We start from the raw sequence: 56556 nt of genomic DNA, 5'->3' as shown, positions 1-56556 counted from the left end.
GGACCTTGTGGCGAACTGCGTTCGGCTCGGCGTCCCGGGCGTGGGCCTGTGGCGGGAGCCGGTGGCGGAGTACGGCCTGGAGGCGACGGCGAAGCTCGTACGCGACGCGGGCCTGACGGTCACGTCGCTCTGCCGGGGCGGCTTCTTCACGACGGCCCAGGGGCTGGACGACAACCGCGCGGCGATCGACGAGGCGGCGGCCCTGGGCACGGACACCCTGGTCCTGGTCTCGGGCGGCCTCGCCCCGGGCAGCCGCGACCTGACGGCCGCCCGCGCCCGGATCGGGGAGGCGATCGCCGAACTCGCCCCGTACGCGGGGGAGCGGGGTGTCCGGCTCGCGATCGAACCCCTCCACCCGATGTACGCGGCGGACCGCTGCGCGGTCTCCACCCTGGACCAGGCGCTGGACATCGCCGAGCGCTTCCCCGCCGCGCAGGTGGGCGTGGTCGTCGACACGTACCACGTCTGGTGGGACGACCGCGCCCCGGCGGCGGTCGCCCGCGCGGGCGCGGCGGGCCGCATCCACGCCTTTCAACTGGCCGACTGGACCACCCCCTTGCCGGCCGGCGTCCTCAACGGCCGCGGCCCCCTCGGCGACGGTGCGATCGACCTCCGGCGCTGGCGCACCCTCGTGGAGGCGGCCGGGTACACGGGCCCGATCGAGGTGGAGCTCTTCAACGACGAGCTGTGGGCCAGGAACGGCGTGGAGGTGTTGGAGGAGACGGCGGCGGGCTTCGTACGAGAGGTGGGCTGACGTCTCCTGTACGAGAGGTGGGCTGACCTCTCCTGTCGTGGTGGGGGCTACTTCTTCGGGCCCCCGCCGCCCAGGATGTCGCCCAGGCCTCCGGCCCCCGCCTTCTTGCCCGCCGCGCGCCTGGTGATGACGGCGAGGACCACGGGGACAAGGAGCTCGATCGCGCGGGAGACCGTCGCCGGGGGGAGGCCCGTCTTCTTGGCGACCGCGTTGGCCGCGGGCTTCGCCAGCTTGCCGAGCACCCCGGCCATGAGGCCGCCGCTCACCAGGCCGCCGAAGCCCGCCACTCCCTGGAGCGGCGGCTCGGCGGACGTGGCCTCCTCGACGGCCTGCCGCACCTCGTCCGCGCTGCCGGGCTCGGAGGCCGCCTGCCGCAGCTCCCCGGAGAGCGCGGACACCGAACTGCCCACCACTTCCTGCGCCCCGGCCGCGTCCGTACCGAGCAGCCCGGCTATCTCCTGGAGCCGGTCGTCGCCCAGCTCGTGCAGCACGTCGTCCTGGAACGATTCATCACTCATGCCGGAAACGCTACGGTTCCGGTGCCCGGTCGGCACGTCGGCGGGCAGCAGGCTCCACAGCCGCGGGTTGTCCACAGGCTCCCGCTCATCCCGCCCTCGATGTCCGTGCCCTTCGCTACCTTCGGGGCATGTCCAACGAGGGTCGGGGTCACGGTCACGCGGTGCTCGAAGGGGTCCTTGAGCGGGTCACGTACGCCAACGAGGAGAGCGGGTACACGGTCGCCCGCGTCGACACCGGGCGCGGTGGCGGCGATCTCCTCACGGTCGTCGGGGCGCTGCTCGGGGCCCAGCCGGGGGAGTCGTTGCGGATGGAGGGGCGTTGGGGCTCCCATCCTCAGTACGGCAGACAGTTCACGGTCGAGAACTACACGACGGTCCTGCCCGCCACCATCCAGGGCATCCGCCGCTATCTCGGCTCCGGGCTCGTCAAGGGCATCGGCCCCGTCTTCGCCGACCGCATCACCCAGCACTTCGGCCTGGACACCCTCGACATCCTCGAAGACGCCCCCGCGCGCCTCATCGAGGTGCCGGGCCTCGGCCCGAAGCGGACGAAGAACATCACGGCCGCGTGGGAGGAGCAGAAGGCCATCAAGGAGGTCATGGTCTTCCTCCAGGGCGTCGGCGTCTCCACCTCCATCGCCGTGCGGATCTACAAGAAGTACGCGGACGCCTCGATCTCGGTCGTCCGCAACCAGCCCTACCGGCTCGCCGCCGACGTCTGGGGCATCGGCTTCCTCACCGCCGACCGGATCGCCCAGGCCGTCGGCATCCCGCACGACAGCCCCGACCGGGTCAGGGCCGGGCTGCAGCACGCCCTGTCGCAGTCCAGCGACCAGGGCCACTGCTTCCTGCCCGAGGAGCGGCTCATCGCCGACGCGGTGAAGCTGCTCCAGGTCGACACGGGCCTTGTCATCGAGTGCCTCGCCGAGCTCGCGGCGGACCCCGAGGGGGTCGTACGGGAGTCGGTGCCCGGGCCCGAGGGGGCGCCGGTGACGGCCGTGTACCTGGTGCCGTTCCACCGCGCCGAACTGTCCCTCGCCGGGCAGCTCGGCCGGCTGCTCCGGACCTCCGAGGACCGCATGCTGGCCTTCCAGGACGTCGCCTGGGACAAGGCGCTGGCCTGGCTCGCCGACCGCACCGGGGCCTCGCTCGCGCCCGAGCAGGAGGAGGCGGTGCGGCTCGCCCTGACCCGTAAGGTCGCCGTGCTCACCGGCGGCCCGGGGTGCGGGAAGTCGTTCACGGTCCGCTCGATCGTGGAGCTGGCCCGGGCCAAGCGCGCCAAGGTCGTCCTCGCCGCGCCCACCGGCCGGGCCGCCAAGCGCCTCGCCGAGCTGACCGGCGCCGAGGCCTCGACCGTCCACCGCCTCCTGGAGCTGAAGCCCGGCGGGGACGCGGCCTACGACCGGGACCGGCCGCTCGACGCCGACCTGGTCGTCGTGGACGAGGCGTCCATGCTCGATCTGCTCCTCGCCAACAAGCTCGTCAAGGCCGTGGCACCCGGTGCCCACCTCCTCCTGGTCGGGGACGTGGACCAGCTGCCGTCGGTCGGCGCGGGGGAGGTCCTCGGCGATCTGCTCGCGCCCGCCAGCCCGGTTCCGGCCGTCCGGCTGACCCGGATCTTCCGGCAGGCCCAGCAGTCCGGGGTCGTCACCAACGCCCACCGGATCAACGCCGGCGAGCCGCCCGTCACCACCGGCCTGCCGGACTTCTTCCTCTTCGTGGAGGACGAGACCGAGGACGCCGCCCGGGTCACCGTCGAGGTCGCCGCCCGGCGGATTCCCGCCAAGTTCGGTCTCGATCCGCGCCGGGACGTGCAGGTTCTCGCCCCCATGCACCGGGGCCCGGCCGGCGCGGGCGCGCTCAACGGACTGCTCCAGCAGGCCGTCACACCCGCCCGCCCCGACGTGGCCGAGAAGCGGTTCGGCGGCCGGGTCTTCCGCGTCGGCGACAAGGTCACCCAGATCCGCAACAACTACGAGAAGGGCGCCAACGGCGTCTTCAACGGCACGGTCGGCGTCGTGACCTCGCTCGACACCGTCGAACAGCGCCTGACCGTCCGCACGGACGAGGACGAGGAGGTGCCGTACGACTTCGACGAGCTGGACGAGCTGGCCCATGCCTACGCCGTCACGATCCACCGTTCGCAGGGCAGCGAGTACCCGGCGGTCGTGATCCCGGTCACCAACAGCGCCTGGATGATGCTCCAGCGGAACCTGCTCTACACGGCCGTCACTCGGGCCAGGAAGCTCGTCGTCCTGGTCGGCTCCCGCAAGGCGATCGCCCAGGCCGTACGGACGGTTTCCGCAGGCAGACGCTTCACCGCACTGGCCCACCGGCTCTCGACAGCCAGGTGATCTGCCGTGCTGCAGCCTGCGAAGCTCCCGTGCGGCGGCCGGGTGGCGACGGTGCGAAAGGCCACCCCGGACTTCCGGAAGCGGGGCGAAGGGGGCAAGATGAGCAGGTTGGCGGCACTGAGTGCCGCCAATTGGCCCAATGGTCGACCCCGAGTGCACTCTCCTGAGCCAAATGGGGGATGGTAGAGACAGTCAGGGCACCTCGAAGAAGAGGCACTACGTCGGTGAGGGATGACGTGAGCGACAACTCTGTAGTACTGCGGTACGCGGACGGTGAATACACCTACCCGGTGGTCGAGAGCACCGTCGGCGACAAGGGCTTCGACATCGGGAAGCTCCGAGCCCAGACCGGTCTGGTCACCCTGGACAGCGGATACGGCAACACCGCCGCCTATAAATCCGCGATCACCTACCTCGACGGCGAGCAGGGCATTCTGCGGTACCGCGGCTACCCCATCGAGCAGCTGGCGGAGCGCTCCACCTTCACGGAGGTGGCGTACCTGCTGATCAACGGTGAGCTCCCCAAGGTCGACGAGCTCGCGACCTTCAAGAACGAGATCACCCAGCACACGCTGCTGCACGAGGACGTCAAGCGCTTCTTCGACGGGTTCCCCCGGGACGCCCACCCGATGGCGATGCTCTCCTCCGTGGTCTCCGCGCTGTCCACCTTCTACCAGGACAGCCACAACCCGTTCGACGAGAACCAGCGCCACATCTCCACGATCCGGCTGCTCGCCAAGCTCCCGACGATCGCGGCGTACGCCTACAAGAAGTCGATCGGCCACCCCTTCGTCTACCCGCGCAACGACCTCGGGTACGTCGAGAACTTCCTGCGCATGACCTTCTCGGTCCCGGCCCAGGAGTACGAGCTGGACCCGGTCGTGGTCTCCGCGCTCGACAAGCTGCTCATCCTCCACGCGGACCACGAGCAGAACTGTTCGACCTCCACCGTCCGTCTGGTCGGTTCGAGCCAGGCGAACATGTTCGCGTCGATCTCCGCCGGCATCTCCGCCCTCTGGGGCCCGCTGCACGGTGGCGCCAACCAGTCGGTCCTGGAGATGCTCGAGGGCATCCAGGCCAACGGCGGCGACGTCGACTCCTTCATCAACAAGGTGAAGAACAAGGAGGACGGCGTCCGCCTGATGGGCTTCGGCCACCGGGTGTACAAGTCCTTCGACCCGCGCGCCAAGATCATCAAGGCGGCGGCGCACGACGTCCTCTCCGCGCTCGGCAAGTCCGACGAGCTGCTGGACATCGCGCTCAAGCTGGAGGAGCACGCGCTCTCCGACGAGTACTTCGTCTCGCGCAACCTCTACCCGAACGTGGACTTCTACACGGGCCTCATCTACCGCGCGATGGGCTTCCCGACCGAGATGTTCACCGTGCTCTTCGCGCTCGGCCGCCTTCCGGGCTGGATCGCCCAGTGGCACGAGATGATCAAGGAGCCGGGTTCCCGCATCGGCCGCCCGCGCCAGATCTACACCGGCGAGGTCCTGCGCGACTTCGTCCCGGTCGAGGGCCGCTGAGCCTCTGGCCGCAGGCGCGCCTTCGCCGCGCCTCCGCGCAACGAAAAGCGCCCCGCTGTCGATCCCCCCACGGGTCGACGAGCGGGGCGCTTTCCATATCCCCGGTGCGGATTCCCCCCACGGGATCCGGGCCGGGCGTCTGCCGGGTTCAGCAGAAGCTACGCGGGCGGTCTGCCGGGGTACGTACGTACGGGAGGGCCGCTCAAAGCTCCCCGGTGCACGTGCCCCGGCCAACGCTGCTGCCTGAGACGTCCCCCAAGACATCCCATGAACGTCCCCCAAGACGTTCTTGGCATCGCCCACTTAGACTCGCGAACGGCCCGAATGGTTACCCCTAAATATCTGTGATCTAGGTCTCTTTGTGAAGGTCCTGTGCGTCACGTGTAGGTGAATTCACGTGAAGCGCCGAAGTCGCAGGCTGTTTGTCACGACAAAGACGGACGAAAAGGCCATGGCCAATCCGGCGATCATCGGGTTCAGCAGGCCGAGGGCGGCCAGCGGGAGCGTCGCCACGTTGTAACCGAACGCCCATCCCAGGTTTCCCTTGATCGTCGCCAGGGTCCGGCGGGCGAGCCGGATGGCGTCCGCCGCCACCCGCAGGTCCCCGCGGACCAGCGTCAGATCGCTCGCCTCGATCGCGGCGTCCGTCCCGGTGCCCATCGCCAGGCCCAGATCGGCGGTGGCGAGCGCGGCGGCGTCGTTCACGCCGTCCCCGACCATCGCGACCGTCCGGCCCTCCGCCTGGAGGCGACGGACCACCTCGACCTTCTCCTCCGGCAGGACCTCGGCGAAGACCCGGTCCGCGTCGATGCCGACCTCCGCCGCCACCGTCTCGGCCACCGCCCGCCCGTCGCCGGTCAGCAGAACCGGCGTCAGGCCCAGCGCCCGCAGCCGCGTGACCGCCTCCGCGCTGGTCTCCTTGACGGCGTCGGCGACCGTGAGCGCCCCGCGCGCCCGCCCGTCCCAGGCGACCTGTACGGCCCCCGGCTCCGGCACTCCGGGCACCTCGACGCCCTCGGCCGCCAGGAGCGCCGGGCGGCCCACCAGGACGGCGTGGCCCTCGACCGTGCCGCGCACCCCGAGACCGGGCGCGTTCGCGAAGGACTCCGGTACGGGCAGCTCGCCGAGCTTCTCGGCGGCGCCGGCCGCGACCGCCCGGGCCACCGGGTGCTCGGAGGCGTGCTCCAGGGCGCCCGCGAGGCGCAGCAGCTCGGCCTCGTCCACGCCCTCGTACGCGTACACCTTCGTCAGCCGCATCCGGCCGGTCGTGACCGTGCCCGTCTTGTCGAGGACGACCGTGTCGACGCGCCGGGTGGACTCCAGGACCTCGGGCCCCTTGATCAGGATGCCGAGCTGCGCGCCGCGTCCGGTGCCGACCATGAGCGCGGTCGGGGTCGCGAGCCCCAGGGCGCAGGGGCAGGCGATGATCAGTACGGCGACGGCGGCGGTGAACGCGCCGGTGGTGTCCTCGACCACGAACAGCCAGGTCAGCAGGGTGGCGAGGGCGATGTAGAGGACGACGGGCACGAAGACGGCCGAGATCCGGTCGGCGAGGCGCTGCACCTCGGCCTTGCCGTTCTGGGCGTCCTCGACCAGCTTCGCCATCCGGGCCAGCTGGGTGTCCGCGCCGACCCGGGTCGCCTCGACGACGAGCCGGCCGGAGGTGTTGAGGCAGCCGCCGGTGACCGGGTCGCCGGCCGTCACGTCGACCGGGACGGACTCGCCGGTGAGCAGGGAGGCGTCCACCGCGGAGGCGCCCTCCACGACCGTGCCGTCGGTGGCGATCTTCTCGCCGGGGCGGACGACGAAGCGGTCGCCGGCCCGCAGCTCGGCCACCGGCACCCGTACCTCCGTACCTCCCCGCAGGACGGCCACGTCCTTGGCGCCGAGCTCCATCAGGGCGCGCAGCGCCGAGCCGGCCTTCCGTTTGGCGCGGGCCTCCAGATAGCGGCCGAGGAGGATGAAGGTGATGACGCCTGCCGCGACCTCCAGATAGATCGCGGAGGCGCCTTCGCCGCGGTCGACGGTGAGGTCGAAGCCGTGGCGCATGCCCGGCATGCCCGCGTCGCCGAAGAACAGCGCCCACAGCGACCAGCCGAAGGCGGCCAGCGTGCCGACGGAGACGAGGGTGTCCATGGTCGCCGCGCCGTGCCGGAGGTTGGTCCAGGCGGCGCGGTGGAACGGCAGCCCGCCCCAGACGACGACCGGCGCGGCGAGGGTCAGGGAGAGCCACTGCCAGTTGTCGAACTGGAGGGCCGGGACCATCGCGAGCAGCACGACCGGAGCCGACAGCACGGCCGAGACCGTCAGTCGGCGGCGGAGCGCGGTCAGTTCGGGGTCCTGCGCCCGAGTGCCCTCCGGGGTGTCCTCGGGGTCCGGGGCCGGCGGCGCGGGCTCCTCGGCGGTGTATCCGGTCTTGACGACCGTGGCGATCAGATCGGCGACGGCGGTCTCCGGCGGGTGCGCGATCCGTGCCTTCTCCGTCGCGTAGTTGACGGTCGCCGTGACGCCTTCCATCCGGTTGAGCTTCTTCTCGACGCGGGCGGCGCAGGAGGCGCAGGTCATCCCGCCGATGACGAGCTCGGTCGTCTCGGTGGCGGTCGCGGTGCTCGGAGTCATGTGCGGTTCCAAAGGGGAGCAGGGCCGTACCGGTCAACGGTACGGCCCTGCGGGGGTGGTTCGGGAGTCGGTCCGGACGAGAGGCTCCAGAGGCCCTAGGCCTGGTCGACGAGCTCGTAGCCGGCCTCGTCGACGGCGGCGCGGACGGCCTCCACGTCGAGGGCGGTCTCGGAGACCACGGTGACCTGGCCGGTGGAGGCCACGGCCTTGACGGAGGAGACCCCGGCGATCTCGGAGATCTCGCTGGAGACCGCGCCCTCGCAGTGCCCGCAGGTCATTCCCTTGACCTGGTACACGGTGGTGAGTGCGGTCGTCGTCTCGGCGGTCATGACGGTCTCCTCTTCGAGGGCGTGCTGGTGCGGACTCGTACTGAAACACAGATTATACCCCTAGGGGGTATAAATTCCACTCCGGTGGCGATGCGACGTGGGTTCGGGGAGGTCACCCTGCGTGCCGGGGCGCCAAGGGTGATAGATACCCGATATGTCGCATTCGGGGACCACGTTGATCCTGATCATGTCGATCGCCGTCCTGGCGCCGCTGCTCGCCCACGCGGCGGGGCGCCGGCTGCCCGTCCCGCTCGTCATCTTCGAGATCCTGCTCGGCATCCTGATCGGCCCCGACGTCCTCGGCTGGGCGCACACGGACGCCCTCGTCGACGGACTCTCCGAGCTCGGGCTCGCGATGCTGATCTTCCTCGCGGGGTACGAGATCGAGTTCGGGAAGGTACGGGGCGACACCCTCAAGCGCTCAGTGTGGGCGTGGCTGATCGCCCTGGCGCTCGGCCTCGGGACCGGGGTGCTCCTCGGTGACGGCTTCCACAACGGCGTCTTCATCGGTGTGGCGCTCACCAGCACCGCGCTCGGCACCGTCCTGCCGGTGCTGCGCGACGCGGGCGAGCTGCAGGGCCGGTTCGGCTCGGTGGTGATGGCCTTCGGCGCGGTGGGGGAGTTCGGGCCGATCATCGCGATGGCGCTGCTCCTGAGCGGCCGGGGCGCGGCCGAGTCCACGGCGCTGCTCGCCGTCTTCGCGGCGCTCACGGCGGGGGCCGTCTTCTGGGCGCTCAGGCCGCGGCCGCCGTGGTTCTCGACGGTCATCCGCAAGACCCTGCACACCAGCGGCCAGTTCGCGGTCCGCTTCGTCTTCCTGCTGCTCGCGCTGATGCTGGGCGCCTCGCAGGCCCTCGGGCTCGACGTGCTGCTCGGCGCGTTCGCCGCCGGAATGATCACCCGGCTCGTCCTGACCGGCGCCGCGCCGGAGGCGGGGCCGGCGATCCTGGAGAAGGTCGAGGCGGTCGGCTTCGGCTTCCTGGTGCCGGTCTTCTTCATCGTCACCGGCATCGAGTTCGATCTGGCCTCGCTCCTCGACGGCGGCCGGACGCTGCTCCTGCTGCCGCTCTTTCTGCTGCTGTTCCTGGTGGTGCGCGGCGGCCCGGTCTGGTTCCTGGCCCCCCGCGACCTGACGCGCAAGGCGCGCGGAGCTCTCGTGCTCTACGAGTCCACGGCCCTGCCGCTCGTCGTCGCGATCACCACCATCGGCGTGGACGACAAGGCGCTCTCGGCGGGCGAGGCGGCGGCGCTGGTCGGGGCCGGGATGCTCTCGGTCCTCGTCTTCCCGCTCGTCGCGCTGAAGATCCGGGCGGGGGCGGGCGAGAAGACCCTGCCGAAGGACACGATCAGTGGGTCGGAGTCGTGGTGACGGTCTTCCCGGGGTCGAGCGCCGAGTCGACGACAGGGCCGACGACCGAGCCGACGACCGCCCCGACGATCGGGTCGAGGTAGCGGAAGAGCACCCGCTTCAGCTCGGCGGAGGCCGCGTCCCGCTCCGGGCCCTCGGGCGCGGCGAGGACCAGGGCGAGGCCGCCCTTGAAGACGGCGAAGGTCATGTCGGCGACGAGGGCGCGCTCCGCCTCCGGCATGTCCGGGATGTAGTGGCCCAGCAGGTCCCGGATGCGGGCCAGGAGGGAGACGTGCAGGGCGTCGTGCTCCTCGGCGATCCGGCCGGGGACCTCGGAGCCGTGCATCAGGGCGAGGAAGGCCGGGTTCTGGCAGTTGAACTCGATCATCGGGTCGACGACGGCGTCGAGCATCTCGGGCAGCGGCAGCGCGAGGTTCTCCGGCGTGAAGGCCTGGCCGTGGGCCTCCCGCATCTCGTGCAGGAGGCGGTCGCCGAGCTCGATCGCGATGGCTTCCTTGTTGGGGAAGTACTGGTAGAGCGTGCCCGGCGAGACGTGCGCCTCGCGGGCGATGGCGTTGGTGCTGGTCGCTGTGTATCCCTGCGTGCAGAAGACATTCGCGGCGGCCTGGAGCAGCTGCGCGATGCGGCGCTCGCCGCGGGCCTGGCGGCGGCGCGGCTTCGGTTCTTCGGACATGGCTGTCCACAGCCTCCTCGACGCGATTGACAAACGCGAGTGGTCGCTCGCATTCTTGGAAAACGCGAGCGGTCGCTCGTGTTTGCCAGTTTATGGCAATGGTCGACCCATGCGGCCTGCCGGGGAGCGGAGCGCACGGGTCAGGTGAAGGGGACACCGCGTCATGGCCGAAGTCAAGAAAGCATCGCCTGGTCAGGCGGGTCCGCCGGGTCCGCCGGGTGGGTCGCCCGGTGGGTCCCGTGACGGCTCTCGGGCGGGTTCTTCGGGAGGTCCCCGGGACGGGGCGTGGACGCGGTTCGTGACGGCGCGGCCGCGGATGTCCCTGCTGGTCGCGCTCGTGATCACCGCGCTCGCCGTCCTCGCGGGTGGCGGTGTCGCCGACCGGATGGGCAGCGGCGGCTGGGAGGACCCGGACGCCGAATCCACGTATGCGACCCAGGTCCTGGAGCGGGAGTTCCCCGCCTCCCAGCCCAACCTGCTCCTGCTCGTGGACGCGGGGCAGGGCAAGGTCGACGACCCCGCCGTGGCCGCCGAGGCCCGTCGGCTCGCCGAGCGGCTCGACGCGGAGCCGGGCGTGAGCGGCATCGGCTCGTACTGGGGGACCGGCGCCCCGGCCCTGCGCTCCGAGGACGGCCGGCAGGCCGTGATCGCCGCCCGGGTCGAGGGCGACGAGAAGGCGGCCGGCGAGATCCTGGAGCGGATCGCCCCGGAGTACCGGGGGGCGCGCGGGCCGGTCGAGGTCTCCCTCGGCGGTCCGCTGGCCGTGCAGCACGAGATGCAGACGGTCATCCAGGAGGACCTGCTGCGCGCCGAGCTGATCGCCCTGCCCGTGACGCTCGTCCTGCTCGTCATGGTCTTCGGCAGCGCCGTCGCCGCCCTGCTCCCGCTCGGGATCGGCATCGTGGCCATCCTGGGGACGAACGCGGTGCTGCGCGGTCTCACGGAGTTCACCGACGTCTCGGTCTTCGCGCAGAACCTCACCACCGCCCTCGGGCTCGGACTCGCCATCGACTACGCCCTGTTCGTGGTCCGCCGCTTCCGCGAGGAGCTCGCCGCCGGGGCTGAACCCCGGACCGCGATCGGCATCACGCTGCGCACCGCCGGGCGGACGGTCATGTTCTCGGCGCTCACCGTCGCCGTCTCGCTCGCCGCGATGCTCGTCTTCCCGCAGTACTTCCTGCGCTCCTTCGCCTACGCGGGCATCGCGGTCGTGCTGCTCGCGGCGGCGGCCGCGCTGATCCTGCTGCCCGCCGCGCTGCTGCTGCTCGGCGACCGGGTCAACGCGCTCGACCTGCGCCGCCTGTTCCGCCGCCGCGCCGCTTCGGGGCCGGCGGGCAAGAGCACGGAGGACGGCGAGGCCGGGGCCGGGTGGGCGCGGACGGCGGCGCTCGTCATGCGGCGGGCGCCGGTGTTCGCCGTGGCCACGGCCACGGGTCTGATCCTCCTCGGACTGCCCTTCCTGGGCGTGAACTTCGGCACGGTGGACGACCGCCAGCTGCCCACCACCGCCGAGTCCCGGGTGGTCCAGGACGAACTGCGCGCGGGCTTCCCCGGCCGCCCCGGCGGCGGGCTCACCGTCCTCGCCGAGGGCGGCGCCACGCCAGACGCGTACGCCGGGTACCGCGAGCGGATCCAGGCCCTCGACGGGATCGTCCGGGTGGACGGCCCCGTGACCGCCGGCACGGGCGGCGGCGCGGGGAACCACGCGTACTTCACCGTGGTGCCGGAGGGCGAGGGCGTCGGCGAGACCGCCCAGCGCGTGGTGGGTGAACTGCGGGCCACGCCCGCCCCGTTCGACACCTCGGTGACCGGCCAGGCGGCCGTGCTCGTCGACTCCAAGGACGCCATCGCCGACCGGCTGCCCTGGGCGCTGGCGATCGTCGTGATCGTCACCCTGGTCCTGGTCTTCCTGCTGACCGGCAGTGTGGTGATCCCGATCCAGGCCGTCGTCCTCAACGCCCTCAGCCTCACGGCGATGTTCGGCGCGCTCGTCTGGGTCTTCCAGGAGGGGCACCTCTCCGGGCTGCTCGGCTTCACCCCGACCGGCGACATCGAGACGAACCTGCCGGTGCTGATGTTCTGCGTCGCCTTCGGACTCTCCATGGACTACGGCGTGTTCCTGCTCTCCCGGATCAAGGAGGAGTACGACGCGACGGGCGACCACGACCACGCGGTCCGCTTCGGGCTGCGCCGCACCGGCGGCCTCATCACCGCCGCCGCCGTGATCCTCGCCGTCGTCATGGTGGCCATCGGCACCTCCCGGGTGACCAACACCAAGATGCTGGGCCTCGGGGTCGCGCTCGCGGTGCTGATGGACGCGATGGTGGTCCGCAGCCTGCTCGTGCCCTCCGTGATGAAGCTGACCGGCCGGCTGACCTGGTGGGCGCCGGGCCCGTTGCGCCGCTTCCACGACCGGTTCGGGATAAGCGAGGGCGGCGCCCCGGTGACGCCGCCCCCCGCGCCGGTGGCCGAACGGGACAAGGAGCCCGTCGGAGGCTGACGGATCAGTCCCGGCGGTTCCGGTTCCCGGGGCGGTTGGCCACCCAGGAGTGGATCGTGTCGGCGTACCAGAAGGGCTTGCCCGACTCGACATGGTCCGGCGGTGGCAGGAGGCCGTGCTTCCGGTAGGAGCGGACGGTGTCCGGCTGCACCTTGATGTGCGCGGCGATGTCCTTGTACGACCAGAGCCGTCGGTCCGTCATGGGTGGCACCTCCCTGCCCGCCTCGCAGCGGCGCGGCGGGGGTGCCGTTCGGGGGAGCTGCGGGGCGGACGCTGGCGATCACTGAGCCTGTGCCCCCTGCAACGACCCCTTCCAACGGGAGGAGAGCGGCTGTCGAACGGCTGTGACGTAAAGCCCGCGTAATGGAGACATGTGTGACGACAGGAGGACGGATGTGACGTAAGTGACGCATGGTCACATCGGCGTGGCGGAAGGCGCTTCGGCGGTTCCTACGCTCCGCAGGAGCGCAGGAAGCGGCGGGTGCGGACCGCGATGGGGTAGGGCTTGTCGGGCTCGCACGGGTACATGTCCTGCTCGACGATGGCGAAGAGCTCCACGTCGAGCGCCTGCGCCGCCGCCAGGACCGGTTCCAGGGCGGGCACGCCCGAGGGCGGCTCGCACATCACGCCCCGGGCCACGGCCGGGCCGAACGGCACCTCGTCGGCGATCACTCCGGCGAGGACCTCCGGGTCGACCTGCTTGAGGTGGAGGTAGCCGATGCGCTCGCCGTACGTCTCGATCAGCTTGACGCTGTCGCCGCCGCAGTACGCGTAGTGCCCGGTGTCCAGGCAGAGAGAGACCAGGTCCGGGTCGGTGGTGTCGAGGAACCGGGCCACGTTCTCCTCGCTGTCGATGTGGGTGTCCGCGTGCGGGTGGACGACGATCCGCAGCCCGAAGCGGTCCCGTACCTCGCGGCCCAGACGCTCGGTCAGTCCGGTGAGATCGCGCCACTGTTCGGGGGTGAGCGTGCGGTCCTCCAGGACCTCGCCCGTCTTGTCGTCCCGCCAGAAGGACGGGATGACGACCAGGTGCTCGGCGCCCATCGCCCGCGCGAGCGCCGCGTTGTCCGCGACATGCGCCCAGGTCTTCTCCCAGACGGCCGGGCCGTGGTGCAGCCCGGTGAAGACCGTGCCCGCCGAGACCCGCAGGCCCCGGCGGCCCGTCTCCTCGGCCAGGACGGCGGGATCGGTGGGGAGATAGCCGTACGGGCCGAGCTCGATCCACGCGTACCCGGCTTCGGCGACCTCGTCGAGGAAGCGCTGCCAGGGGACCTGCCGGGGGTCGTCGGGGAACCAGACACCCCAGGAGTCCGGGGCGGAGCCGATACGGATACGGGACAGCGGCGACGGCTTCGTCATGACAGCCACCTTGACCGCGCCCGGAACGACGGTCAAGACGCGTCGCGACGCTCGTCCGAATGTAAGGACATAGCGTTGACAGGGTTCGGGGCGGACGGCTAGACCTGGGTGCGGGGCCGAGGTGAGAGGTGGCGCGCGTGGATGCGGAGCCGGAGCCGTACGAGCTGATCACGATGGGGCGTCTCGGGGTGGACCTCTACCCGCTCCAGGTCGGTGTTCCGCTGGCCCGGGTGGAGACCTTCGGGAAGTTCCTGGGCGGTTCGCCCGCGAACGTCGCCGTCGCGGCGGCGCGGCTCGGCCGGCGGACGGCGCTGGTGAGCCGGACGGGGGCGGACCCGTTCGGGGAGTACCTGCACCAGGAGCTGCGGGGCTTCGGGGTCGACGACCGGTGGGTGACGGCGGTCGGGGAGTATCCGACGCCGGTCACGTTCTGCGAGATCTTCCCGCCCGACGACTTCCCGATCCACTTCTACCGGCAGCCCAAGGCGCCGGACCTGGAGATCCGCCCGGAGGAGCTGGACCTCGCGGCGATCCGGGCGGCCCGGGCGTTCTGGGTGACCGGGACGGGGCTGAGCGTCGAGCCGAGCCGGACGGCGACGCTGGGCGCGCTGCGGGAGCGTGGCGGCGCGGACTTGACCGTGCTCGACCTGGACTGGCGTCCGACGCTGTGGCCCGACCCCGCCGAGGCGGGACCGCTCTACCGGGAGGCCCTGGCCTCGGCCACGGTCGCCGTCGGGAACCTGGACGAGTGCGAGGTCGCGACGGGGGAGCGTGAGCCGTACGCGGCGGCCCGCGCGCTGCTTGCCGCCGGGGTACGGCTCGCGGTCGTCAAGCAGGGTCCCAAGGGCGTCCTCGCCGTGACGGCCGACGGGGAGAGCGCGGAGGTCGCGCCCCTGCCGGTCGACGTGGTCAACGGCCTCGGTGCGGGCGACGCGTTCGGCGGGGCGCTCTGTGACGGGCTGCTCGCCGGCTGGGACCTGGACCGCACCCTGCGCCGGGCCAACGCGGCGGGCGCCATCGTGGCCGGCCGCCTCGCCTGCTCCCCGGCCATGCCCTACGCCGACGAGATCGACCGGGCCCTCACCACCGGAACCGGCACGCTCCCGGAGCGCACCCCATGACCCACGACCCCGCCGACACCTGGCGCACCCGAGCCGCCCACCGCCGCGCGGGCGGCCCGAAGGCGGGGCCCCCGTCCGTCCGTTCCGGTCCCTCCGTCCCTTCCGACCCCTCGCCGTCCGCGGGGGAGAAGGACACCCCGACCGACCCCGGCCCGCGCACCCCTGAGCCCCCCAACACCCCCGACCCCCTCCGCAGTGCCGCGCACCCCGCGCCCCGGAGGCGCTTCGCGCGGGCCGTGCCCGTGGCCGGGGGGCCCGAACCCGTCGACGTCGAGTGGCTGGTCGGGGTGCGGGCGGGGCGGCCCGAGGCTGTGGCCGAGGCGGCGGCGCGGCGGCGGACGCGGGGGCTGTTGGAGGAGCGGGACCGGCTGCTGATCGTCGCCGCCGACCACCCCGCGCGGGGCGCCCTCGGGGTCGGGGCGCGGCCGTACGCGATGGCCGACCGCGCCGACCTCCTCGGGCGGCTGCGGCTCGCGCTCTCGCGACCCGGCGTCGACGGCGTCCTCGCCTCCGCCGACATCCTCGACGACCTCCTCCTGCTCGGCGCCCTGGACGACCGCCTCGCCGTCGGCTCGATGAACCGCGGCGGCCTCGCCGGCGCCTCCTTCGAGCTCGACGACCGCTTCACCGGCCACCGCCCCCAGGACCTCGCCCGGCTCGGCTTCGACGCCGGCAAGCTGCTGCTGCGGATCGACCCGGACGACCCCGGTTCGCTCGACACCCTGCACGCCGCCGCCCGTACCGTCGACGAGATGGCCGCCCTCGGCCTGCCCGTCTTCGTCGAGCCCTTCCTCTGCCACCGCGACCACGATGGCAGGCTCCACAACGACCTCTCCGCCGAGGCCGTCATCACCTCCCTCACCGTCGCCTCCGGCCTCGGCGGCACCTCCGCCTACACCTGGCTCAAGGTCCCCGTCACCGACCACCCCGAGGACATGGCCCGCGCCCTCGCGGCCACCACGCTCCCCACCGTCCTCCTCGGCGGAGACCCGGGTCCTGGCCCGGACGCCCAGGACGTCACGTACGAGAAATGGCGTACCGCGCTGCGCCTGCCCACCGTCCGGGGCCTGGTCGTCGGCCGCGCCCTGCTCTACCCCGAGGACGGCGATGTGGCCGGAGCCGTCGATACCGCTGCGCGGCTGCTGCGCGAGACGGTAGGAAGGACCCTGCACGCGTGAACGATCACCACGAGCACCACCAGGTCCACCAAGCCCACCAGCACCACCGGCTCCATCTGCCCGCCGGGAGCGCCTCCCACGGGCCGTACACGCTCCACGTCGACCCCGAGCGGGCCGGCTGGGAGCACTCCGCACTGCGCGTCCTCGACCTCGCTCCAGGAGCCACCCACCTCCTGGACACCGGGGAAAGCGAGTGGATCGTACTTCCGCTCACCGGCGGCTGTACGGTGCAGATCGACGGCCAGACGCTTCAACTCCTGGGCCGCGAGAGCGTGTTCGGCGGAGTGACCGACTTCGCCTACGTGCCCCGCGACGCACGGGTCCAGATCGCCTCCGGTGCGGGAGGCCGCTTCGCTTTGGCAGGAGCGAAGTGCGAGCGACGACTCCCCGCCCGCTACGGCCCCGCGCCGGAGGTACCCGTCGAGGCCCGCGGCAGCGGCAACCAGGCCCGGCAGGTACGGAACTTCGCCGCCGCAGGCGTCTTCGAGGCCGACCGTCTGATCGCGGTCGAGGTGATCACCCCCGGCGGGAACTGGTCCTCCTACCCGCCCCACAAGCACGACGAGCACCGCCCCGGCGTCGAGTCGGAGCTCGAGGAGATCTACTACTACGAGATCGCCGGCGACGGAGTCGGCTACCAGCGGATCTCCCCGTCCCGTCCCGGCGGCGCCGACCTGCTCGCCGAGGTCCGTACCGGAGACGCCGTCCTCGTACCCGACGGCTGGCACGGCCCGTCGATCGCGCAGCCGGCCCACGCCATGTACTACCTGAACGTGATGGCCGGACCAGGACCGGACCGGGAATGGAAGATCTGCTTCCACCCGGACCACACGGAGGGATACAGGTGAGGCCGCAGTGACCACGCTGACCGTCGCACAGGCCCTGACGCGGTTCCTCGCCGCGCAGTACACCGAACGCGACGGCGTCCGCCGCCGGTTGATCGCCGCGACCTGGGGCATCTTCGGCCACGGGAACGTCGCCGGGATCGGCCAGGCACTCGTCGAGTACGCCGACGAGATGCCGTACCTCCAGGGCCGTAACGAACAGGCCATGGTGCACGCCGCCGTCGGCTACGCCCGCCAGTCCACCCGGCTCTCCGCGCACGCCGTGACCACCTCCATCGGCCCCGGCGCCACCAACCTCGTCACCGGCGCCGCGCTCGCCACGATCAACCGCCTCCCGGTCCTGCTCCTGCCCGGCGACACCTTCGCCGGCCGCCCCGCCGACCCGGTCCTCCAGCAGCTGGAAGTCCCGTACGCGGGCGATGTGTCGGTCAACGACTGCCTGCGCCCGGTCTCCGTGTACTTCGACCGGATCAACCGCCCCGAGGCGCTGATCCCGGCCGCGCTCGCCGCCGCGCGGGCCCTCACCGACCCCGCCGGGACCGGGGCGGTCACCCTGGCCCTGCCGCAGGACGTGCAGGCGGAGGCGTACGACTGGCCGGAGGAGTTCTTCGCCGAGCGGGTCTGGCGGGTGCGCAGGCCGGTGCCGGACGACGCCGAACTGGAGGCGGCGGCCGAGGCGATCGGCCGCGCGACCCGGCCGCTGATCGTCGCGGGCGGCGGGGTCAAGTACAGCGGCGCCGAGGAGGCGCTCGACACCTTCGCCTCCCTGACCGGCATCCCGGTCGCCTCCACCCAGGCCGGCAAGGGCGCCCTGCGCCACGATCACCCGCAGGACGTCGGCGCCGTCGGGCACACCGGCACCGCGGTCGCCGACCACCTGGCCCGCACGGCCGACGTGGTCATCGGCGTCGGCACGCGCTGGACCGACTTCACCACCGCCTCCGGAACGCTGTTCACCCACCCGGACGTCCGGTTCGTGAACCTCAACATCGCGGCCTTCGAGACGCACAAGATGGCCGCGCTGCCGCTGGTCGCGGACGCCCGCGAGGGCCTCGAGGGCCTCCACGCGCTGCTCGACCCGCACCATGTCGCCGAGCACTACGTACACGAATACGCGGAGGAGAAGCTCCGCTGGGAACAGCGGGTCACCGCCGCGTACACCACCGCCGACGAGGAGGCCCGGCCCACCCAGGCGCAGGTTCTCGGCGCACTCGACACTCTGGTGGACGCCGGCGACATCCTGATCAACGCGGCAGGCTCGCTCCCCGGCGACCTCCACAAGCTGTGGCGGGCCCGGTCCTCGGACCAGTACCACGTCGAATACGGGTACTCGTGCATGGGCTACGAGATCCCGGCGGCGATCGGCGTGGCGATCGCGGCGCCGGGCAGACCGGTGTGGGCGCTGGTGGGCGACGGTACATACCTGATGAATCCCACCGAGATCGTGACAGCCGTCCAGCAGGCTCTGCCCCTGAAGGTGGTCATCCTGCAGAACCATGGGTACGCGTCCATCGGAGGGCTTTCCGAGGCGGTGGGAGGTGAGCGCTACGGCACCGCGTACCGCTTCCGGGCGAGGGACGGCGGTTTCACCGGCGCGCCGCTCCCGGTCGACCTGGCGGCCAACGCGGCCTCTCTCGGGATGCGCGTACTGACCCCCCGTACCGTACGTGACCTGCGAGAAGCTCTCGCCGACGCGCGGTCGTCCACCGTCCCCACATGTGTCTACGTGGAGACCGAAACGGCAGACACTGTGTCGGGCCCGCCTCCCGCCCAGGCATGGTGGGATGTGCCCGTGGCCGAGACCTCGACCCGCCCGTCGGCGGTCAAGGCCCGGGAGGAGTACGACCGGCACGTCACCGCCCGACGCCGCCATCTCTGAAGGAGCAATTCGTCATGACGAAGACCGTCAACCACTGGATCGGTGGCAAGACCGTCGAGGGTACGTCGGGCAACTGGGGCCCGGTCACCGACCCGGCCACCGGCGCCGTGACCACGCAGGTGGCGCTCGCCTCGGTCGACGAGGTCGACGCGGCGGTGGCCGCCGCGAAGACCGCGTTCGAGACCTGGGGCACGGCGTCCCTGGCGCAGCGCACCACGATCCTGTTCAAGTTCCGCGCGCTCCTCGACGCCAACCGGGACGCGATCGCCGAGCTGATCACCGCCGAGCACGGCAAGGTCCACTCGGACGCGCTGGGCGAGGTCGCCCGCGGTCTGGAGATCGTCGACCTGGCCTGTGGCATCACCACCCAGCTCAAGGGCGAGCTGTCGACGCAGGTGTCGAACCGCGTCGACGTGGCCTCGATCCGCCAGCCGGTGGGTGTCGTGGCCGGCATCACGCCGTTCAACTTCCCGGCGATGGTGCCGATGTGGATGTTCCCGCTCGCCATCGCGTGCGGCAACACCTTCATCCTCAAGCCGAGCGAGAAGGACCCCTCGCCGTCCCTGAAGATCGCGGAGCTGCTCGCGGAGGCGGGGCTGCCGGAGGGCGTCTTCAACGTCGTCCACGGCGACAAGGTGGCGGTGGACCGCCTCCTGGAGCACCCGGACGTCTCGGCGATCTCCTTCGTGGGCTCGACCCCGATCGCCCGCTACATCCACACCACGGCCTCGGCGGCGGGCAAGCGCGTCCAGGCCCTCGGCGGCGCGAAGAACCACATGCTGGTCCTCCCGGACGCGGACCTGGACGCGGCGGCGGACGCGGCGGTCTCGGCGGCGTACGGCTCGGCCGGTGAGCGCTGCATGGCGATCTCGGCGGTCGTGGCGGTCGGCGCGATCGGCGACGAGCTGGTGGACAAGATCCGCGAGCGCGCCGAGAAGATCAAGATCGGCCCCGGCAACGACCCGACCTCCGAGATGGGCCCGCTCATCACGGCCGTCCACCGCGACAAGGTCGCCTCGTACGTGAAGGGCGCGGCCGACGAGGGCTGCGAGGTCGTCCTCGACGGCACGGGCTACACGGTCGACGGCCACGAGAACGGCCACTGGATCGGCCTGTCCCTCCTGGACAAGGTCCCGACCTCGGCGAAGGCGTACCAGGACGAGATCTTCGGCCCGGTGCTGTGCGTGCTGCGCGCGGACACGTACGAGGAGGGCGTGGCCCTCATCAACGCCTCGCCGTTCGGCAACGGCACCGCGATCTTCACCCGCGACGGCGGCGCGGCCCGCCGCTTCCAGCTGGAGATCCAGGCGGGCATGGTCGGCGTGAACGTCCCGATCCCGGTCCCCGTCGGCTACCACAGCTTCGGCGGCTGGAAGGACTCCCTCTTCGGCGACCACCACATCTACGGCAACGACGGCATCCACTTCTACACCCGCGGCAAGGTAGTCACCACCCGCTGGCCGGACCCGTCGGAGGCCCCCGCAGGCGTGGACCTGGGCTTCCCCCGCAACCACTGACGCACGCGTCTTGACCCCCGCCGGCTCTGGCCGGCGGGGGTCTCTTCCTGTGCCGGGGCGATCCGCCTGTGCCGAGGTCAGCCGGCGTGACGGAAGCCGGCCGGCACCCTGGTCCTGACCGTGGCGAGGAGCCGCCACACCCCGTCCGGTTCATGGAGCCCGTGCAACGCTCGGGAGAAGGCCAACTCATGGTCCTCGGGATCGAGCTGGTCACGCAGCGCCCGCCAGGTGCTCTCGTAGTCCGCACACGCCTGATGGACCGCGGCCTGCATCACGAAATTGGGGAACGTCCCGCTGTGCTTGACCGCCTCCACCCACTGATCGCTTCGGAGGATGGGTGACAGCGAGTTGGACGGCCCGCCGATCGCCCGGCTCAGAACTGCCAGCCGCTCCTCGACGATTCGCTCGAATCCCTTGAGACTCTCCTTGGCCTCCCCGATGTCGAACCACGTCGCCTCGTCCAGGAGGTCGTCCAGTTCGGGCAGCTTCGAGGGGAGGCCGTACTTCGCCAGCAGTGTCGAGTCCGCGAGCGCCCGGACGGTCTGCAGGAGCTTCGCCCGGTCGCGCCAGTCCCGGCCTTGATTGGCGGCCACCCGATGGACGCACTGCCAGACCAGCTTCTCGGTGACGAACCACTGGGCGATCAGGTGCGACTCGGCGGGCAGGAGCTTCCCGCGCAGGCGCCACGTGTGTTCCATGACCTGCGCGGTGCCTCCCAGCAGTTGCTGGTCGTACGCCATCATCTCGGCCCACACCGGACGCTGCGGCCGGTCGCGATCGGGCGCCTCATGGGGATACGTCTCACGTTCGAAGCGTACGAATCGGGGGCTCGGGCGCAGCCATTCGAGATCAGGATCCTCGGTGAGCAGCCAGGAGCGCATGAGGGGGTGATAGCTGTTCAAGTCCGCTCTCGCCGCACCCTCGAGTTCATCCACGGCTTTCACGGCGAGGTCGTCCCGCTTCCGCTCGTCCGTCTGGCCGCTCATCGCCACCGCGTAGACGCATGCCGTGTTGTACCTGTCCTGCCAGGGCCGAGGCGGCCACAGGCGCCAGCTCCTGAGCCGCTCCGTCGTCCGCCGCCAGATCCACCAGCCTCGCGCCTGCTCCACGCGCTTCGTGAGTTCCTCCGCCGTCACAGGCCAATGGACGTCATTGCGCAATCCCTTGACCTTGCCTGCTGCGGTCTGATCCACGGCCCATCCCAGTCGCAGACGCGCCCACACGTCTCGATTGAGTCGGAGGGAGGTCCATGTGAGCCCTCTGCTCCGCCGTTTGTCGGGACGCTTGAGGAATCGGAGGATGGGGTAGTCGCAGGCGAGTTGGTACATCTCCTCCTCGCAAGCGAGCTGAAATATCAGACTGACCGTCTTCTCGTTGAGACCCTTTTCTCCCAGCACGCCCTCGAGCCACTCTCGTGCATCCGCTTCGGTGTAAATGGGCCACCTTCTTCCGGGCGGCGTGAGATAGACGACCGACCGCCAGTACCTCTCGACGAGCGCGGGGGCCAGTGACTTGCGAATCTCTTTCCGGGTGTGCGCGCGCCGCGGGCACTTGCGGTAGTCGGCGGGATCCACGGTCGGCCTGCACCACTGATAGGCGGTACGTTCGGCCATACCGAGCACGACGGCATAGCGGAAGCGCGCTTCGAGCAGGCCGTTGCGCCACCATCGGTAACGCTTGCAGAGGAATCGACGTGGATTCCAAGCTCCCCTGCTCAGCCGGGTGTTCCGCTCCTCTCGGCTCTGCCCGTCCAGGAGGATCGCTCCGTGGTACGTCTCGAGAGCGTCGAGATGCAACCACAACTTCTCCTGTGTCCCGGCGATCTGAGTGCGCAGGTGAATGTTGGTGGGATCGAGCCGTAGTGCCGCGTAATAGCGGTCGAGGGCATCGTCGAATTTCCGGTCCTGGCTGAGCTCCCTCGCCTCCTGGTAGGCGGCGAACAGCTCGGGCGGGAGATTCCGGCCGCGCCATTCCTGCCACGGCGCCCCCCGGCTCGCCTGGGTGACCGGCACCAGTGCGGCCATCACCCAGTACCCTGCGGCCTGGACCGCTTCCTCCCACGTCGGTTGCCACCGTGTTTCTGTGCGGCTGCCTCTCAACGCATAGGAGGTGACGGTGACGGTGACGCCGAACCTGGGCTCCTCCGTCCGTACGCGCAGAATTCCCCGCACCGTGTAGGCGACCTTCGGCCGAAGGCGACTGAACAGACGCAGGATGCTCGTCCCCAGCTTCTTCGGCTCGAGATCGATGTCGCCGAGCAGGTCGAGGAAGCTCTCCGCCGGGGATTCGGCGGGGAGCGCGGAGGGGGGATAGAGGTTCGTTTCCGACAACTGCTTACGCAATTGGGCGGTGAGACCCTCCAGGCACGGTTCGCCTTCCGTGGTCGAGGAGACAAGTTGCTGCACGTCCACCGGACCGGGCTTGAACGCGTTGCGCTGCAGCATCCAACGGCGCACGGTGATGAAGGTGAAGAGCAGGAGCAGCAAGCACAACAGACGGAGACTCAGTTCGGCTCCGTTCTTGCCCCCCGTCACGACCCGCGCGGCGCCGTCGAAGAACCACATGAAACCCTCGGACACGGCCTCGAGCCACGGGGGCCAGCTCTCCTTGGCATTCCAGGCCGGATGCATCCCACCCACACCGCAGACAGCGGTGATGAGAAGAACAACGGAGAGAATCGCCAAAGCCCCTGCACGCTTCACGTGGGGTACCGGCAATGATGCCGAATCGATCGGGTGGTGCCGCTCGGAACGAGAGGGCATATCGGCCTCTGGTGGTCCTAGTCGTCACCTCCCAGTCTTCTCCTCATTCCGGCGGGAGCCAAGTCGAACAGAGCGGCAGGGGCCCGGCCGGACGTCGGACCGCTGACGCGGGCCGCGCTCGCGGCCCGCGTCACCGCCCGACCTGTGGACGTCAGGGCCGACCCCGCTGTGGTGGAGAGTCCCGCGCCGATGTGGGCCGCGCAGATCGACATGCCCGGCACCGTGCGGGTCGGGCTCACCGCAGGCCCGCGTAAATGACTGGCCCGCGGCCGCGTTGCCGCGCACCCTGGGGCCATGTCTGTCGTTCCGCCGAAGTATCAGATCCGGGCCCAGTACAGCGAGTCGACGGTGACCGTGTATCAGGCGTACGACTCCGCCATCGGGGTGCCGGCCGCTCGGGACGGGCGGTTTCCCGGGGGGTGGAAGCGGGAGCGGATGACGTGGGTCAAGCCGTCGTTCCTGTGGATGATGTACCGGTGCGGGTGGGGGCTCAAGGAGGGGCAGGAGACCGTTCTTGCCGTGGAGATCACGCGGGAGGGGTTCGAGTGGGCCCTGCGGCACGCCTGTCTGTCGCATTACGTGCGGGGGTTCCATGCGGACCAGGCTGCTTGGAAGCGGGAGTTGAGGCTTGCCCCCGCTCGCGTGCAGTGGGATCCCGAGCGGGATCTGCGTCTTGGTGCCCTGCCTCATCGGTCCCTGCAGTTGGGGCTCTCCGGGGAGGCCTCGCGGCGGTATGCCGATGAGTGGATCGTTTCCGTACGGGATGTCACCGCCCTCGCGCACGATGTGCACGCACTGGTGCGCGAGGGGCGGCTCGACGAGGCCGAGCGGATGGTGCCCGAGGAGGTGCCGTATCCGGTGGAGGGTGGGCTCCTCGGGCGGCTCGGCGGCTAGAAGAGAGAGTGCAGGAGCTTGTTCGGGGAGCCCGAGAGGGGGTTGCCGACCTTGCCGGGCGTGGCGTTGTTGACGAGAGCCGTGGAGACCTGGGCCGGGGTGGCCGTCGGGTTGGTCGACAGGTAGAGGGCCGCCACGCCTGCCGTGTGCGGGGAGGCCATCGACGTGCCCGAGATCGTGTTCGTCGCCGTGTCGTTGTCCTTCCACGCCGACGTGATCGAGACGCCCGGCGCGAAGAGGTCCACGCACGTGCCGTAGTTGGAGAACGAGGCCCGCTTGTCGGCGGAGTCCGTCGCGCCGACCGTGATCGCCTCGGGGACGCGCGCCGGGGAGTAGTTGCAGGCCCGGGCCGGCAGGCCGAGGAAGTTGCCGTTGCCCGCCGCGACCGCGTACGTCACGCCCGACGCGATCGAGCGCTTCACCGCGTCGTCGAGCGAGGTGTTCGCGCCCCCGCCCAGGCTCATGTTGGCGACCGCCGGCTTGACCGCGTTGGCCGTGACCCAGTCGACGCCCGCGATGACCCCGGCCGTCGAACCGGACCCGTTGCAGTCCAGGACCCGTACCGCCACCAGCTTCGCGCCCTTCGCGACGCCGTACTTCGCGCCGCCGACCGTGCCCGCGACGTGCGTGCCGTGGCCCTGGCAGTCCTGGCCGTTCTGGCCGCCGCCGACCGTGTCCGTGCCCACCGTCGCCCGGCCGCCGAACTCGCTGTGCGAGGTGCGGATTCCGGTGTCGATGATGTATGCCGTCACGTTCGATGCCTGCGTTGTGTACGTGTACGTCGTGGACAGAGGGAGGTCGCGCTGGTCCACGCGGTCCAGGCCCCAGGTCGCTCCCGGCTGCGTCTCGGTCATGTGGACCGTCGCGTTCTGTTCGACGTACGCCACGCGCGGGTCCTTGGCGAGCGCCGAGGCCCTGTCCTTCGACATGGTGGTCGAGAAGCCCTTGAGGACCTTGCTGTACTGGTGCTTCGGCGTCACGCCCAGGTCCGTGGCGCGGGTCGAGCCGTCCTTCAGGACCACGATCCAGCTGTTCTCGATGGCCAGCGAGGTCGGGGCCAGGCGGAGATCGCCCACGACCGGGGCGCTCTGCGCTGTGGGGGAGACCGCCAACTGGAGGCCTGCGGCGAGCGCGAGGACGGGCACGAGCGCTACGGCGCGGCGAGGTATTCGCGTCATGTGGTGGGGCACCTGAACCTTTCGTTGTCCGGGTTACCGGCAAGTACGGGGTGCGTGGTGCGCCACAGAGTCTCGCGTTGTCATGGGGCGTACAAGAGCGCCTTCGGTCCCCTCACCGGTCCTTCACCTCGAACTCCCAGGTCAGCATCGTGAACCCGCCCTCGTCCCGCGCCCCCGCCACCCGGTACGTCCGCAACGCCGCCTCGTTGTCCGGCTCCACCCCCACCCACACGTCGTAACAGCCCCGCTCCCGGCCCTCGGCCACCAGCGCCTCCGTCAGCGCCCGCCCCACGCCCCGCCGCCGGTACGCCTCGTCCACCGACAGCTCGTACAGGCACAGCTCCACCCCCTTGTCCGGGTGCAGCATCTCGATCCCCGACACCATGCCCGCCGGGAAGCCGTCCTCCGCGTACGCGATCAGCATCAGGTGGCCGTGTGCCGCCAGGAACGCCTCCGCCCAGGCCGTTCTCGGTGGGGAGTCGTAGAGGTGGCCTGCCGCCATCAGCTCCGCCACCGATTTCGCCTGTCTGATCCGCATCCCAGCCCCTCGCCTCGTACCGCGTCTGGTGTACGGGACGGTACGGCGTACGACTCCAGGAGGCCGCCGATTTCCGCCCCTGGACAGCCGAGTCGCACAGGCGGCCCGCATACGCTCGACACCATGCCATTCCGACTTCCCCGGTGGGCCGCGGTCACGGCCGCCCTCGCCGTGCTCGCGGGCGCCGGTACCTGGACCGCCGTCGCCTCCGACGAACCACCGCCCGTGCACCGCGCGGACCAGCAGCTCGACATGCCGGGGGCGCGGATCGACACCTCCTTCTTCACCTCCGGCGCCGCCTCCGAGCGCAGGCCCGCCGTGCTGCTCGGGCACGGGTTCGGCGGCTCCAAGGACGACGTCCGCGCCCAGGCCGAGCAGCTCGCCCGCGACGGCTACGCCGTCCTGACCTGGTCGGCGCGCGGTTTCGGCGCCTCCACCGGGCGGATCGGCCTCAACGACCCGGCCCACGAGGTCAAGGACGTCCAGCGGCTGATCGACTGGCTCGCCCAGCGCTCCGAGGTCCAGCTCGACAAGGCCGGAGACCCGCGCGTCGGCGTCTCCGGTGCCTCCTACGGCGGCGCGGTCTCGCTGCTCGCCGCCGGGTACGACACCCGCGTCGACGCGATCGCCCCCCAGATCACGTACTGGAACCTCGCCGACGCCCTCTTCCCGAACGGTGTCTTCAAGAAGCTCTGGGCCGGGATCTTCTTCTCCGCCGGCGCGGGACCCGACAAGGGTGCCTGCGGGCGGTTCAGTGACGAGCTGTGCCGGATGTACGAGCGCGTCGCCGTCGCGGGCAAGCCGGATGCCGCCGCTCGGTCCGTTCTCGAGGACCGCAGTCCCTCCGCCGTCGGCGATCGGATCAAGGTCCCCACCCTCATCGTCCAGGGCCAGAGCGACTCCCTCTTCCCGCTCGACCACGCCGACGCCATGGCCAAGGCGATCGGCGGCAACGGCGCGCCCGTCGCCGTCGACTGGATCTCTGGTGGGCACGACGGCGGCGACCGCGAGACCGAGCGGGTCGAGGCGCGGATCGGCGACTGGTTCGACCGGTACCTGAAGCAGGACAAGAGCGCCGACACCGGGCCCGCGTTCCGCGTCAGCCGGGCCGGCGGGGTCGACTCCACCGACGGCCAGGCGCAGCTGCGCGGCGCTTCCGCCGACCGCTATCCGGGGCTCACGGGTGGGACGCTGTCCGTCCCGTTCGGCGGCGGCCGGCCGCAGTCCTTCGCCAACCCCGCGGGCGCCAGCCCGCCCGCCATCTCCGCCGTCCCCGGCATCGGCGGCGGACTCTCCCAGCTCTCCTCGTTCGGCGTCGGGCTCTCCCTCGACTTCCCCGGGCAGTACGCCCGCTTCGACGCGAAGCCGCAGACCGAGCCGGTACGGATCACGGGCACGCCGACCGTCCGCGTCAAGGTCACCTCGGACAGGCCGGACGGCTCCGCCGTCCTCTTCGGCAAGGTCTACGACGTCGGCCCTGACGGCCGGCAGCAGGTGCTGCCCGCGCAGCTCGTCGCCCCCGTCCGCGTCGACGGCGCGGGCAAGGGCGGCCGGAGCGTCGAGCTGACGCTGCCCGCGATCGACCACGAGGTCGAGGCCGGTCACCGGCTGCGGCTCGTGCTCTCGGCCACGGACCTCGGCTATGCCTCGCCGGCCGCCCCGGCCACGTACACCGTCGCCGTCGAGTCCCCGCTGACCGTGCCGACCGCGCCCGCCGTGTCCACCCAGGCGGCCGCGCTGCCCTGGTGGGTGTGGGGGCTGCCGCTCGCGGGCGCGCTGATCGCCGCCGCGCTGCTCGTGACCGGTCGGCGCCGGGTCGCGGCGCCCGCACCGGACCCCGAACTCGCCTCCGTACCGCTGCAGATCACCGGGCTCGCGAAGAAGTACGCCAAGTCCTCCGACCGCTATGCCGTACGGGACCTCTCGTTCCGGGTCGAGCAGGGGCAGGTCCTCGGGCTGCTCGGGCCCAACGGCGCGGGGAAGACCACGACCCTGCGCATGCTCATGGGGCTCATCACCCCCGACGACGGGGAGATCCGGGTCTTCGGGCAGGCCATCCGCCCCGGCGCCCCGGTCCTCTCCCGGGTCGGCGCCTTCGTGGAGGGCGCCGGGTTCCTGCCGCACCTCTCCGGGCGGGACAACCTGGAGCTGTACTGGCAGGCCACCGGCCGGCCCGCCGAGGACGCCCACATCGAGGAGGCCCTGGAGATCGCCGGCCTCGGCGACGCCCTCGCCCGGGCCGTACGGACGTACTCGCAGGGCATGCGGCAACGCCTCGCGATCGCCCAGGCCATGCTCGGCCTGCCGGACCTGTTGATCCTCGACGAGCCGACGAACGGCCTCGACCCGCCACAGATCCGCGAGATGCGGGACGTGATGATCCGGTACGCGGCCGGCGGCCGGACGGTCATCGTCTCCAGCCACCTCCTCTCGGAGGTCGAGCAGTCCTGCACCCATCTCGTGGTGATGGACCGCGGGCAGCTCGTGCAGGCCGGTCCTGTCGGCGAGATCACCGGCGCGGGCGACACCCTGCTGGTGACCCTCGGCGACACCGTCCCCGATCCGCTCGTCGACAAGATCGGCGCGCTGCCGGGCGTCGGCTCGGCGGTACGGACCGAGGGCGGGCTGCTCGTCCGGCTCGACGGCGGCGACGCCACGGGCCTGATCGGCGAACTCGTCCGCCTGGACGTGCCCGTGACCGGTGTGGGACCGCACCGGCGCCTCGAGGACGCGTTCCTGACCCTGATCGGAGGAGGATCCGCATGAGCACGACCACCGCGGAACCGGCGGAGCTCGTGGAGACCGCCCCCGGCTACCGGGCGCGGCGCACCCTGCCCCTGCGCGTCGAAGCCGTACGGCAGCTCAAGCGGCGCCGCACCCTGGTCATGGGCGCGGTGCTCGCCGCCCTGCCGTTCATCCTGATCATCGCCTTCGCGATCGGCGGGGAGCAGGACGGCGACGGCGGCAACGGCCGGATCACGCTGATGGACACGGCGACGGCGTCGGCGGCGAACTTCGCCGCGACCTGTCTCTTCGTCTCGGCGGGCTTCCTCCTCGTGGTGACGGTCGCGCTGTTCTGCGGGGACACCGTCGCCTCCGAGGCGAGCTGGTCCTCGCTGCGCTACCTCCTCGCGGCACCCGTGCCCCGGGGCCGGCTGCTCTGGTCCAAGCTGGCGGTCGCGCTCGGCTTCAGCGCGGCGGCGCTGGTGCTGCTGCCGCTGGTGGCGCTGGTCGCGGGCACGTTCGCCTACGGCTGGGGCCCGCTGAAGCTGCCCACCGGCGGCGCCCTGCCCGCCGACGAGACCCTGGCCCGGCTCGCCCTTGCCGTCGCCTTCATCTTCGTCTCCCAACTGGTCACGGCCGGGCTCGCGTTCTGGCTGTCCACCCGCACCGACGCCCCGCTGGGCGCCGTCGGCGGAGCGGTCGGTCTGACGATCATCGGCAACGTCCTGGACGCCGTCACGGCGCTCGGCTCCTGGCGCGACTTCGTACCCGCGCACTGGCAGTACGCCTGGGTGGACGCGCTCCAGCCGCAGCTGGAGTGGGGCGGGATGGTGAAGGGGACGGCGATCTCGGTGACATACGCGGTGATCCTCTTCGCGCTCGCCTTCCGGGGTTTCGCCCGGAAGGACATCGTTTCGTAGCCATGGGCGGCGGGTGCGCCGCGGTTGGTGGGTGCGCCATGGTCGGCGGGTGCGCCACGTCGGTGGGCGCGTCACAACCTCCCGCCCCGTCACAGCCACCCCCTTCGAGCCGCTTCCGCGCCCGCGCGGAAGCGGCTCGTCGTGCCGAGGGCGTGCATCAGCTCGCCGACCCGGCGGCTGTACGTCCGCCCCGACATGCCGAGGCGGGCCGCGGCCGTCTCGTCGGTGAGTCCGGCGAGGAGGGCTTCGAGGACCGGGCGGAGCTGTGGGGGGAGCCCGGCCCTCGGGGTCGTCGCGCCGGTCAGCTCCTCGCCCGCGTCCCAACTCGCGTGGTGGGCGCGGACCAGGGCCTGCACGACGACCGGATCGCGGATCAGCAGCAGCCCGTTGTAGAGCAGGTCGAGATCGAGCGGCACGGCCGCGACCGTCCGGTCGACGACGATCATCTTGAACGGGATCGAGTCCGCGAGCCGCGCCCGCCCCGGCATCCGGACCGCGCCCGCCACCTGGGGGAGGGCGTGGCGGGGCACGATCCGTCTGACCTCCGGCGCCCGCTCCGCCGCGGCCCGCATGCACGCTCCCGCCAACTCCAGGAACGGCTCGGGGATCGCACGGCCCACGGAGGCCGCCGGGTCGTCGAAGGTCAGCAACTCGTGGCGCGTGGAGGAGGCCAGCGCGGCCAGCGCCGCGCCGATCCGCCGCGCACCACGCACGGGACGGCCCGGCGGCCGCTGGGCCTCCGGCACGGCCCTGTTCATCGCCGATCGCGCGAGCATCACGGATCCCGCAGTCTCACCCACCGCTGACCACCCCCGCCCGACCGGTGTGCCACTCCATGTACGCACGTGACTGCGTACGGTGACAACCCCTGTTGAGGAAGCTGGCGAGTCCATGCCACGGGAGGGTGCCCGGGGCGCCGTTGCCGCATTGAGATCCATCCGCAACTCCCTCGTCTGCTCCTTCCGCCCTCCCCGGACGTCACATTCACAAGTGACGGACCCTGAGGGGGAGATGGCATGAGGCGACACGACTGGGCGCGCACTGCGGCCGGGATTCTGGCGGCGGGACTCGTCCTGACCGGCTGCGCGGGCAACGGGAACACCAAACGGTCGACGGCCGCCGACGGCGGCAATCACGCGCCCGGCGAGTCCCGCCCCGACGCGGGCGGCACCGTCACCGGCGGCAGCGGCACGGGAACCGGCGGTACGGACAAGGACGGTGTCGCCCCCGAGGGCGAGCAGCGGGACGCCCGCCCGCCCGCCGACTACCTCTCCACCTTCGCCCTGGACGTCGACACCGCGTCGTACGGCTACGCCCTGCGCACCCTCGACGCGGGCCGGCTGCCGGACCCGGCGTCCGTGCGGCCCGAGGAGTTCGTCAACAGCTTCCGTCCCGACTACCCGCGCCCGAAGGGCGACGGCTTCGGTGTGACGGTCGACGGCGCCAGGACCGGCGAGGACGGCTGGTCGGTCGTCCGCGTCGGGCTCGCCACCGCGGCGGCGGACCGGCAGGGCGAACGGCCGCCCGCCGCCCTCACCTTCGTCGTCGACATCTCCGGTTCGATGGCCGAGACCGGCCGCCTCGACCTGGTCAGGGAGTCCCTCGGCATCCTCACCGACGAGCTGCGCGACGACGACTCGGTCGCCCTGGTCACCTTCAGCGACGAGGCCGAGACCCGGCTCCCCATGACCCGGGTCAAGGGGCAGCGCGAGCGCATCCACGGCATCGTCGACGGACTCGCGACGACCTCCTCCACGAATGTGGAGGCGGGGGTGCGCACCGGCTACGACGTCGCCGTCGAGGGCCACCGCGAGGGCGCCACCAACCGGGTCGTCCTGCTCTCCGACGCCCTCGCGAACACCGGCGACACCGACGCGCAGTCGATCCTCAACCGGATCGAGGAGGAGCGCAGGGAGTACGGCATCACGCTCTTCGGGGTCGGCGTCGGCAGCGACTACGGCGACGCGTTCATGGAACAGCTCGCCGACAAGGGCGACGGGCACACCACGTACGTCTCCACCCCGGAGCAGGCCCGCAAGGTGTTCGTGGACCAGCTGCCCACCCATGTCGAGCTGCGCGCCCGGGACGCCAAGGCGCAGGTCGCCTTCGACCCGAAGACCGTGGAACAGTTCCGGCTCATCGGCTACGAGAACCGCGAGGTCGCCGACGAGGACTTCCGCAACGACCGAGTGGACGGCGGCGAGGTCGGCGCGGGCCACACCGTCACCGCGCTGTACGCCGTGAAGACCCGGGAGGGCCGCAGCGGTCCGCTGGCCACGGCCACGGTCCGCTGGCTCGACCCGAAGAGCCGCGCACCCCGCGAGGCGTCGGGCTCCGTGGGGACCGGGGCGCTCGCCCCCGCGCTCTGGTCGCAGGGCCACGACAGCCTGCAACTGACCGCCATCAGCGCCTACTTCGCCGACCGGCTCCGGGGCGGCGCCCTGCCGGGCGCGCCGCGCCTCACCCAGCTCGCGGAGCACGCGCAGGGGATCGCGGACCGGTCGGGTTCCAAGGTGGTCAGGGAGCTGACGGAGGCGATCCGGAAGGCGGCCGCGCTGCGCGGGCCCGAGGCCGATCGGGGCACGGGTGGAGCGGAATCGGGTGATCCGTACAGCGGCTGACCGCGGCGGGGCGGTGGCTGAATCGCAGCCGACCGCGGCCGACCGTGGGTTGGCCGTGGGTTGACCGTTATTTGTCCACAGGTGCTTGTCCACAGGCGCTGCGCGCGGGTCGCGGGCGCGTCATGATGGGCCCATGGCCACCACGCTGCTCGCCCTCGCCGTCGCCTCCACCGGTCTGTACGCCGGGTTCATGCTGATCTTCCTGACCGGGATCATGCCCGCCCTGGCGCGGCTCGACGACGGGGCGTTCGTCGACGCCATGCGGCGGATCAACGAGTACGTGCCGAAGGCGGTGTTCATCGTGGTGTTCCTGGGGGTCGTGGCCTTCCCGGTCGCCGCGTTCTTCGTGCCGGTCGACGGGCGCTCCGACACCCAGAAGTGGCTGATCCTGGCCGGCCTGGTCTGCGCGGTCCTGAACCACGTGGTGACGGCCGCGGGGAACATCCCGCTCAACAACGCGCTGGCCGCCTCGGAGCGGACGGGTGAGTCCCCGTCCGCCGTCCGGGCGGCCTTCGAGAAGCGCTGGAACAACCTGCACCTGATCCGTACGGTGCTCATCGTCGCCGCCTTCGGGCTGCTGATCGCGGCCGCGCTGAACTGACCTGACGTACCGACCCGACGTACCGGCCTGGCGAACGGACCTGACGGACTCCGGGCCCGGTGTTTGACCGGCCCGGGGGCCGGGCCGACCATCTCAGGACGAGGCGGCCGGGCCGGCTTCCGGTTAATGCCCCAGGCCAGACGCCGTGCCTGTCCGCCTCGCACGCTTCGCCGGACACATAGCCTTGCCCCATGGACTTCCGCGGACAGCTGCCGGTCGTCGGCGCCGTGGCCGCCGGCGGGGCCCTCGGTGCGACCGCCCGCTACGGCGCCGCGCTCGCCTGGCCCACCCCGGCCGGCGCGTTCCCCTGGACCACGTTCACCGTGAACGCCATCGGCTGCGCCGCGATCGGGGTCCTCATGGTCCTGCTCACCGAGGCCGCCACCGCGCCCCCGCCGCTCCTGCGGCCCTTCCTCGGCACGGGGATCCTCGGCGGCTTCACCACCTTCTCCACGTACGCCCTCGACACCCAGCGGTTGTTGAGCGCAGGCGACACGGGCCGCGGTGTGGCGTACCTGGGCGGGACGGTGGTCGCCGCCCTGGCCGCCGTCGTGGCCGCGACCGCCGCGACCCGGGCCGCCCTCCGCCGGACCGGCCGGCCCGCCGACCGGGAGGAGCGCCCGTGAACTGGCTGCTCGTCGTCCTCGGCGCGGCCGTCGGCGCGCCCCTGCGCCACCTCGCCGACCGGGCGTTCAAGGCCCGGTACGGCTCCGCCTTCCCCTGGGGCACCCTCGCCGTCAACGTCGTCGGCTCCCTCGTCCTCGGCCTGCTCACCGGAGTCTCCTCCGCCCGGGCGCAACTCCTCCTCGGCGCCGGCCTGTGCGGCGCCCTGACGACGTACTCCACGTTCTCGTACGAGACATGGAAGCTGTACGAGGACGGGGCGAAGGGGTACGCGGCGGCGAACGTGGTGGGGAGTCTGGCCGCCGGGCTCGGGGCCGTATGGCTCGGTGTGGAGATCGCGGCGGCCTGGTGAGGCGCCTCGCGCTGCCCCGGATCGCCTCCGCCCGGAAGAAGTCCTCGGCTGTCAGGAAGAAGCCAGCCGCCCGGAGGAAGCCCTCCGCCCGGAAGACCGGGCAGAGCTGACCCACCGTTACCCCCGGGTAGCTGACCGTTCCTGCCCGCTCTTGGCCGGCGAATGTTTCCTTGCCGTCAAGATATGCACTCCTCCAAAAACGAAGTGGTCATTATTATCTTATGGTGGCAGTACGTGAACCATGGAGGGGGCGCTATGGATCTGAAGGTGCTGGGCTTGCTCGCTGTCCAGGAGAGGGGGACGCCGATCGTTCCCACGGCGGCACCAGCCCGTCAGCTGCTCGCGCTGCTCGCGGCGCATGCCGACCGGATCGTGCCGACGGCCGTCCTGACCCAGGAGCTCTGGCCCGACGGCGCGCCGCGGCACGCGCAGGACATGATCGAGACCCATGTCCGCCAGCTCCGGGAGCTCATCGACGACGCCCTTGACGTCGGTCGCGAGGAGGTGGCCGCCACGCCCGCCGGCCCGGAAGTGGCCGCCGCGTCCGGACCCCGGACCGCGCGCGACGTCGTGGTCTCCATGGCCGGCGGCTATCTGCTCGGCACCGGGGGCGGCAGCTCCGACGTCCGGATGTTCCAGCGCGCGGTCGGCGCCGGTTACCGGGCCATGGAGCTGGAGGACTACCGCACCGCGGCCGAACGGCTCGGCGAGGCGCTGGAGTTGTGGACCGCCGACGCGTACACCGGCGTGGTGGCCGGACCGCACCTGAGGGCGCACGGCGCCCGCCTCGAACTGTCGCGGCTGCGCGCTCTCGACCTGTGGGTCGAGGCGCAGCGCAGGCTCGGCCGGCGACACGAGCTCTACTCCGGTCTGTCCGTGTTCCTGTCCCGGTTCCGCAGCTCGCCGCCGCAGTACGCGGCGCTGGTCGCGGAGTTGGAACGGGGCGCGGCGCAGGGGTTCGCCGGGAGGTCGTACGAGCAGGCGCCGTCGTTCCGGATCGGGCCCGTCCTGCACTCCTTGCGTCACGCGCGCACCACCCGTCACCCCCTTCCCGTCGCTGGTTGACCGCAAGATCACCGTCGAACTAGTTTCGGACCGATATCGGACCGATAGCGGGCGAAACGTGTACGACGGGCGGGGGGCTCCCACACCATGACGGATCCACAGATCCATGACACCGGCCTGATGGCCGTCCTCGAACTCCTGGCCGAACAGGCGCCGGCGGGGCGGTTCGACGCGCTCCTGCAGCGCGCCCGCCGCGAGGGCACCCCGGGCCAGGACCTCGTCCGCCTGGAGCGGGCCGTGCACCTGGCCCGGGGGGTGCAGGCCTGGCAGGGGCAGCGCCGCCAGCGCGAGGACGGCCTGGCCGATCTGGTCGACACGGCACGGGACCTGACGTCACCCCACGACGTCGAGTCCCTGCTCGAGGTGGTCTGCCGTCGGGTCAAGCGGCTGCTCAACTTCGACATGACGTCCATCGCCGTCCTGGACCCGGAGGGCGGCCTGCGGGTGGCCGTCTCCAACGGCTCGACCACCGCGCTCGTCACCGGCCACTCCGTGCCCGCCGGGTACGGCCTCGGCCACCGGAGCCTGCTGTCCAGGGCGCCGCTGTGGACGGCCGACTACCTCGACGACGACACGGTCGAGCACGACCCGAGCGCCGACGACGTCGTCCGGGCCGAGGGCCTGCAGGCGCTGATGGCCGTACCGATGTGCAACGGCGACCAGACCATCGGCGTGCTCTACGGAGGCAACCGCTCCGTACGCCACTTCAGCCCGGACGAGATCGGCCTGGTCTCCTCGCTCGCGGCGCTCGCCGCCATCGCCCTCGAACGGGCGGGCAGCATCGAGCAGGCGCAGGGAGAGGTCGGCCGGCTGGAACTGGACGGCTTCCGTACGCGGACGAGCCTGGTCCGGCTCCAGCAGCTCAACGAGGCGCACAGCCACACCCTAGGCCTGGTCCTCGCGGGAGCCGACCTGGTCACCGTCGCGAAGGCCGCGGGCGACGCCCTCGACTCGGCCCTGCAACTGCGCGACCCGGCAGGCCGGCCGCTCGCGGCAAGCGGCGACCTCGGCGACCTCGACGAGCCCGCCGTCGCCGAGGCCGCCCTCGACGCCCACGCCCATCTGCGCCCCGTCGTCACCGCCGGAGGCACCTGGGTCGCCCCGGTCACCGCGGGCGCCGAGGACCTCGGGGTGCTGGTGCTCCGGCCGACCACGGCGCTCGTCGGCGAGGACGAGGGCCTGCTCCAGCTGACCGCGCAGACCTTCGCGATCCAGCTCCTGCTCAGACGCAGCACGGCCGTCGCCGAGGGGCCCGTGCGCGACGACCTCTTCGACGAACTCCTCGCCGCCCACGCCCGCAGCGGGCACCAGACGCACTACCTCGTGCAGCGGGCGCGCGGCCTCGGGATCGACCTGGAGGCACCGCACGTGCTGCTCGTCGCCCACCCCGAGGGCGGCGAGCAGGGCCGCGCCGTGGTGTGGGCCTCCTCGTACGCGCACCGGATGACCGGGCTGAAGACGGTCCACAGCGGCCACATCGTGCTGCTCCTGCCGGGCACCGACGCCTCCGCCGCCGCCCGCGCGGTCGCCGACCAGCTGTCACCGCTGCTCGGCCACCCCGTGTCGGTGGGCGCGGCCGGTCCCGGCCGGGGCGCGGCCGACATCGGCCGGATGCACCGGGAGGCGATGCGCTGCCTGGACGCACTGACCGCCCTGGACGGCACGGGCAGCACGGCCTCGGCGAAGGACCTCGGCTTCCTCGGCCTGCTCCTCTCCGACGACCACGACGTCGACGGCTACATAACGTCCGCGATCGGCCCGGTCCTCGACTACGACCGCGACCGGCTGACCGACCTCATCGGCACCCTGGAGTCGTACTTCGCCTCCGGCGGCAGCCAGGCCCTCGCCGCCGACGTCCTGAAGGTCCACCCCAACACGGTGTCGCGCCGCCTCGACCGGATCACCGACCTGCTCGGCGACGCCTGGCAGCGGCCGGACAGGACCCTGGAGGTGCAGCTCGCCCTGAGGCTCCACCGCTCCCGCGAGGTCCTGCGCCGGCAGCGCCGGGCGGACACCGCTCCTCACGCCGAGGCGAGCTCCGCCGGCCGGTCCGTGTCGTAGCCGACGCGGGACAGCACCACGGCCGCGTGCGCGGCGGAGGCCAGGGTCATGTGGCGGTGCCAGCCGGGGAAGGACCGGCCCACGTAGTCCCGAAGCCCGGTCTCCTCGCCCACGCGCGCGTAGTCGGCCTCGACCCGGCGGGTGAGCTTGGTCAGGCGCAGCAGCGGGCCGGGGCCCGGCTGCGTCATCCCGGTGAGCCAGAGCGCGGACGGCGGACGCGACGGGTCGCTCCACTCACCGAGCAGGGAGAGCCCGAGCGGCGCGGCCGAGCGGCCCGAGAGGACCACCGGCACCATCGCGGCGAGCGACATCCGCGGGGCGAGCCCGGCGGCCGCGTCCTGCCAAGGCACCGGCCGCCGCACGCCCTTGACCAGCTGGAGGATCTGCTGCGCGGGCAGCGGACCGCTCCGGAAGCCCGGCATCGCCCGGTCCGCGACCGACAGCCGCTGGGAGCCGTTGATCCGGACGAGGAACGGCACCCGGGCCGCGGACAGCGGGGCCACGGCCGCCGGCGCGTCACCGGCCCGCAGGTCGATCAGGACCGGCCGGCGCGGCCCCCAGTGTCGGCCCGCCTCCAGGGCGACGGCGACGGCGCACTCCTCCGGGCTCTCCGCCCCCGCCTCCCGGGGCACGCCCGCCCGGTCGCGCAGCGCGTGGTCGTGGACCCACTGGTCGGGCAGGACCAGGCGCCAGTCGACGGGTGCGCTCAGCTCCTGCGAGGCGAGCCACACCCCGGCGGACTGCTGGCCGCGGAACGACTGCCGTAGGTGCGGGGCGAACCCCCGGTCGACACCGACGGAGTGGTCCCCGGTCTTCGGCACCGACATCTGCCGTACGACCCAGGCCTGCGGGGCCGCCTTCCGCTCCAGATGGGCGGCGAGCGCGGCCCGCAGCGGGCGCCAGCTCCAGGTGGAGTCGGCGATGAAGTGATGCAGCGTCTGTTCCGTGGCGGGCGCGCCCAGATGGGCGGCGATGTTCCGGGCGGTCTTGCGTCCCTCGGTGGTGAGAAGGCCGCGCAGGTACTGCTCGCCGCGCTGTCGCTGGTCCTTCCTGGGGAACGAGGAGAACAGGGTCGCGCAGAGTTCGGAGACGGTGTCGTCGGACACGGCGGACCCGGCGGAACGCCGGCCCTGGCGCGGCACCGACAAGGGTCGGACCGAGTCCCGTCGTCTGATGACTGCTGTGTTCACGACACTCCAACCATGGGGGGTGGCCTGCTTCGATGCACCGGCGTGGCCTGCTTCGATGCACCTCCACGATCGCTCCGGGCGGGTGCCGCGGACGAGGTGTCCACGGCACCCACCTGCCGTCGCTCGTGGTCCCTGGACCACTGGTGAACCGGGCATCCGGTACGGAATCGGCCGCCGCGCCCCGCACCCTTCGGGCGGGGTGTGGCCGGACCACCACGGGGGGCCCGGCCGGTGCGCGGTCACACACCGGTGAAGGCGCGGTCCCCGTGCAGCCAGGACACCTGGTCGTACAGCTCCTCCTGGGAGAAGGCGGACAGCATCCGGTTGCGCTCCACGGCGAGTTCGCCCGCCGGGTGGTACAGCTCGGAGCCCATCAGCCGGGCGACCTCCTGCGTGCGGCCGGTCCGCTCGCGGCGCACCGCGTTGAACTTCTCCAGGCTCGGCACGACGGCCGCGCCGTCCACGTCGGCGAGCAGCTCCGCGAGGACGACCGCGTCCTCGAGTGCCTGGCAGGCGCCCTGCGCCGCGTACTGCAGCATCGGGTGCGCCGCGTCGCCGATCAGGCCGACCCGGCCGTCGGTCCAGCCGTCGACCGGGTCACGGTCGCAGAGCACCCATTCGCGCCACTCGTCGCCGAGTTCGAGCAGCCGCCGGGCGGTCGCGCCGATCCCGGGGAACTGCTCCAGGACGTACGCCCGTTCCGTGGCCCGGCCGGTGACGGGGACGGTCGCGCCGTTGTCGCGGGTGACGGCGAGGTTGAGGTACTCGCCGCCGCCGATCATGTAGTGCACGAAGTGCCACTTGGGCCCCGCCCACAGGGTGACGGTGTTCCAGCGCAGCTCCTCGGGGACCTTCTCGATCGGGATCACCGAGCGGTAGATGGTGTGGCCCGACACGCGCGGTTCGCCGTCGCCGAGCATCTGGGCGCGGACCGTGGAGCGGATGCCGTCCGCGCCGATCAGGGCGGCGCCCGTGAAGCTCCGGCCGTCGGCGGTGTGCACGGTGACGCCGTCGGCGTCCTGCTCGTACCGCTCCACCGAGGCGTCGGGGACCAGGGTCACACCCTCGAGATCCTGGCAGGCGGCGAGCAGCGGCTGGTACAGGTCGCCGCGGTGCACGACGGCGTACGGGTTGCCGAACCGCTGCCGGTACGCGCCGGTCAGCTCCATCGCGGCGACCTTCTCGCCGGTGGTGCCGTCCATGAAGCGGAGTTCGTCGATGAAGACGGCCCGCGCGCGCACGCCCTCGCCCACGCCGAGGCGGTCGAGGGCGTGGAAGGCGTTGGGGCCGAGCTGGATGCCGGCGCCGATCTCGGCGAACGTGGCGGCGCGTTCGAGGACGGTGGTCCGGTGGCCGCGCCGGGGCAGCGACAGTGCCGTGGCGAGCCCTCCGATGCCGCCGCCGGCGATGAGTATGTGAGCCATGTCGTTCCTCAGATGGTCGGTACGGAGTGGCGGGGGAAGAGCCGGTGCAGCTCCTCGTGGAAGCCGGGGAAGGTCTTGGCGACACAGCCCGGGTCGTCGAGGGTGATGCCCTCGGCGCGCAGGCCCAGGACGGAGAACGCCATCGCGATGCGGTGGTCGCGGTGGCAGACGATCCGGGCCGGCGCGGGCGTGCCGGGGTGGACGGTGATCCGGTCCGGGCCGGTCTCGGTGCGGATGCCGAGGGCGCGCAGGTTGCCCTCGACGGCGGCGACCCGGTCGGACTCCTTCAGCCGGGCGTGCGCCACGCCGGTGATGGTGATCGGGGCGTCGGCGAGGGGCGCGATCGCGGCGAGCGTCATGAAGGTGTCCGAGATCTCGCCCATGTCCACGGAGAACCCGCCGCGCAGGGCCCCGGTCCCGGTGACCGTGGTCGCCTCGTCGGTGGTCTCCACCCGGGCGCCGGTGCGGGCGAGGACCTCGGTGAAGCGCAGGTCGCCCTGGAGGCTGCCGCGGCCGAGACCGGCCACGCGCACGCTCGTTCCGGTGACCGCCGCCGCCGCGAAGACGTACGAGGCGGTGGAGGCGTCGGGCTCGATGGGCAGGTCGGCGCCCCGGTAGCCGGTCGGCCGGACGGTGAACACTCCGGGCGTCGACTCCTCGACGTCGGCGCCGAAGTGCCGCATCAGGGCGAGGGTCATGTCGATGTACGGCCGGCTGACGAGTTCCGGCACGCGCAGCGTCAGCGGTGTCCGCATCAGTGGGCCCGCCATGAGGAGGCCGGTCAGGAACTGGCTGCTGAGCGAGGAGTCCACGGTCAGCTCCCCGCCGTCGAGCCCCGACGAGCGGACCCGCAGCGGCAGCCGCCCGCCGGGCGCCGTGGTGACGTCGGTCCCGAGCCGCCGCAGGGCCTCGGCGAGCGGGGCCACCGGGCGGGCGGTGAGCTGATCGGAGCCCTCGAACCCGAAGTCCCCGTGCCCGGTCGCGGCGAACGGCGGCAGGAACCGGGCCGCCGTACCGGCGTCGGCGCACCAGACGGTCCCGTTGCCGGACGGGCCGCGGCCCAGGCCGTGCACGGTCCACGTGTCGTCGTCCGCGGTGCTGTCGGTACGGACCCCGAGGCCGCGCAGGGCCTCGCGGAACGCCGTGGTGTCCTCGCTGACCAGCGGGGCACCGAGGGCGCTCGGGCCGTCCGCGGCGGCCGCGAGCAGCAGGGCCCGGTTGGTGAGCGACTTCGACCCAGGAATCCGGGCGTGCAGAGCGGGAGTCGCCGGTACGGCGATGGTCATGGCTGTCCTTTGCGAGTACGGCCGCCGCGTGCGCGGCGGTCCGGAGGGAGCGCCGCACACGGAAAGCAGCTAGGACCTGTCGTTTGGATCATGCCGGGCTCGCGGGCCCTGGCACGCACGCTCGCCGCGTTGTCGTCGGTCGCCAACGCTCCGCGTTGACTCCCTCCTCCGCCTTGCGATCGCACGCACCAGAACCCGCTCCCTGATCCGGCCTGATCCAAACGACAGGCCCTAGGCCGTCCCCGCCCGGTGCGGCCACGAGAGCGAGAGGCCGTCCGACCCCTCTAGCCGCCGACGGTCTCCAGGGCAGCGCCCCGGCCCGCGAGCGCGGCGACTGCGAAGACGCCCTCGACCGTCGCCTCCACGTCGAAGGAGTGCCGCTCGGTCGGCGGGTACCCGATGAGTTCGGCGGCCCGCTGGGGGATCGCGGCCTCGGCCGACTCCCAGAGCAGGACGGCCCCCCACCGGTTCGTCGCCGCGTCGGAGATCCAGAACTTCAGCCGTAGCCCGGGCACCTGGGAGAAACGGTCCACCGCCTCGTCCCGCAGGAAGCCCCGCAGCGACTCGACGGTCTGCTCCGACCGCTCCAGGTCCCACCAGACGATCACCGCACGCACGAGCCGGCCACCTCCGCGAGCAGCTCCCCGATGATCCGGGGCCCGTCCACCGTCAGCACGGACTCGGCGTGGAACTGCATGGAGACGAAGGACGCCGCCCGCAGCCCGTGCACCTCGCCCGTCGCCGCGTCCCGGCTGACCTCGACCCGGCCGTGCACAGGGTGCTCGAAGGAGTCGCCCTCGGAGCGGGCGGCGAACGTGTTGTAGAAGCCCACCCGTTCGCGCCGGCCGAAGAGGTCGATCTCGTGCTGCGCGCCCTGGTTGGGCACCGGGCGGCGCACCAGGTCGAGCCCGACCAGGGTGCTGAGCACCTGGTGGCTCAGGCAGACCGCCATGAACGGCCTGCGCTCCTCCAGGAGCTGGGCCACCGCGGACCGCAGATGCGCGATCTTGGGGTCGCCCGTCTCGCGCGGATCGCCGGGCCCCGGGCCCATCACCACGAGGTCGTGCTCCTCGAAGCCGTACCGCTCGTCGAAGCGCCGGACGCTCACCTCGCCGCCGAGCGAGCGGATCTGCTGGGCGATCATCTCCGTGAAGGTGTCCTCGGCGTCGATCACCAGGATCCGCCGGCCGGTCAGCGGGCCCGCCGCGCCCAACCGGTCCTCCTGGTCCCTGAGCCAGAAGTCGGCGATGCGCTCGTTGCGCCCGTCCAGGGCCTCGCGGACCGCGGGGTGCCCGCCGAACCGGATCGGCTCCGGGTCGCCGAGTGCGGCGAGCAGCCCGGCCGCCTTGGCGCGGGTCTCGTGCACCTCCGACTCCGGGTCGGAGTGGCGCACCAGCGTCGCGCCGACCCCGATCCGCATCAGGCCCTCGCGGTCGATGTCGGCGGTACGGATCAGGATCGAGGAGTCCAGGGTGCGGCCACCGGCGGCGTCGCGGCCGATCAGCGCGGCGACCCCGCTGTAGTAACCGCGGCCCTGCGGCTCGTAACGGCTGATCACCCGGGCCGCGCTCTCCAGCGGGGAGCCGGTCACCGTCGGCGCGAACAGCGTCTCGCGCAGGATGTCCCGCACATCGCGGTCGGTACGGCCCTCGATGAAGTACTCGGTGTGCGCGAGGCGGGCCATCTCCTTCAGGTACGGGCCCACGACCCGGCCGCCCCCGGGGCAGATCCGGGCCATCATCTTCAGCTCCTCGTCGACGACCATGTACAGCTCGTCGGCCTCCTTCTGGTCCGCGAGGAAGCCCATGACCCCGTCGAGGTCCGGTCCCGCCGCCGGATAGCGGTACGTACCCGAGATCGGGTTCATCACCGCCGTACCGTCGCGGACGCTGATGTGCCGCTCCGGCGTCGCGCCCACGAACGTCCGCTCGCCGGTGTGCACGAGGAACGTCCAGTACGCCCCGGCCTCCCGCTGCACCAGGCGCCGGAAGAACGACAGGGCCGTGGACAGGCCGAATCCGGGCAGCTGGGCGGTGAAGGAGCGCCGCATCACGAAGTTGGCGCCCTCACCGGTGCCGATCTCGTCCGCGACGACCCGCCGCACGATGTCCGCGTAGGCCTCGTCGTCGACGTCGAAGTGGCCGTCGGCCAGCTTCACCGGCTCGTCGGGCAGCAGCGGCAGCGTCGCGCGCAGCGGGACCGCCGCCTGCTCGCGGACCGTCATCGCGAGCAGCGGCGCACCGTCGTCGGGGGCGGCGAAGCCCCGCTCGGCGAGCTGGCGGTAGGGGATCAGGGTGAGGATCTCCGAGCGCGCGCCAGGACCGTCCCCCTCGGGCAGGTCGAGGTCCGCGAGGGACGGGATCTCCGCCACGTCGCCGACCAGCAGTTCCAGGGTGTCCGGGTCCACCGACTCGGGCCGGTGCATCAGGGCGAACGCGCCGGCCGAGCCGTCGAGGATGCGTGCCAGCAGGTCGTGCCCGCTGTGCTGGGTAGCCATGGGGGTTTCCTTTCGGCGGTGGGCGCGCTCAGCGCGCCGAGCCGCCCGCGTCGAGTTCGCTCAGCACGGCCTTGGCGGACACGACGCGGGCCGCGCGCTGTGCCGCGTAGTCGAGCGCGAGCTTGTGGTGGGCGGCCGAGAAGTCGGCGACGGCGTCCGCCACCAGGAAGGTCTCGATGTCGTTGGTGAAGGCCTCCACCGCGGTCATCAACACGCCCACGTGCGCGTACACACCGCAGACGATCAGCTGGTCGCGCCGGTGGAAGCGCATCCGCTCAAGGAGCTCCGACTTGAAGAAGGCGCTGTACCGCCACTTCGTGAACGTCCAGTCCCCCGGCCCCGGTTCGAGCGGCTCGACCACCTTGCGGTGCTCGGGGGTGGCCTTCATGCCCGGCCCCCAGAAGTCCTTCAGGAGCCCGCGCTGCTCGGGCGTCATGTCGCCCGGCTGCGCGGTGTACGCGATCGGCACGCCGAGCTCGACGCACCGCTCGCGCAGCAGCGCCGAGTTGGCCACCAGGGCGTCACCGGGCGCCTGGGAGCGGGGGAACGGCTTGAGGAAGAACTCCTGCATGTCGTGGAGGAGCAGCACGGCCCGGCGGGGATCCACCTGCCAGCCGACGACGTTCTCCGGCAGCTCGCCCTCGGTGGGCATGGGGTACGACTCGATCGGGGGGATACCGGGCATGGGCCGGCCGTTCCTCTCTTCACTAGACACCGAGCGTGGCACCGCCGTCCACGGTCAGTTCGTGCAGGGTGACGTGGCCCGCGTCGTCGGACAGCAGGAAGGCGACGGCCCGCGCGACGTCCTCGGGCCGGGCGACCTTGCCCAGCGGAATGCCGACCCGGTACGCCTCCGGGGAGCCGGCGATCGACGCCTTCGCGGCGGTGTCGGCGGTGTGCATGCCGCGCAGCATCGGTGTGTCGGTGGAGCCGGGCGCGACCACGTTGCAGCGGATGCCGTACTCCGCCACCTCCAGGCCCAGGCACTTGGTGAACGCCGTCGCGGCCGCCTTGGACGCCGCGTACGCCGCCATCTGCGCCCGGGCCGTGCCCGCCGCGTTCGACGCGACCGTGACGATCGCGCCGCGCCGGCGCGGGATCATGCGGTTGACCACGGCCCGAGAGGTGTGGAACACCCCGTTCGCGTTGACCGCGAACGTGGTCGTCCAGTCCTCGTCGCTCAGGGCGTGCGCCCCCGCCAGGCGGAGCACGCCGGCCGCGTTCACCAGGCGCTCCACCGGGCCGAGTTCGTTCTCGATCCGGGTGACCGCGGCCTCGACGTCCGCGCTCGACGTGACGTCGGCCGGGAAGCCGGTCACGTCCAGACCGTCGGCGCGCAGCCGCGCCACGGTCTCGGCGAGCCGGTCCGGCACCAGGTCGACGGCGGCGACCCTGGCGCCGCGCTCGGCCAGCAGCCGGACGACCGCCTCGCCGATGCCGCCGGCCGCGCCCGTCACCAGGGCGACTGTTCCTGCCACGTCCGTAACCTCCGTGTCCACGCCTGTCGTTGGGGTCGTCCGCGCGCCCTGCGGGGTCATCCGCGCCACGCGGAGACGGCCGCGACGGCCTGCTGCGGGTTGAGGCGCGGGTCGCAGAAGCTCAGGTACTTGTCGCCGAGGCTGCCGAGCCCGTCCGCGTCGGCGACGCACTCGGTGACGCTCTCCGGGGTGGTCTCCAGGTGCAGGCCCGCGGCGACGCCGCCGCCCGCGCCGACCGCGTCCTGGAACGCCTCGATCTCCTTCACGACGGTCGTGAGCAGCCGGGTCTTGAGCCCGCCGGGACCGCTGACGGTGTTGCCGTGCATCGGGTCGGAGAGCCAGAGCACCGGGTGGCCGGCGCGGTCGACGGCCTCGACGAGCGCCGGCAGCTTCGTGGCGGCGTTCTCGGCGCCCATGCGGGCGATCAGGGTGAGCCGGCCGGGGCGCCGCTGGGCGTCCAACCGGTCGCACAGGGCGAGGAGTTCGTCGGGCGTCATGGACGGGCCGACCTTGACGGAGACCGGGTTCGAGACCGCGGCGAGCAGGGCGATGTGGGCACCGTCCAGCTGCCGGGTCCGCTCGCCCACCCAGGGCCAGTGGGTGGAGGTGAGCAGCAGCGAGCCGTCGGGCTCGCGGCGCAGCATCGGCAGCTCGTAGTCGAGGAGCAGGGCCTCGTGGCTGGTCCACACCGGCACGTCCAGCTCCGGGCGGACGGCCGTGCCGCGCCAGCCCAGGTAGTGCATGGTGTCGCTGGCGGCGCGGTAGCCGGTGAGCAGATGGGCCGGGTCGGCCTCGCGCTGCGCCGGGTCGGGCTCGGGGCGGTTGACCATGTGGCCCCGGTAGACGGGGAGTTCGGTGCCGCCGACCGTCTCGGTGGGCTTCGAGCGGGGCTTGGCGTACTGTCCCGCGATCCGGCCGACCCGCAGGACGGGCCTGCCGGAGGCGAGCTTCATCGTTCCGGCCAGGACGTCGAGGAGCGCGGTCTTGCGGTGGACGTCGCCGGGGTTGGCCTCGGCCGGGTCCTCGGCGCAGTCGCCGGTCTGGATCACCTGGACGTGCCCGGCGGCGGCCTCCGCGAGGAGGGAGCGCAGCCGGCGGACGGCCTCGGCGTCCACGAGGGCCGGCATCCGGCCGAGGTCCGTGCGGACCTCGGCCAGACGCGGGTGGTCCTCCCAGTCGGGCTGCTGGAGTGCGGGTAGGGAGCGGAGGTGGGACAGAATGTCGGTCATCGGTTTCCCTCGGCGGGCGTGCCGGATGGACTCCGGCTGGTGGCGGGGGTGGAGGCGGGCGGATGGCACGGACGCGTGCGCGTCGACGTGATGTCCCGCCCGGCGTCTTCCGTCCTGCGGCGGCGGCTCGGCTGGCAGCATCGGCATGCCGGAGCGTCGACGAGTGTGACCGGCGCGGGCCTTGCGAAGGCGCGCCGATTCGTACGAAATCCACTATCACCAGGCCCCCCACCGGGCCGCAACGACGGCCCGCCGAGTCCGTCAAGTGGCGCGGATACGGGATGGACCGGCGCTCTCCACGGGCTGCTCGTGCGGGCTCACCTGGTCGTTGAAGACGGTCAGGCGGGCCAGCGCGACGCGGCTGGAGATGCCCAGCTTGATGAAGATGTGGCGCAGGTGACTGTCCACCGTGTGCGGTGAGACGACCAGGTGGGTGGCCACGGCACGGTTGGTCAGACCCTCGGACACCAGGCGGGCCACCCGCAGTTCGGCCGGGGTCAGGCTCGCCCAGCCGAGGACATGTCCGGACGGGTGTTTCCGGTACGAAGCGTTGGCTGTATTCACGCGGCAGACCCTGACGGGGCGGCCAGAGGGGTCGCAACGGCGCCCGGTCCACTCTGTCATGTCGTCCGTCAGGTTCCCCGGCCCCGGAAGGGCGGGCCGGCTACAGCGCGGAGAGGGCGCTTTCGACGACGCTGAGCAGGGCGTTCCGGTCTTTCTGGACCCGGGCGAGAACGCGCAATCCGTAGTAGGTGCTGAGTACTTGCCGGGCGAGCGTCCGGGTGTCCCGATCGGCGGTGATCTCGCCGGAACGCTTCCCTCGTGCGAGGGTCTCCGCCAGCGCCTCCTCCACGGTGGAGAAGTGCCGGAGGACCTCCTCCCGGACCGCGTCGTCCGCGTCGGCCTTCTCGACCGACGCGTTGATCGCGAAGCATCCGGAGCCTTCCGGGTCCGAGAGATCGTCGTCGATCGCGTGGACCATCAGCTCCCGGAGCCGGTCCTTCACCGGCCCCGGCTGTTCGAGGAGGGCGGTCTGCTCCGCGGTGTGCGTCTCGTAGTAGCGACGCAGGGCCCGCAGATACAGCTCGCGCTTGTCGCCGAAGGCGTTGTACAGGCTCGACTGGCCCATCCCCGTCGAGTCGGCCAGGTCCCGGGTCGAGGTGGCCTCGTACCCCTGGCGCCAGAACGTGTTCATGGCGGCGGTGAGGGCGTGCGTCTCGTCGAACTTCCTGGGCCTGGCCATGACCGCAGTCTAGAGTTTTTGGAGCGGGCGCACTGAAATTCGACGGACGACCGTACGGATCAGGCCGCCGCGGCTCTCGTCGCCGCCGTTCACGCCGTCACCGTCCCCGACGTCACCGCGATCGCCTCGATCTCGATCAGCCAGTCCGGATCGGCGAGGGAGGAGACCTCGACGAAGGACTCCGCGATCGTGTGCGGGGCGAAGTGCTCGGCCCTGACCCGCGCGAACGCCTCCTGGTCCCGGGCGATGTCCGTGACGAACACGGTCGCCTTGACGACCTGGTCGAGGCCGGATCCCGCGTTCTTCAGGACGAGCGCGAGATTGGCGAGAGCCTGTCGGGCCTGGGCCTCGAAGTCGCCCGCGCCGACGGTGGCGCCGTGCGCGTCGATCGGGGCCTGCCCCGAGGTGAAGACCAGGTTCCCGAGCCGGATGCCGAGCGCGATGCCGGCGGGTGCGTACCAGTCGGGATCCGCGGTGACGCGGACGCGGTGGGGCGCGTCCTGGGATGCGTCGGTCATGTGGGGGCCTCCTCGGGGCGAAAGCGGGTCGGGAGAGTGGGTTCAGTCGCCCAGCGCTTCGTGGACGGCGAGCACCAGCTCGTCGATCGAACGCTGACCGCTCTCCGTACCGAACGAGTCGAAGATGTGGAAGGCACCGGCCCACTGGTGGAGCGTGACCGGCACGCCCGCCTCCAGGAGCCGCTGCCCGTAGCGCAGGCCCTCGTCGCGCAGCGGGTCGTACTCGGCGGTGACGATGTGGGTGGCCGGGAGCCCGCTCAGGTCGTCGGCGCGGTTGGGCGCCGCGTACGGCGAGGTCTCCCGCTGCTCGTGGCCCTCGCCGAGGTAGTGGCGCCACATCGAGACGGACTGCGGCGTCGACCAGACGGGCGTGTCGTGGAAGGCCCGCGCGGACGGGGTGTCCATGCGGTCGTCGGTCACCGGGAAGGTCAGCACCTGGAGCGCGAGCTCAGGCCCCTGGCGGTCGCGCGCCATCAGGGCGACGGAGGCGGAGAGCGCCCCGCCCGCGCTGCAGCCCGCGACGCCCAGGCGCGCCGGGTCGACCCCGAGCTCCTCGGTGTGCGCGGCGAACCACTCCAGGGCCGCGTAACAGTCCTCGGCGCCCGCGGGGAAGGGGTTCTCGGGCGCGAGCCGGTACTCGACGCTGACCACGACGACGTTCGCGCGGGAGGAGAACCAGACGCACTGGTTGTGCTCGGTCTCCAGGCTGCCCATCACGAAGCCGCCGCCGTGGATCCACAGCAGACCGCCGTGCGGGCCTTCGGTACGGGGCGTGTAGACGCGCACCGCGATGTCGGGGGCGCCCGCCGGGCCGGGTATCAGCCGCTCGGTCACGGTGATGGCGCCGGTGTCGGCCGGCTCCCACTGGGCTTCGAGGTCCTTGAGGGTGCGGCGGGCGACGCTCGGTTCGGCGACGTCGAGGTAGGGGATCTCGTCGACGAGCGGTGCCAGGTCGGGACGGAGCCGCATGCGGGTGGGCGCGGGCGTGGCGGATCGGTGGGAGGCGTCACTCATGCGGTCATCGTCCCCCGCGGGCGGGGCCGTGCGCCGCCGACGCCCGTCGCATGTTGGCGCCCCGGAGACACCGATTGGTGCGCCGACCTGACGGAGTGTCGCGGCCGCGCGGGTCGCGCCCGGGCCCCCGCACTAGCCTGCGCGGATGTACGGACTGACGTCGAGCCCCGCGCACCCGTCCTCAGAGGCGGAGACGGCGCCGGCTCTCCTCGCCCGTTTCGACGCGCTCTTCGGCAGCGTCACGGACGCCGACGAACTGGTCCGCGCCGCGGCGCGGGTCGCGGGCTGTACCGCCGGCATGTCGGACCACGGCCGGGTGCTGCGGCGATGTCCGGCGGGCGGCGTGCCGGAGGCGGCCGGGGAGGTGATCCCGTCGACCCGTCGGCTGATCACCGTCGCCGGCCGCGCGACGGGCGAGGTCTGGATCGAACGCCCGGGAGAACCCCTCCCCTTCGACACCCTCCTCACCGAACGCCTGGCCCTCGCGGCGGCCGCCTTGGCGGCGGGCGGCGGGGGCGTGACGGCGGGGGAGCCGGGCGGTGGCGGCCCGTTCGCGCGGACGCGCCGCCCTGGTGCGGGTGCGGGCCGGGGTGCGACTTCGGCTCCGGGCACGGCCACAGCTCCGGGTACGGCCCCGGCCCGGGGCACGGCCTTGGGCGCGGTCCCGGGCCCGTCCCAGGGCTTCGGGGGAGTCGCCCAGGCCCCCGACCACCGGGTCTGGGGGCCCGTCGGGCTCGGGGATCCGGCGCTTGTGCAGGCGGTGTTGTCGGCGTCGATGCCCGAGACGCAGCGGTCCCGGGCGCTGCACCTGCTCGGGCTTCCGCCGGCCGGGCCGATGCGGGCCGTCGCCGTGGTCGTGGCCGAACCGCGGTCCCTCCAGGGCGCGTTGCGCGCCTCCGCGGCCGAGTTGTCGCCGACGACGCGTTCGGGCGGTACGGCCCCGCACGGCGTGCTCTGGCCCCGGGTCGGAGCGATCGTCCTGCCGGGGCCCGGTACCAGGGCGGGGACCGCCACCGTGCGGCCAGGGCCCGGCGTGGCCGTCGGGCTCGGGCCCGCCGTCGCGCCCGAGCGGCTCCCGGAGTCCTGGGCGCAGGCCCGGCGCGCGGCCCGGTTCGCGGGTCTGGGGCCCACCTGGCCCCGGCTCGTGGACGCCGCCGAGCTGGGCGCGCAGGTCCTCCTCGCCGACATCCCCGAGGACGCGGCGCTCACGCACCCGGACGTGACCGCGGTCGCGCGCCTGGAGGCCGAGCCGGACGGCCCGCAGATGCTGGCGACCCTGGAGGCCGTCTGCCGTACGCGCTCGCTGCGTGAGGCGGCCAAACTCCTCTCCCTGCACCACAGTTCGGTCGCCCACCGGGTGGCCCGCGCCGAGCGCGCCCTCGCGATGTCGCTGAGCGACCCCTCGGAGCGGCAGCGGGCGCACACCGCCGTACTCCTGTGGCGGCTGAACGCGCCCGACAACTGGCGTAACTGAGCCCCGAATTCGGCCCGGGGCACGCCGTGCCGTCATTTTGAAGCGACTGCTCCAAAATGTGCTAGCGTCGCCCCGTGGCCGACCGCCCCGCTCGCGGCCGGACCCCAACACCGCGCCACCACCACGCCTTTGGAGGCACTCCATGCCCCTAGCCGTCTACATCCTCGGCTTGGGAATCTTCACCCAAGGCACATCGGAGTTCATGCTCTCCGGGCTGCTCCCCAACCTCGCCGACGACCTGGGTGTCTCCATCCCCGACGCCGGCCTGCTGATCTCCGCGTTCGCGATCGGCATGGTCGTCGGCGCCCCGCTGCTCGCCGTCGCCACCCTCAAGTGGCCCCGCCGCACCGCCCTCGTCGCGCTCCAGGCCGTCTTCATCGCCGCGCACATCGTCGGCGCGCTCGCCCCCGGCTACGGCGTCCTCTTCGCCACCCGGATCGTCAGCGCCCTCGCGTACGCCGGCTTCTGGGGCGTCGCCGTCGCCACCGCCGTCGCCCTCGTCCCGGCCAACGCCAAGGGCAAGGCCGTCGCGGTGGTCGCCAGCGGGCTCACCCTCGCCACCATCGTGGGCGTGCCCGCGGGCACCGTCCTGAGCCAGTTCGCCGGCTGGCGCGCCGCCTTCTGGGGCGTCGCCGTCCTCACCCTCGTGAGCCTCGCCTGCTCCGTCTTCGCCATCCCCGGCGGCAAGGGCTCGGCCGACGAGGCCCGTACCGTCCGCGCCGAACTGCGCGCCATGGCACGGCCGCAGCTGTGGCTCTCGTACGCCGTGACGGCCTTCTCCTTCGGCGCGGTCATCGTCACCTTCAGCTACCTCGCCTCGCTGCTCACCGACGTCACCGGCCTCGCCGAGGGCTGGGTCCCCGTGCTCCTGGCGCTCTTCGGCGTCGGCGGCCTGCTGGGCATGGTGATCGGCGGCCGGACCGCCGAGGCCTACCCGATCCGCACCCTGGCGCTCGGCACCGGCGTCCTCGCCGTCGCCTCCGCGCTGCTCGCGGTCCTCGCCGAGAACACCGTCGTGACCGTCGCCCTGATCTTCGTCCTCGGACTCGCGGGGTACGTGACCAACCCGATCCTGCAGTCCCGGGTGTTCGTCGTGGCGCCCGGCGCCCCGACCCTGGTGGGCGCCACCAACACCTCGGCCTTCAACGTCGGCAACACCCTCGCCCCCGCCCTCGGCGGCATGACCATCAGCGCCGGCTTCGGCTTCGAGTCGGTGGCCTGGGTCGGCGCCGCGCTCGCCGCCGCCGGACTGCTCGGCACGCTGTGGGCGGGCCACCTGCAGTACCGGTCCCGGCCCGCCACCGAGGGCGGCGTGGTCGCGTCCGGCGGGGGCGCCGGGCGCAAGGACGAGGAGCCGGCCAGGGCGGGCCGCGTCTGAGCGCACCACCCAGAGAACGCCGTGCCCCGGTCCGCTGCCTCCCCCCTGCGGACCGGGGCACGGTTCTGTCGTCACACGGACCGGCTCAGGCCGTGATGCCGCCGTCGATCACGAGGTCGTGGCCGAGCGCGAAGCCCGACTCCTCGGACGCCAGGTACAGCACCGCCGCCGCGCCCTCCTCCACCGTGCCGATCCGGCCCACCGGGAACATGCCCTTGGCGCGCACCACGCGCTCCTCCGGCGTCTCGTTCTCGAGCAGCGACATGGGGGTGTCCATCGAGGACGGGCTGAGGGTGTTGACCCGGATGCCGTCGGCCGCGTACTCCCGCGCCGCGCTGCGCCCGAGCGCGGCGATCGCCGCCTTGCTCGCCCCGTACGCGCCGGCCCCCGGAATCGTCAGATGCGCGCCGACCACGGAACCCACGTTGACGATGGTGCCGCCGCCCTGCTCCCGCATCTGCCGGATCTCGTACTTCAACGAGCGCCAGGTGCCGAGCAGGTTGATCTCCAGGGTCCGCGCGAAGTCCGCCTCCGCCAGCTCCGCGAGACCGGCGGGCTCGGGCAGGTACCCCGCGTTGTTGACCGCGACGTCCAGCCGGCCGTGGCGCTCGACGACCGTCCGTACCAGCGCCTCCACCTCCGCCTCGACGGCGATGTCGGCCGTGACATGACCGGCCGTACCACCCTCCTTCTCGATCAGCCGGACCGTCTCGACCAGGCGGTCGGCGGTGCGCCCGGCGACCACCACGGTGGCGCCCTCGCGGCCGAAGGCCACGGCCGTGGCACGCCCGATCCCGGACCCACCCCCGGTGACAAGCACCACCTTGCCGGTGAAGCGACCAGTCATCTCTCTCATCCCATCCTCGGTGCTGAGGGCCCGCCCGGCGGATCATGGCCGGGGCCGCGACGCCTGGCACGGCACCTCGCCGCGTTGCCGAAGCGCCCCGATAGCTCCGCTATCGAGACCTCCGGCGCCTTGCGATGTACCGCACCAGACGCCGCGGCCTCTCCGACCCTGATCCGCCGGGCAGGCCCAACGCGCGTCCGCGCGCACGCACCACGATGGCCGCGCGCGGCTTCGCGGCCATCACGTATTCACGGGAGTGACCAGGGAAAACCCCGTGAACACGTGATGCCCGCGCGGCGGTTCGCCGGATGGAGTGGAGGGAGCACGCGCACGCCCGCGAGAAGGGAACACCTTGAGCTTCGAGGAATTCGAGGGCATCGTCTACATCCCGCCCAAGGCCGGACCGGCCCGTTGGGTATTCGGTGACCACTACACGATCAAGGCCGACAAAGAGAACACCCACGGCTCGCTCGGCCTGATCGAAGCCCTCGTACCACCGGGCGGCGGACCGCCGCTCCACATCCACCACGACAGCGACGAGGCCTTCTACCTCATCGAGGGCGAGCTGGAGATCTCCAACGAGAAGATCAGCCAGGTCGTCGGCCCCGGCGCGTTCATCTTCGTCCCCAAGGGCAAGGTGCACGCGTTCAAGAACATCGGCGACGAGCCCTGCAAGATGCTCATCATCTTCACCCCGGCCGGCTTCGAGCGCTTCTTCACCGAGCTCGGCGTGACCGCCGAGGAGGGCGTCCCGGCGCCCGAGGCGGACCAGTACGCCGCCGACGTGGAGAAGGCCCAGAGCATCGTCGCCCGGTACGCGGCGGAGTACATCTGATGCTCGACGCGACCACCGTGGACGCCTACCTCGACCGGATCGGCGCCAAGCGGCCCGAACGCCTCGACGCCGAGGCCCTCGCCCACCTGCACGAACGGCACGTGCTCAGCGTGCCGTTCGAGAACATCGACTTCGCCTTCGGCCGGCCCAGCCTGCCGATCGGCCTCGGCGAACCCGCCCTGGAGAAGATCATCGGGCGCGGCCGAGGCGGCTGCTGCTACGAACTCAACGGCGCCTTCTTCACCCTCCTGACCACCCTCGGCTTCGACGTGGAGCCGCTGGGCGGCCGCGTCCTGGAGGACGGCGTGTTCGGCCCGCTCCTCGGCCACCTGTGTCTGCGCGTACGGACCGAGGACAGCGCCGTCCCGTGGCTGGCCGACGTCGGCTATGGGCACGCCTTCCGCTTCCCGCTGCGCCTGGAACCGGGCACGGCCCAGGAGGACCCGCAGGGCACCTTCGAACTCGTCGAGGCCCCCAAGGGCGACCTCGACCTGTACCGCGACGGCGAACTGCAGTACCGCGTCGAGCCGCGCGCCCGCGAACTCGCCGATTTCGCGCCCACCATGTGGTGGTTCCGCAGCTCCGACGACTCGCCGTTCCTGGCCCGCCAGGTCTGCTCCATGCCCACCCCCGACGGGCGGGTCACCCTCGCAGGACGGACCCTGACCCGCACCGAGAACGGGGTCAGGACCAAGGAGGAGTTGGCCGACGACGACGCCGTCCGGGCCGCCTATCGCACCTGGTTCGGCGTCGAACTCGACGTACTGCCGGACCGCCAGACCGACGGAGAACACTGACATGCCCGATGTGAACGGACTCATCGACGTCCACCACCACGCGATCCCGCCGACCTACCGCGCCGCGCTCGGCGACAAGGTCGCCATCCCCGGCGTCGACTACCCCACCTGGACCCCGGAGGAGTCCTTGGAGGTGATGGACCGGCACGGCATCGCCGCCTCCGTCCTCTCCGTCACCGCGCCGGGCGTCACCTTCGCCCAGGGCGCCGAGAGCCACCGCCTGGCCCGCGAGGTCAACGAGTACTACGCCGCCCTCATCGCCGAACACCCCGCCCGCTTCGGCGCGTTCGCGATCCTCCCGCTGCCCGACGTGGCCGCGGCCAAGGACGAGCTGACGTACGCGATCGACGAGCTCGGCCTCGACGGCGTCGGGCTGCTCACCAGCTACGGCAACCGCTACCTCGGGGACCCCGAGTTCGAGCCGCTGCTCGCCGAGATCGCCGACCGCGGGCTGCCCGTGCACGTCCACCCCGGCACCCCGCCGGCCAAGGACGTCGCCACCTTCGACCTGCCGCCCTCGCTCTACGACTTCACCTTCGAGACCACCCGCACGGTCGTCGACCTGCTCTTCAGCGGCACCCTCGAGCGGCTGCCGCACCTGAAGCTGATCGTCAGCCACGCGGGCGGCACACTGCCGTTCCTGGCGCAGCGGCTCACGTACGGGCCGACGATCGGGAGGTACCTGACCGATCGGGCGCCCAAGGACGTCGTCGGGGCGCTGCGCGGGCTGTACTACGACATCGCGATGTCCGCCAACCGCTTCGCACTGCCCGCGCTCACCGAACTGGCCGCCCCGGACCGGATCCTGTTCGGCAGCGACTTCCCGTTCATGCCGGCCGCGCACACGACGGAGAACGTCGAGGGCTTCCGGACGTACGCGGGCTGGAACGCGGAGCAGCGCACGGCCATCGGCCGCGAGAACGCGCTGAAGCTCTTCCCGCGCCTCGCCGGCCAGTAGCACCGGCTCACAGACACGCCATACACGCCATGCACGAAGGAGCCGGCCGCCTCGGGGGAGGTGGCCGGCTCCTTCGTCGTGTGCGTACGGGGGGGGCGTGCGGTCCGGTCAGCAGACGCCGTCGATGCCGCACGCGGCGCCGAACGACCCGTCCTGCTGGTCCTGCTGCCGCGCCTGCGCGTCCAGGATCGCCTTGCGCAGCTGGGGCGCCGAGGGCACCCCCTCCATGCGGATGTCGCCGATCAGGAAGGTCGGGGCGACCTGGACCCGGTGGGCCGCGGCCTCCCGGAGCGCGTCCTGGTGCCGGGCGGTGTACGTGCCCTGCTCAAGGGCCGTACGGAACTCGTCCTGGTCCAGGTCCAGTTCACCGGCGAGCTTGGTCAGGATCTCGATCTCGCCGAGGTCCAGGTCCTCCTGGAAGAAGGCGCGGAACATGCGCCGGGTGTACGCGTCGCCCTTGCCGTGGTCCTGCGCGTACTGGAAGCCCTCGAACGCGAGCCGGGTGTAGGGCTGCGGGGAAACGGTGGGCAGCGTGATGTCCACGCCCATCCGCCGGGCCATCGGGTAGACGGCCCGCTTCCAGATGTCGGGCAGGTAGGGGTCCTCCGGGCGGAGCGTGGGCTGCGGGTGCTCCCGCAGCTCGAACGGCTTCCACTCGATCTCGACGTCCAGGTCCTCGGTGGCCTGCTCCAGCGGCCCCTCCGCGAGCATGCAGAAGGGACAGACGTAGTCGGACCAGATCTGGATCTTCACCGGCTCCTGGCCGGTCGCCGGCTCCTGGACAGTCATCGCACTCCGCCCCTCTGTACGGTCAGGAACTCCTGGAACGGCACCTCGTGGCCCTCGACCGGGGCGTGCGTGACGCGGATCGGCCACTCGGTGGGGTCGGTCGCGAAGATCCCGTACGAGCTGCCGTAGTCGAAGCCGTAGGCGCCGGCGGTCTTCCGGTCGGCGGCGAAGATGATGTGCCCGACGCCGAAGTAGCGCGCCACCATGTAGCACATGGCGCAGGGCTCCCCGGAGGCGATCAGGGTCGAGCCGGCGACGGCGAACACCCCGGCCTTCCTGGCCGCCTCGCGCAGCGCGACGACCTCCGCGTGCGCGCTGGCGTCGTGGTCCTCGCGGACCCGGTTGAACCCGGTGCCGAGCACCCGGTCGTCCTGGACGACGATCCCGGAGAAGGGGATGCCGCCCTTGGCCACGTGCTCCCGGCTGATCCGTACGGCCTCGTGGATGTGCGGCAGCAGGGCGTCGATGTCGGTCATGGTGTACGCGCCGATCAGACGGACGTGAGGCGGAGCAGGACGGCGCCGCCGATGATGGACGCGAAGGAGATCAGCCGGGCGGGGGTGATCTTCTCCTTGAAGATGATCGCGCCGCAGATGACCGTGCCGACGCCGCCGATGCCGGTCCAGATCGTGTAGCCGACGGAGACGTCGAGCTCACGCAGGGCCAGGGACAGGGTGTAGATGCCGCCGGCGGCGGCGGAGAGCGTGAGCACGGAGGG

General features: G+C 72.1%; 50 protein-coding genes (2 of these 50 running past the window's edge). 24 read left to right on the top strand and 26 right to left on the bottom strand.

From position 1 onward, the window contains the following. Positions 1–754: the 3' portion of a sugar phosphate isomerase/epimerase family protein gene (locus ACWCO8_RS28350; RefSeq protein ID WP_451034653.1), read on the top strand. It extends 26 nt beyond the left edge of the window; 754 of the gene's 780 nt are visible here — the last part of the coding sequence; its start codon lies off the left edge, out of view; it ends in the stop codon at positions 752–754. A 47-nt stretch (positions 755–801) separates the two neighbouring features. On the opposite strand, the gene ACWCO8_RS28345 is transcribed toward ACWCO8_RS28350, so the two are convergent. After that, on the bottom strand, positions 802–1272 hold the full coding sequence (locus ACWCO8_RS28345) for a DUF937 domain-containing protein (RefSeq protein ID WP_451034652.1): 471 nt from the start codon (positions 1270–1272) through the stop codon (positions 802–804). 128 nt (positions 1273–1400) lie between these two features. On the opposite strand from ACWCO8_RS28345, the gene recD2 reads away from it, so the two are divergent. Together recD2 and ACWCO8_RS28335 are read left to right on the top strand one after the other, a co-directional pair. Then, positions 1401–3626 (top strand): SF1B family DNA helicase RecD2, encoded by a 2226-nt coding sequence (recD2, locus tag ACWCO8_RS28340; RefSeq protein WP_451034651.1) that lies wholly within the window; start codon positions 1401–1403, stop codon positions 3624–3626. 236 nt (positions 3627–3862) lie between these two features. Continuing rightward, entirely contained in the window at positions 3863–5152 is a 1290-nt protein-coding gene (locus ACWCO8_RS28335; protein WP_362006880.1) for a citrate synthase, read from the top strand. A gap of 393 nt (positions 5153–5545) precedes the next feature. On the opposite strand, the gene ACWCO8_RS28330 is transcribed toward ACWCO8_RS28335, so the two are convergent. Then, positions 5546–7771, bottom strand: coding sequence for a heavy metal translocating P-type ATPase (locus ACWCO8_RS28330; protein WP_451034650.1), 2226 nt, complete (start codon positions 7769–7771; stop codon positions 5546–5548). Positions 7772–7866: 95 nt separating this feature from the next. Further along, a complete protein-coding gene (locus tag ACWCO8_RS28325) occupies positions 7867–8100 on the bottom strand; it encodes a heavy-metal-associated domain-containing protein (RefSeq protein ID WP_451034649.1) in 234 nt (77 codons plus the stop codon). A 154-nt stretch (positions 8101–8254) separates the two neighbouring features. On the opposite strand from ACWCO8_RS28325, the gene ACWCO8_RS28320 reads away from it, so the two are divergent. Continuing rightward, positions 8255–9469, top strand: a complete 1215-nt coding sequence (locus ACWCO8_RS28320) for a cation:proton antiporter (protein ID WP_451034648.1) — start codon at positions 8255–8257, stop codon at positions 9467–9469. Here ACWCO8_RS28320 and ACWCO8_RS28315 read toward each other — a convergent pair. After that, positions 9447–10142 (bottom strand): TetR/AcrR family transcriptional regulator, encoded by a 696-nt coding sequence (locus ACWCO8_RS28315; RefSeq protein ID WP_451034647.1) that lies wholly within the window; start codon positions 10140–10142, stop codon positions 9447–9449. The genes ACWCO8_RS28320 and ACWCO8_RS28315 overlap by 23 nt on opposite strands. A 163-nt stretch (positions 10143–10305) precedes the next feature. On the opposite strand from ACWCO8_RS28315, the gene ACWCO8_RS28310 reads away from it, so the two are divergent. Continuing rightward, positions 10306–12642, top strand: coding sequence for an MMPL family transporter (locus ACWCO8_RS28310; protein ID WP_451034646.1), 2337 nt, complete (start codon positions 10306–10308; stop codon positions 12640–12642). 4 nt (positions 12643–12646) lie between these two features. Here ACWCO8_RS28310 and ACWCO8_RS28305 read toward each other — a convergent pair whose 3' ends face one another. After that, positions 12647–12844, bottom strand: coding sequence for a helix-turn-helix transcriptional regulator (locus ACWCO8_RS28305; protein ID WP_362006869.1), 198 nt, complete (start codon positions 12842–12844; stop codon positions 12647–12649). 248 nt (positions 12845–13092) lie between these two features. Continuing rightward, the gene (locus ACWCO8_RS28300) at positions 13093–14001 is read right to left on the bottom strand and encodes a sugar phosphate isomerase/epimerase family protein (protein WP_451034645.1); all 909 of its coding nucleotides are present in this window, start codon (positions 13999–14001) and stop codon (positions 13093–13095) included. 173 nt (positions 14002–14174) lie between these two features. Here ACWCO8_RS28300 and iolC point away from each other — a divergent pair, with 173 nt between their 5' ends. From iolC to mmsA, 5 genes are all read left to right on the top strand, one after another. Beyond that, a complete protein-coding gene (gene iolC, locus ACWCO8_RS28295; protein WP_451034812.1) occupies positions 14175–15122 on the top strand; it encodes a 5-dehydro-2-deoxygluconokinase in 948 nt (315 codons plus the stop codon). Positions 15123–15364: 242 nt separating this feature from the next. After that, on the top strand, positions 15365–16300 hold the full coding sequence (locus ACWCO8_RS28290; protein ID WP_451034811.1) for a Cgl0159 family (beta/alpha)8-fold protein: 936 nt from the start codon (positions 15365–15367) through the stop codon (positions 16298–16300). Between the two features lie 56 nt (positions 16301–16356). Then, complete coding sequence (iolB, locus tag ACWCO8_RS28285) at positions 16357–17148, top strand: 5-deoxy-glucuronate isomerase (RefSeq protein WP_451034810.1); 792 nt, start codon at positions 16357–16359, stop codon at positions 17146–17148. Between the two features lie 7 nt (positions 17149–17155). Then, the gene (gene iolD, locus ACWCO8_RS28280) at positions 17156–19024 is read left to right on the top strand and encodes a 3D-(3,5/4)-trihydroxycyclohexane-1,2-dione acylhydrolase (decyclizing) (RefSeq protein ID WP_451034644.1); all 1869 of its coding nucleotides are present in this window, start codon (positions 17156–17158) and stop codon (positions 19022–19024) included. 14 nt (positions 19025–19038) lie between these two features. Then, a complete protein-coding gene (gene mmsA / locus ACWCO8_RS28275) occupies positions 19039–20541 on the top strand; it encodes a CoA-acylating methylmalonate-semialdehyde dehydrogenase (RefSeq protein ID WP_451034643.1) in 1503 nt (500 codons plus the stop codon). A gap of 77 nt (positions 20542–20618) precedes the next feature. Here the strand turns inward: mmsA and ACWCO8_RS28270 are convergent, their stop codons facing one another. After that, positions 20619–23225 carry a hypothetical protein gene (locus ACWCO8_RS28270; protein WP_451034642.1) on the bottom strand — a complete coding sequence of 869 codons (2607 nt, stop codon included), beginning with the start codon at positions 23223–23225 and terminating at the stop codon, positions 20619–20621. A 372-nt stretch (positions 23226–23597) separates the two neighbouring features. Between ACWCO8_RS28270 and ACWCO8_RS28265 the strand changes: the two genes are divergently transcribed. Continuing rightward, a complete protein-coding gene (locus tag ACWCO8_RS28265) occupies positions 23598–24197 on the top strand; it encodes a DUF4291 domain-containing protein (RefSeq protein ID WP_451034641.1) in 600 nt (199 codons plus the stop codon). Here the strand turns inward: ACWCO8_RS28265 and ACWCO8_RS28260 are convergent. Together ACWCO8_RS28260 and ACWCO8_RS28255 are read right to left on the bottom strand one after the other, a co-directional pair. After that, entirely contained in the window at positions 24194–25375 is a 1182-nt protein-coding gene (locus ACWCO8_RS28260; protein ID WP_451034640.1) for a S8 family peptidase, read from the bottom strand. The two genes, ACWCO8_RS28265 and ACWCO8_RS28260, sit on opposite strands and share 4 nt — an antisense overlap. A 112-nt stretch (positions 25376–25487) precedes the next feature. Continuing rightward, complete coding sequence (locus ACWCO8_RS28255; protein ID WP_451034639.1) at positions 25488–25913, bottom strand: GNAT family N-acetyltransferase; 426 nt, start codon at positions 25911–25913, stop codon at positions 25488–25490. Between the two features lie 123 nt (positions 25914–26036). On the opposite strand from ACWCO8_RS28255, the gene ACWCO8_RS28250 reads away from it, so the two are divergent. Then, positions 26037–28679 carry an alpha/beta fold hydrolase gene (locus ACWCO8_RS28250; RefSeq protein ID WP_451034638.1) on the top strand — a complete coding sequence of 881 codons (2643 nt, stop codon included), beginning with the start codon at positions 26037–26039 and terminating at the stop codon, positions 28677–28679. Beyond that, on the top strand, positions 28676–29557 hold the full coding sequence (locus tag ACWCO8_RS28245) for an ABC transporter permease (RefSeq protein WP_362006845.1): 882 nt from the start codon (positions 28676–28678) through the stop codon (positions 29555–29557). Before ACWCO8_RS28250 ends, ACWCO8_RS28245 begins: the two co-directional genes overlap by 4 nt. An 89-nt stretch (positions 29558–29646) precedes the next feature. Here ACWCO8_RS28245 and ACWCO8_RS28240 read toward each other — a convergent pair whose 3' ends face one another. Continuing rightward, a complete protein-coding gene (locus tag ACWCO8_RS28240) occupies positions 29647–30333 on the bottom strand; it encodes a DNA-binding response regulator (RefSeq protein ID WP_451034637.1) in 687 nt (228 codons plus the stop codon). Positions 30334–30573: 240 nt separating this feature from the next. On the opposite strand from ACWCO8_RS28240, the gene ACWCO8_RS28235 reads away from it, so the two are divergent. The 6 genes from ACWCO8_RS28235 to ACWCO8_RS28210 all read left to right on the top strand — a co-directional run bounded on the left by ACWCO8_RS28235 (position 30574) and on the right by ACWCO8_RS28210 (position 36881). Continuing rightward, positions 30574–32178: a YfbK domain-containing protein gene (locus tag ACWCO8_RS28235; protein WP_451034636.1), complete on the top strand. Its 1605-nt coding sequence runs from the start codon at positions 30574–30576 to the stop codon at positions 32176–32178. A 133-nt stretch (positions 32179–32311) separates the two neighbouring features. Next, positions 32312–32779 carry an anthrone oxygenase family protein gene (locus tag ACWCO8_RS28230; protein WP_451034635.1) on the top strand — a complete coding sequence of 156 codons (468 nt, stop codon included), beginning with the start codon at positions 32312–32314 and terminating at the stop codon, positions 32777–32779. Positions 32780–32970: 191 nt separating this feature from the next. Continuing rightward, positions 32971–33405, top strand: coding sequence for a fluoride efflux transporter CrcB (crcB, locus tag ACWCO8_RS28225; protein WP_451034634.1), 435 nt, complete (start codon positions 32971–32973; stop codon positions 33403–33405). Then, on the top strand, positions 33402–33755 hold the full coding sequence (crcB, locus tag ACWCO8_RS28220; RefSeq protein ID WP_451034633.1) for a fluoride efflux transporter CrcB: 354 nt from the start codon (positions 33402–33404) through the stop codon (positions 33753–33755). Before crcB (ACWCO8_RS28225) ends, crcB (ACWCO8_RS28220) begins: the two co-directional genes overlap by 4 nt. A gap of 255 nt (positions 33756–34010) precedes the next feature. Further along, positions 34011–34820: an AfsR/SARP family transcriptional regulator gene (locus tag ACWCO8_RS28215; protein ID WP_451034632.1), complete on the top strand. Its 810-nt coding sequence runs from the start codon at positions 34011–34013 to the stop codon at positions 34818–34820. An 87-nt stretch (positions 34821–34907) separates the two neighbouring features. Continuing rightward, complete coding sequence (locus tag ACWCO8_RS28210) at positions 34908–36881, top strand: GAF domain-containing protein (RefSeq protein ID WP_451034631.1); 1974 nt, start codon at positions 34908–34910, stop codon at positions 36879–36881. Here ACWCO8_RS28210 and ACWCO8_RS28205 read toward each other — a convergent pair. The 12 genes from ACWCO8_RS28205 to ACWCO8_RS28150 all read right to left on the bottom strand — a co-directional run bounded on the left by ACWCO8_RS28205 (position 36842) and on the right by ACWCO8_RS28150 (position 48760). Next, entirely contained in the window at positions 36842–38071 is a 1230-nt protein-coding gene (locus ACWCO8_RS28205) for an IS701 family transposase (protein ID WP_451034630.1), read from the bottom strand. The two genes, ACWCO8_RS28210 and ACWCO8_RS28205, sit on opposite strands and share 40 nt — an antisense overlap. Before the next feature lie 239 nt (positions 38072–38310). Beyond that, complete coding sequence (locus tag ACWCO8_RS28200) at positions 38311–39495, bottom strand: 3-hydroxybenzoate 6-monooxygenase (protein ID WP_451034629.1); 1185 nt, start codon at positions 39493–39495, stop codon at positions 38311–38313. 8 nt (positions 39496–39503) lie between these two features. Further along, positions 39504–40781, bottom strand: a complete 1278-nt coding sequence (gene aroA / locus ACWCO8_RS28195) for a 3-phosphoshikimate 1-carboxyvinyltransferase (protein ID WP_451034628.1) — start codon at positions 40779–40781, stop codon at positions 39504–39506. 284 nt (positions 40782–41065) lie between these two features. After that, on the bottom strand, positions 41066–41398 hold the full coding sequence (locus ACWCO8_RS28190; RefSeq protein ID WP_451034627.1) for a hypothetical protein: 333 nt from the start codon (positions 41396–41398) through the stop codon (positions 41066–41068). After that, positions 41386–43278, bottom strand: coding sequence for an anthranilate synthase family protein (locus ACWCO8_RS28185; protein ID WP_451034626.1), 1893 nt, complete (start codon positions 43276–43278; stop codon positions 41386–41388). Before ACWCO8_RS28185 ends, ACWCO8_RS28190 begins: the two co-directional genes overlap by 13 nt. Positions 43279–43306: 28 nt before the next feature. Continuing rightward, entirely contained in the window at positions 43307–43963 is a 657-nt protein-coding gene (locus ACWCO8_RS28180; RefSeq protein ID WP_451034625.1) for an isochorismatase family protein, read from the bottom strand. A gap of 22 nt (positions 43964–43985) precedes the next feature. Continuing rightward, the gene (locus tag ACWCO8_RS28175; RefSeq protein ID WP_451034624.1) at positions 43986–44756 is read right to left on the bottom strand and encodes a 2,3-dihydro-2,3-dihydroxybenzoate dehydrogenase; all 771 of its coding nucleotides are present in this window, start codon (positions 44754–44756) and stop codon (positions 43986–43988) included. 56 nt (positions 44757–44812) lie between these two features. Continuing rightward, positions 44813–45985: a 3-deoxy-7-phosphoheptulonate synthase gene (locus ACWCO8_RS28170; protein WP_451034623.1), complete on the bottom strand. Its 1173-nt coding sequence runs from the start codon at positions 45983–45985 to the stop codon at positions 44813–44815. Positions 45986–46246: 261 nt separating this feature from the next. Then, positions 46247–46549 (bottom strand): response regulator transcription factor, encoded by a 303-nt coding sequence (locus ACWCO8_RS28165; protein WP_362006805.1) that lies wholly within the window; start codon positions 46547–46549, stop codon positions 46247–46249. A 100-nt stretch (positions 46550–46649) separates the two neighbouring features. Then, positions 46650–47228: a TetR/AcrR family transcriptional regulator gene (locus tag ACWCO8_RS28160; RefSeq protein WP_451034622.1), complete on the bottom strand. Its 579-nt coding sequence runs from the start codon at positions 47226–47228 to the stop codon at positions 46650–46652. Between the two features lie 89 nt (positions 47229–47317). Beyond that, complete coding sequence (locus ACWCO8_RS28155) at positions 47318–47746, bottom strand: RidA family protein (RefSeq protein ID WP_451034621.1); 429 nt, start codon at positions 47744–47746, stop codon at positions 47318–47320. Positions 47747–47788: 42 nt separating this feature from the next. After that, positions 47789–48760 (bottom strand): alpha/beta hydrolase, encoded by a 972-nt coding sequence (locus tag ACWCO8_RS28150; RefSeq protein ID WP_362006799.1) that lies wholly within the window; start codon positions 48758–48760, stop codon positions 47789–47791. Between the two features lie 145 nt (positions 48761–48905). Between ACWCO8_RS28150 and ACWCO8_RS28145 the strand changes: the two genes are divergently transcribed. Both ACWCO8_RS28145 and ACWCO8_RS28140 read left to right on the top strand, forming a co-directional pair. Next, positions 48906–50234 (top strand): helix-turn-helix domain-containing protein, encoded by a 1329-nt coding sequence (locus tag ACWCO8_RS28145; protein WP_451034620.1) that lies wholly within the window; start codon positions 48906–48908, stop codon positions 50232–50234. 142 nt (positions 50235–50376) lie between these two features. Continuing rightward, positions 50377–51612, top strand: a complete 1236-nt coding sequence (locus ACWCO8_RS28140) for a Cmx/CmrA family chloramphenicol efflux MFS transporter (RefSeq protein ID WP_451034619.1) — start codon at positions 50377–50379, stop codon at positions 51610–51612. Positions 51613–51697: 85 nt separating this feature from the next. Here the strand turns inward: ACWCO8_RS28140 and ACWCO8_RS28135 are convergent, their stop codons facing one another. Then, positions 51698–52459 carry an SDR family NAD(P)-dependent oxidoreductase gene (locus tag ACWCO8_RS28135; protein ID WP_451034618.1) on the bottom strand — a complete coding sequence of 254 codons (762 nt, stop codon included), beginning with the start codon at positions 52457–52459 and terminating at the stop codon, positions 51698–51700. 352 nt (positions 52460–52811) lie between these two features. On the opposite strand from ACWCO8_RS28135, the gene ACWCO8_RS28130 reads away from it, so the two are divergent. Genes ACWCO8_RS28130 through ACWCO8_RS28120 form a run of 3 tightly spaced genes read left to right on the top strand, consistent with a single transcriptional unit; the run spans position 52812 to position 55049 of the window. Next, complete coding sequence (locus tag ACWCO8_RS28130) at positions 52812–53294, top strand: cupin domain-containing protein (RefSeq protein WP_451034617.1); 483 nt, start codon at positions 52812–52814, stop codon at positions 53292–53294. Continuing rightward, positions 53294–54091 (top strand): arylamine N-acetyltransferase family protein, encoded by a 798-nt coding sequence (locus ACWCO8_RS28125; protein ID WP_451034616.1) that lies wholly within the window; start codon positions 53294–53296, stop codon positions 54089–54091. The genes ACWCO8_RS28130 and ACWCO8_RS28125 overlap by 1 nt, the downstream gene beginning before the upstream one ends. A gap of 1 nt (position 54092) precedes the next feature. Continuing rightward, positions 54093–55049, top strand: coding sequence for an amidohydrolase family protein (locus ACWCO8_RS28120; protein ID WP_451034615.1), 957 nt, complete (start codon positions 54093–54095; stop codon positions 55047–55049). Positions 55050–55157: 108 nt separating this feature from the next. Here ACWCO8_RS28120 and ACWCO8_RS28115 read toward each other — a convergent pair whose 3' ends face one another. The 3 genes in view from ACWCO8_RS28115 to ACWCO8_RS28105 are tightly spaced (at most 14 nt apart) and all read right to left on the bottom strand, a layout consistent with a single transcriptional unit that may run on beyond the window. Further along, on the bottom strand, positions 55158–55838 hold the full coding sequence (locus ACWCO8_RS28115) for a DsbA family oxidoreductase (RefSeq protein ID WP_451034614.1): 681 nt from the start codon (positions 55836–55838) through the stop codon (positions 55158–55160). Continuing rightward, the gene (locus tag ACWCO8_RS28110) at positions 55835–56314 is read right to left on the bottom strand and encodes a nucleoside deaminase (RefSeq protein ID WP_451034613.1); all 480 of its coding nucleotides are present in this window, start codon (positions 56312–56314) and stop codon (positions 55835–55837) included. Before ACWCO8_RS28110 ends, ACWCO8_RS28115 begins: the two co-directional genes overlap by 4 nt. A gap of 14 nt (positions 56315–56328) precedes the next feature. Beyond that, positions 56329–56556 carry the 3' portion of a DMT family transporter gene (locus ACWCO8_RS28105; protein ID WP_362006778.1) on the bottom strand. The gene runs 90 nt beyond the window's last position, so the window shows 228 of its 318 coding nt (coding positions 91–318); its start codon lies off the right edge, out of view; it ends in the stop codon at positions 56329–56331.

It is taken from the genome of Streptomyces sp. NPDC001927 (genome assembly GCF_053594455.1).
The sequence above is the reverse complement of the archived record's forward strand: the minus strand, read 5'-3'. Positions and strand labels throughout refer to the sequence as shown.

Bases quoted from the DNA above. Each gene is read 5' to 3' on its own strand.
- ACWCO8_RS28345 (WP_451034652.1), bottom strand. From the start codon at position 1,272: ATGAGTGATGAATCGTTCCAGGACGACGTGCTGCACGAGCTGGGCGAC.
- recD2 (WP_451034651.1), top strand. From the start codon at position 1,401: ATGTCCAACGAGGGTCGGGGTCACGGTCACGCGGTGCTCGAAGGGGTC.
- ACWCO8_RS28330 (WP_451034650.1), bottom strand. From the start codon at position 7,771: ATGACTCCGAGCACCGCGACCGCCACCGAGACGACCGAGCTCGTCATC.
- ACWCO8_RS28325 (WP_451034649.1), bottom strand. From the start codon at position 8,100: ATGACCGCCGAGACGACGACCGCACTCACCACCGTGTACCAGGTCAAG.
- ACWCO8_RS28320 (WP_451034648.1), top strand. From the start codon at position 8,255: ATGTCGCATTCGGGGACCACGTTGATCCTGATCATGTCGATCGCCGTC.
- ACWCO8_RS28315 (WP_451034647.1), bottom strand. From the start codon at position 10,142: ATGTCCGAAGAACCGAAGCCGCGCCGCCGCCAGGCCCGCGGCGAGCGC.
- ACWCO8_RS28310 (WP_451034646.1), top strand. From the start codon at position 10,306: ATGGCCGAAGTCAAGAAAGCATCGCCTGGTCAGGCGGGTCCGCCGGGT.
- ACWCO8_RS28305 (WP_362006869.1), bottom strand. From the start codon at position 12,844: ATGACGGACCGACGGCTCTGGTCGTACAAGGACATCGCCGCGCACATC.
- ACWCO8_RS28300 (WP_451034645.1), bottom strand. From the start codon at position 14,001: ATGACGAAGCCGTCGCCGCTGTCCCGTATCCGTATCGGCTCCGCCCCG.
- iolC (WP_451034812.1), top strand. From the start codon at position 14,175: ATGGGGCGTCTCGGGGTGGACCTCTACCCGCTCCAGGTCGGTGTTCCG.
- mmsA (WP_451034643.1), top strand. From the start codon at position 19,039: ATGACGAAGACCGTCAACCACTGGATCGGTGGCAAGACCGTCGAGGGT.
- ACWCO8_RS28265 (WP_451034641.1), top strand. From the start codon at position 23,598: ATGTCTGTCGTTCCGCCGAAGTATCAGATCCGGGCCCAGTACAGCGAG.
- ACWCO8_RS28260 (WP_451034640.1), bottom strand. From the start codon at position 25,375: ATGACGCGAATACCTCGCCGCGCCGTAGCGCTCGTGCCCGTCCTCGCG.
- ACWCO8_RS28255 (WP_451034639.1), bottom strand. From the start codon at position 25,913: ATGCGGATCAGACAGGCGAAATCGGTGGCGGAGCTGATGGCGGCAGGC.
- ACWCO8_RS28250 (WP_451034638.1), top strand. From the start codon at position 26,037: ATGCCATTCCGACTTCCCCGGTGGGCCGCGGTCACGGCCGCCCTCGCC.
- ACWCO8_RS28245 (WP_362006845.1), top strand. From the start codon at position 28,676: ATGAGCACGACCACCGCGGAACCGGCGGAGCTCGTGGAGACCGCCCCC.
- ACWCO8_RS28240 (WP_451034637.1), bottom strand. From the start codon at position 30,333: ATGCTCGCGCGATCGGCGATGAACAGGGCCGTGCCGGAGGCCCAGCGG.
- ACWCO8_RS28235 (WP_451034636.1), top strand. From the start codon at position 30,574: ATGAGGCGACACGACTGGGCGCGCACTGCGGCCGGGATTCTGGCGGCG.
- ACWCO8_RS28230 (WP_451034635.1), top strand. From the start codon at position 32,312: ATGGCCACCACGCTGCTCGCCCTCGCCGTCGCCTCCACCGGTCTGTAC.
- crcB (WP_451034634.1), top strand. From the start codon at position 32,971: ATGGACTTCCGCGGACAGCTGCCGGTCGTCGGCGCCGTGGCCGCCGGC.
- ACWCO8_RS28215 (WP_451034632.1), top strand. From the start codon at position 34,011: ATGGATCTGAAGGTGCTGGGCTTGCTCGCTGTCCAGGAGAGGGGGACG.
- ACWCO8_RS28210 (WP_451034631.1), top strand. From the start codon at position 34,908: ATGACGGATCCACAGATCCATGACACCGGCCTGATGGCCGTCCTCGAA.
- ACWCO8_RS28200 (WP_451034629.1), bottom strand. From the start codon at position 39,495: ATGGCTCACATACTCATCGCCGGCGGCGGCATCGGAGGGCTCGCCACG.
- aroA (WP_451034628.1), bottom strand. From the start codon at position 40,781: ATGACCATCGCCGTACCGGCGACTCCCGCTCTGCACGCCCGGATTCCT.
- ACWCO8_RS28185 (WP_451034626.1), bottom strand. From the start codon at position 43,278: ATGGCTACCCAGCACAGCGGGCACGACCTGCTGGCACGCATCCTCGAC.
- ACWCO8_RS28180 (WP_451034625.1), bottom strand. From the start codon at position 43,963: ATGCCCGGTATCCCCCCGATCGAGTCGTACCCCATGCCCACCGAGGGC.
- ACWCO8_RS28170 (WP_451034623.1), bottom strand. From the start codon at position 45,985: ATGACCGACATTCTGTCCCACCTCCGCTCCCTACCCGCACTCCAGCAG.
- ACWCO8_RS28160 (WP_451034622.1), bottom strand. From the start codon at position 47,228: ATGGCCAGGCCCAGGAAGTTCGACGAGACGCACGCCCTCACCGCCGCC.
- ACWCO8_RS28155 (WP_451034621.1), bottom strand. From the start codon at position 47,746: ATGACCGACGCATCCCAGGACGCGCCCCACCGCGTCCGCGTCACCGCG.
- ACWCO8_RS28150 (WP_362006799.1), bottom strand. From the start codon at position 48,760: ATGAGTGACGCCTCCCACCGATCCGCCACGCCCGCGCCCACCCGCATG.
- ACWCO8_RS28145 (WP_451034620.1), top strand. From the start codon at position 48,906: ATGTACGGACTGACGTCGAGCCCCGCGCACCCGTCCTCAGAGGCGGAG.
- ACWCO8_RS28140 (WP_451034619.1), top strand. From the start codon at position 50,377: ATGCCCCTAGCCGTCTACATCCTCGGCTTGGGAATCTTCACCCAAGGC.
- ACWCO8_RS28135 (WP_451034618.1), bottom strand. From the start codon at position 52,459: ATGACTGGTCGCTTCACCGGCAAGGTGGTGCTTGTCACCGGGGGTGGG.
- ACWCO8_RS28125 (WP_451034616.1), top strand. From the start codon at position 53,294: ATGCTCGACGCGACCACCGTGGACGCCTACCTCGACCGGATCGGCGCC.
- ACWCO8_RS28120 (WP_451034615.1), top strand. From the start codon at position 54,093: ATGCCCGATGTGAACGGACTCATCGACGTCCACCACCACGCGATCCCG.
- ACWCO8_RS28115 (WP_451034614.1), bottom strand. From the start codon at position 55,838: ATGACTGTCCAGGAGCCGGCGACCGGCCAGGAGCCGGTGAAGATCCAG.
- ACWCO8_RS28110 (WP_451034613.1), bottom strand. From the start codon at position 56,314: ATGACCGACATCGACGCCCTGCTGCCGCACATCCACGAGGCCGTACGG.